45 protein-coding genes, 5 tRNA genes and 2 pseudogenes (1 of these 52 running past the window's edge) are annotated in these 56,621 nt (G+C 64.2%); 29 read left to right on the forward strand and 23 right to left on the reverse strand.

Annotation, left to right across the window (positions count from 1 at the left end):
* Positions 1–407: 407 nt before the first annotated feature.
* Complete coding sequence (locus tag XdyCFBP7245_RS10415; RefSeq protein WP_104615597.1) at positions 408–728, reverse strand: DUF1244 domain-containing protein; 321 nt, start codon at positions 726–728, stop codon at positions 408–410.
* A gap of 49 nt (positions 729–777) precedes the next feature.
* On the opposite strand from XdyCFBP7245_RS10415, the gene folD reads away from it, so the two are divergent.
* From folD to guaA, 3 genes are all read left to right on the forward strand, one after another.
* Complete coding sequence (folD, locus tag XdyCFBP7245_RS10420) at positions 778–1,662, forward strand: bifunctional methylenetetrahydrofolate dehydrogenase/methenyltetrahydrofolate cyclohydrolase FolD (protein WP_104615598.1); 885 nt, start codon at positions 778–780, stop codon at positions 1,660–1,662.
* 92 nt (positions 1,663–1,754) lie between these two features.
* Positions 1,755–3,212, forward strand: a complete 1,458-nt coding sequence (gene guaB, locus XdyCFBP7245_RS10425) for an IMP dehydrogenase (RefSeq protein ID WP_104615599.1) — start codon at positions 1,755–1,757, stop codon at positions 3,210–3,212.
* A gap of 121 nt (positions 3,213–3,333) precedes the next feature.
* Positions 3,334–4,899: a glutamine-hydrolyzing GMP synthase gene (gene guaA, locus XdyCFBP7245_RS10430; RefSeq protein ID WP_104615600.1), complete on the forward strand. Its 1,566-nt coding sequence runs from the start codon at positions 3,334–3,336 to the stop codon at positions 4,897–4,899.
* Here the strand turns inward: guaA and XdyCFBP7245_RS24915 are convergent.
* A complete protein-coding gene (locus XdyCFBP7245_RS24915; RefSeq protein WP_386261413.1) occupies positions 4,823–5,242 on the reverse strand; it encodes an alcohol dehydrogenase catalytic domain-containing protein in 420 nt (139 codons plus the stop codon). The genes guaA and XdyCFBP7245_RS24915 overlap by 77 nt on opposite strands.
* Complete coding sequence (locus XdyCFBP7245_RS10435; protein ID WP_104615601.1) at positions 5,232–5,873, reverse strand: TetR/AcrR family transcriptional regulator; 642 nt, start codon at positions 5,871–5,873, stop codon at positions 5,232–5,234. The genes XdyCFBP7245_RS24915 and XdyCFBP7245_RS10435 overlap by 11 nt, the downstream gene beginning before the upstream one ends.
* 144 nt (positions 5,874–6,017) lie before the next feature.
* On the opposite strand from XdyCFBP7245_RS10435, the gene XdyCFBP7245_RS10440 reads away from it, so the two are divergent.
* Together XdyCFBP7245_RS10440 and XdyCFBP7245_RS10445 are read left to right on the forward strand one after the other, a co-directional pair.
* Positions 6,018–6,827, forward strand: coding sequence for a glutathione S-transferase family protein (locus XdyCFBP7245_RS10440; protein WP_104615602.1), 810 nt, complete (start codon positions 6,018–6,020; stop codon positions 6,825–6,827).
* A gap of 485 nt (positions 6,828–7,312) precedes the next feature.
* Positions 7,313–7,876 (forward strand): thioesterase family protein, encoded by a 564-nt coding sequence (locus XdyCFBP7245_RS10445; protein WP_104615603.1) that lies wholly within the window; start codon positions 7,313–7,315, stop codon positions 7,874–7,876.
* Between the two features lie 123 nt (positions 7,877–7,999).
* Here the strand turns inward: XdyCFBP7245_RS10445 and XdyCFBP7245_RS24040 are convergent, their stop codons facing one another.
* From XdyCFBP7245_RS24040 to XdyCFBP7245_RS10470, 5 genes are all read right to left on the reverse strand, one after another.
* The gene (locus XdyCFBP7245_RS24040) at positions 8,000–8,170 is read right to left on the reverse strand and encodes a hypothetical protein (protein WP_158255508.1); all 171 of its coding nucleotides are present in this window, start codon (positions 8,168–8,170) and stop codon (positions 8,000–8,002) included.
* Positions 8,171–8,235: 65 nt separating this feature from the next.
* Positions 8,236–8,868: a DUF8082 domain-containing protein gene (locus XdyCFBP7245_RS10455; RefSeq protein ID WP_104615605.1), complete on the reverse strand. Its 633-nt coding sequence runs from the start codon at positions 8,866–8,868 to the stop codon at positions 8,236–8,238.
* A 44-nt stretch (positions 8,869–8,912) separates the two neighbouring features.
* Positions 8,913–10,040, reverse strand: coding sequence for a Cache 3/Cache 2 fusion domain-containing protein (locus XdyCFBP7245_RS10460; RefSeq protein WP_104615606.1), 1,128 nt, complete (start codon positions 10,038–10,040; stop codon positions 8,913–8,915).
* A gap of 388 nt (positions 10,041–10,428) precedes the next feature.
* Entirely contained in the window at positions 10,429–11,070 is a 642-nt protein-coding gene (locus XdyCFBP7245_RS10465; RefSeq protein ID WP_104615607.1) for a response regulator, read from the reverse strand.
* Positions 11,063–14,155, reverse strand: a complete 3,093-nt coding sequence (locus XdyCFBP7245_RS10470) for a sensor histidine kinase (RefSeq protein WP_104615608.1) — start codon at positions 14,153–14,155, stop codon at positions 11,063–11,065. The genes XdyCFBP7245_RS10465 and XdyCFBP7245_RS10470 overlap by 8 nt, the downstream gene beginning before the upstream one ends.
* Positions 14,156–14,617: 462 nt before the next feature.
* Here XdyCFBP7245_RS10470 and XdyCFBP7245_RS10475 point away from each other — a divergent pair, with 462 nt between their 5' ends.
* The 6 genes and pseudogenes from XdyCFBP7245_RS10475 to XdyCFBP7245_RS24490 form a co-directional block, all read left to right on the forward strand.
* Positions 14,618–15,091, forward strand: a complete 474-nt coding sequence (locus tag XdyCFBP7245_RS10475; protein WP_104615609.1) for a helix-turn-helix transcriptional regulator — start codon at positions 14,618–14,620, stop codon at positions 15,089–15,091.
* The gene (locus XdyCFBP7245_RS10480; RefSeq protein WP_104615610.1) at positions 15,088–15,744 is read left to right on the forward strand and encodes a hydrolase; all 657 of its coding nucleotides are present in this window, start codon (positions 15,088–15,090) and stop codon (positions 15,742–15,744) included. Before XdyCFBP7245_RS10475 ends, XdyCFBP7245_RS10480 begins: the two co-directional genes overlap by 4 nt.
* Complete coding sequence (locus XdyCFBP7245_RS10485) at positions 15,741–16,178, forward strand: DoxX family protein (protein WP_170068603.1); 438 nt, start codon at positions 15,741–15,743, stop codon at positions 16,176–16,178. Before XdyCFBP7245_RS10480 ends, XdyCFBP7245_RS10485 begins: the two co-directional genes overlap by 4 nt.
* Before the next feature lie 113 nt (positions 16,179–16,291).
* Positions 16,292–18,139 carry an amidohydrolase gene (locus XdyCFBP7245_RS10490; protein WP_211287676.1) on the forward strand — a complete coding sequence of 616 codons (1,848 nt, stop codon included), beginning with the start codon at positions 16,292–16,294 and terminating at the stop codon, positions 18,137–18,139.
* A gap of 85 nt (positions 18,140–18,224) precedes the next feature.
* Positions 18,225–19,853 carry an MFS transporter gene (locus tag XdyCFBP7245_RS10495; protein ID WP_104615612.1) on the forward strand — a complete coding sequence of 543 codons (1,629 nt, stop codon included), beginning with the start codon at positions 18,225–18,227 and terminating at the stop codon, positions 19,851–19,853.
* 249 nt (positions 19,854–20,102) lie between these two features.
* A pseudogene (locus XdyCFBP7245_RS24490) lies at positions 20,103–20,183 on the forward strand (xapx domain-containing protein); the annotation flags it as partial.
* A 66-nt stretch (positions 20,184–20,249) separates the two neighbouring features.
* Here XdyCFBP7245_RS24490 and XdyCFBP7245_RS10510 read toward each other — a convergent pair.
* Both XdyCFBP7245_RS10510 and XdyCFBP7245_RS10515 read right to left on the reverse strand, forming a co-directional pair.
* Complete coding sequence (locus XdyCFBP7245_RS10510) at positions 20,250–21,074, reverse strand: alpha/beta fold hydrolase (protein WP_104615679.1); 825 nt, start codon at positions 21,072–21,074, stop codon at positions 20,250–20,252.
* Between the two features lie 528 nt (positions 21,075–21,602).
* The gene (locus tag XdyCFBP7245_RS10515) at positions 21,603–22,937 is read right to left on the reverse strand and encodes an Nramp family divalent metal transporter (protein WP_104615614.1); all 1,335 of its coding nucleotides are present in this window, start codon (positions 22,935–22,937) and stop codon (positions 21,603–21,605) included.
* A 145-nt stretch (positions 22,938–23,082) separates the two neighbouring features.
* On the opposite strand from XdyCFBP7245_RS10515, the gene mntR reads away from it, so the two are divergent.
* From mntR to orn, 3 genes are all read left to right on the forward strand, one after another.
* Positions 23,083–23,550 (forward strand): manganese-binding transcriptional regulator MntR, encoded by a 468-nt coding sequence (gene mntR / locus XdyCFBP7245_RS10520; RefSeq protein ID WP_039424111.1) that lies wholly within the window; start codon positions 23,083–23,085, stop codon positions 23,548–23,550.
* Positions 23,551–23,606: 56 nt separating this feature from the next.
* A complete protein-coding gene (gene tadA, locus XdyCFBP7245_RS10525; RefSeq protein ID WP_211287682.1) occupies positions 23,607–24,062 on the forward strand; it encodes a tRNA adenosine(34) deaminase TadA in 456 nt (151 codons plus the stop codon).
* A 71-nt stretch (positions 24,063–24,133) separates the two neighbouring features.
* Positions 24,134–24,718 carry an oligoribonuclease gene (gene orn, locus XdyCFBP7245_RS10530; protein WP_104615616.1) on the forward strand — a complete coding sequence of 195 codons (585 nt, stop codon included), beginning with the start codon at positions 24,134–24,136 and terminating at the stop codon, positions 24,716–24,718.
* Positions 24,719–24,889: 171 nt separating this feature from the next.
* On the opposite strand, the gene XdyCFBP7245_RS10535 is transcribed toward orn, so the two are convergent.
* Both XdyCFBP7245_RS10535 and ppsA read right to left on the reverse strand, forming a co-directional pair.
* Positions 24,890–25,855, reverse strand: a complete 966-nt coding sequence (locus XdyCFBP7245_RS10535) for a mechanosensitive ion channel family protein (protein WP_104615617.1) — start codon at positions 25,853–25,855, stop codon at positions 24,890–24,892.
* Positions 25,855–28,233 (reverse strand): phosphoenolpyruvate synthase, encoded by a 2,379-nt coding sequence (gene ppsA, locus XdyCFBP7245_RS10540; protein ID WP_104615618.1) that lies wholly within the window; start codon positions 28,231–28,233, stop codon positions 25,855–25,857. The genes XdyCFBP7245_RS10535 and ppsA overlap by 1 nt, the downstream gene beginning before the upstream one ends.
* 142 nt (positions 28,234–28,375) lie before the next feature.
* Between ppsA and ppsR the strand changes: the two genes are divergently transcribed.
* From ppsR to XdyCFBP7245_RS10555, 3 genes are all read left to right on the forward strand, one after another.
* A complete protein-coding gene (gene ppsR / locus XdyCFBP7245_RS10545) occupies positions 28,376–29,197 on the forward strand; it encodes a posphoenolpyruvate synthetase regulatory kinase/phosphorylase PpsR (RefSeq protein ID WP_104615680.1) in 822 nt (273 codons plus the stop codon).
* Between the two features lie 202 nt (positions 29,198–29,399).
* Positions 29,400–29,909, forward strand: a complete 510-nt coding sequence (locus XdyCFBP7245_RS10550; protein ID WP_104615619.1) for a DUF1249 domain-containing protein — start codon at positions 29,400–29,402, stop codon at positions 29,907–29,909.
* 217 nt (positions 29,910–30,126) lie between these two features.
* Positions 30,127–30,615 carry an NUDIX hydrolase gene (locus XdyCFBP7245_RS10555; protein WP_104615620.1) on the forward strand — a complete coding sequence of 163 codons (489 nt, stop codon included), beginning with the start codon at positions 30,127–30,129 and terminating at the stop codon, positions 30,613–30,615.
* 221 nt (positions 30,616–30,836) lie between these two features.
* Here XdyCFBP7245_RS10555 and XdyCFBP7245_RS10560 read toward each other — a convergent pair whose 3' ends face one another.
* Positions 30,837–31,595 carry a 3-hydroxybutyrate dehydrogenase gene (locus XdyCFBP7245_RS10560; RefSeq protein ID WP_104615621.1) on the reverse strand — a complete coding sequence of 253 codons (759 nt, stop codon included), beginning with the start codon at positions 31,593–31,595 and terminating at the stop codon, positions 30,837–30,839.
* Positions 31,596–31,678: 83 nt separating this feature from the next.
* On the opposite strand from XdyCFBP7245_RS10560, the gene XdyCFBP7245_RS10565 reads away from it, so the two are divergent.
* The 5 genes from XdyCFBP7245_RS10565 to XdyCFBP7245_RS10585 all read left to right on the forward strand — a co-directional run bounded on the left by XdyCFBP7245_RS10565 (position 31,679) and on the right by XdyCFBP7245_RS10585 (position 35,437).
* On the forward strand, positions 31,679–32,341 hold the full coding sequence (locus XdyCFBP7245_RS10565; RefSeq protein ID WP_211287677.1) for a CDP-alcohol phosphatidyltransferase family protein: 663 nt from the start codon (positions 31,679–31,681) through the stop codon (positions 32,339–32,341).
* Positions 32,342–32,396: 55 nt separating this feature from the next.
* Positions 32,397–33,611, forward strand: coding sequence for a class III poly(R)-hydroxyalkanoic acid synthase subunit PhaE (phaE, locus tag XdyCFBP7245_RS10570; protein WP_104615622.1), 1,215 nt, complete (start codon positions 32,397–32,399; stop codon positions 33,609–33,611).
* Positions 33,608–34,684 carry a class III poly(R)-hydroxyalkanoic acid synthase subunit PhaC gene (locus XdyCFBP7245_RS10575; RefSeq protein WP_104615623.1) on the forward strand — a complete coding sequence of 359 codons (1,077 nt, stop codon included), beginning with the start codon at positions 33,608–33,610 and terminating at the stop codon, positions 34,682–34,684. The genes phaE and XdyCFBP7245_RS10575 overlap by 4 nt, the downstream gene beginning before the upstream one ends.
* Positions 34,685–34,793: 109 nt before the next feature.
* Positions 34,794–34,991, forward strand: coding sequence for a PspC domain-containing protein (locus tag XdyCFBP7245_RS10580; RefSeq protein ID WP_029219975.1), 198 nt, complete (start codon positions 34,794–34,796; stop codon positions 34,989–34,991).
* A 5-nt stretch (positions 34,992–34,996) separates the two neighbouring features.
* Entirely contained in the window at positions 34,997–35,437 is a 441-nt protein-coding gene (locus XdyCFBP7245_RS10585; protein ID WP_170068610.1) for a hypothetical protein, read from the forward strand.
* A gap of 193 nt (positions 35,438–35,630) precedes the next feature.
* On the opposite strand, the gene XdyCFBP7245_RS10590 is transcribed toward XdyCFBP7245_RS10585, so the two are convergent.
* Complete coding sequence (locus XdyCFBP7245_RS10590; protein WP_104615625.1) at positions 35,631–36,842, reverse strand: NAD(P)/FAD-dependent oxidoreductase; 1,212 nt, start codon at positions 36,840–36,842, stop codon at positions 35,631–35,633.
* A 193-nt stretch (positions 36,843–37,035) separates the two neighbouring features.
* Here XdyCFBP7245_RS10590 and XdyCFBP7245_RS10595 point away from each other — a divergent pair, with 193 nt between their 5' ends.
* Positions 37,036–37,263: a hypothetical protein gene (locus XdyCFBP7245_RS10595; protein WP_055854106.1), complete on the forward strand. Its 228-nt coding sequence runs from the start codon at positions 37,036–37,038 to the stop codon at positions 37,261–37,263.
* A gap of 103 nt (positions 37,264–37,366) precedes the next feature.
* The gene (locus XdyCFBP7245_RS10600) at positions 37,367–39,730 is read left to right on the forward strand and encodes a Tex family protein (protein WP_104615626.1); all 2,364 of its coding nucleotides are present in this window, start codon (positions 37,367–37,369) and stop codon (positions 39,728–39,730) included.
* Between the two features lie 559 nt (positions 39,731–40,289).
* Here XdyCFBP7245_RS10600 and XdyCFBP7245_RS10610 read toward each other — a convergent pair.
* A pseudogene (locus XdyCFBP7245_RS10610) lies at positions 40,290–44,058 on the reverse strand (PAS domain S-box protein).
* Positions 44,059–44,163: 105 nt separating this feature from the next.
* Positions 44,164–44,544, reverse strand: coding sequence for a response regulator (locus XdyCFBP7245_RS10615; RefSeq protein WP_170068605.1), 381 nt, complete (start codon positions 44,542–44,544; stop codon positions 44,164–44,166).
* Between the two features lie 138 nt (positions 44,545–44,682).
* Here XdyCFBP7245_RS10615 and XdyCFBP7245_RS10620 point away from each other — a divergent pair.
* Together XdyCFBP7245_RS10620 and XdyCFBP7245_RS10625 are read left to right on the forward strand one after the other, a co-directional pair.
* Positions 44,683–44,769: transfer RNA gene (locus XdyCFBP7245_RS10620), tRNA-Leu, on the forward strand.
* A 333-nt stretch (positions 44,770–45,102) separates the two neighbouring features.
* Positions 45,103–45,279, forward strand: coding sequence for a hypothetical protein (locus XdyCFBP7245_RS10625; protein ID WP_104615628.1), 177 nt, complete (start codon positions 45,103–45,105; stop codon positions 45,277–45,279).
* Between the two features lie 224 nt (positions 45,280–45,503).
* Here the strand turns inward: XdyCFBP7245_RS10625 and XdyCFBP7245_RS10630 are convergent.
* From XdyCFBP7245_RS10630 to XdyCFBP7245_RS10655, 6 genes are all read right to left on the reverse strand, one after another.
* Positions 45,504–45,579, reverse strand: a tRNA-Glu gene (locus tag XdyCFBP7245_RS10630).
* A 47-nt stretch (positions 45,580–45,626) separates the two neighbouring features.
* Positions 45,627–45,702: transfer RNA gene (locus tag XdyCFBP7245_RS10635), tRNA-Ala, on the reverse strand.
* A gap of 697 nt (positions 45,703–46,399) precedes the next feature.
* Positions 46,400–46,475: transfer RNA gene (locus XdyCFBP7245_RS10640), tRNA-Glu, on the reverse strand.
* Positions 46,476–46,522: 47 nt separating this feature from the next.
* Positions 46,523–46,598 (reverse strand) — tRNA-Ala (locus XdyCFBP7245_RS10645).
* Positions 46,599–46,699: 101 nt separating this feature from the next.
* Entirely contained in the window at positions 46,700–47,161 is a 462-nt protein-coding gene (locus XdyCFBP7245_RS10650; RefSeq protein WP_170068606.1) for a c-type cytochrome, read from the reverse strand.
* A gap of 8 nt (positions 47,162–47,169) precedes the next feature.
* A complete protein-coding gene (locus XdyCFBP7245_RS10655) occupies positions 47,170–47,571 on the reverse strand; it encodes a c-type cytochrome (RefSeq protein ID WP_104615630.1) in 402 nt (133 codons plus the stop codon).
* 204 nt (positions 47,572–47,775) lie between these two features.
* On the opposite strand from XdyCFBP7245_RS10655, the gene XdyCFBP7245_RS10660 reads away from it, so the two are divergent.
* The 3 genes from XdyCFBP7245_RS10660 to XdyCFBP7245_RS10670 are packed head-to-tail and all read left to right on the forward strand — an operon-like array spanning position 47,776 to position 55,492.
* Positions 47,776–48,903, forward strand: a complete 1,128-nt coding sequence (locus tag XdyCFBP7245_RS10660; protein ID WP_170068607.1) for an efflux RND transporter periplasmic adaptor subunit — start codon at positions 47,776–47,778, stop codon at positions 48,901–48,903.
* Entirely contained in the window at positions 48,900–52,409 is a 3,510-nt protein-coding gene (locus tag XdyCFBP7245_RS10665; RefSeq protein ID WP_104615631.1) for an efflux RND transporter permease subunit, read from the forward strand. The genes XdyCFBP7245_RS10660 and XdyCFBP7245_RS10665 overlap by 4 nt, the downstream gene beginning before the upstream one ends.
* Complete coding sequence (locus tag XdyCFBP7245_RS10670; protein ID WP_104615632.1) at positions 52,406–55,492, forward strand: efflux RND transporter permease subunit; 3,087 nt, start codon at positions 52,406–52,408, stop codon at positions 55,490–55,492. Before XdyCFBP7245_RS10665 ends, XdyCFBP7245_RS10670 begins: the two co-directional genes overlap by 4 nt.
* A gap of 1,008 nt (positions 55,493–56,500) precedes the next feature.
* Here XdyCFBP7245_RS10670 and XdyCFBP7245_RS10680 read toward each other — a convergent pair.
* On the reverse strand, positions 56,501–56,621 hold the 3' end of the coding sequence (locus XdyCFBP7245_RS10680; RefSeq protein ID WP_104615633.1) for a bifunctional 4-hydroxy-2-oxoglutarate aldolase/2-dehydro-3-deoxy-phosphogluconate aldolase. 539 nt of this gene lie beyond the right edge of the window; only the last 121 of its 660 coding nucleotides appear in the window; its start codon lies off the right edge, out of view; its stop codon occupies positions 56,501–56,503.

Below are 56,621 nucleotides of genomic sequence, written 5' to 3' on the forward strand. Positions count from 1 at the left end.
GCCAGCGGCCGGCACCTACCGATGAACACGCCCGAAGGAAACTGATCAAAGGTCGCGGATTGAGGTCCTGACCAACACAGTTGCTCCATGGACGGATTCACGGCGTGTCCCGCGCCGGTAGGAGGACAAGGGCCCTGCAGCCAGCTCGCAGATCATGTGCTCTGCAATGGGTTTACCCATTGCGCCCAACTCTCTCAAGCAGCAAAAATTTCCGGGTCTTGAGGTCATAGACAAGACATCGCTAGCAATAAGCACTTAGGTGGAAGCGATGCAAGCAACGCCAGCGTGGACTAGCGCCACAGCCACGAACCGCATCAAGGAGCAGCGCGCCGCCTGATGGCACGCAGTCTCAAGACAGGCACACCGGACGCGCAGCAGTCACTGCAGTCGCGCGCCCTGACCAGCGATCAGCTGCGCGCGCGCTGGGCCGCAGCGAATGCTTCGAGCTGTTCGGGAGTGGCGTCTTTTTGATGTTGCTGCTTCCACTGCGCGAACGGCATGCCGTAGACCGCCTCGCGTGCCTGGTCCTTGCTCATCGGCTGGCCCTGCGCCTCGGCCGCTTCGCGGTACCAGGCGCCCAGACAGTTGCGGCAGAAGCCGGCCAGGATCATCAGGTCGATGTTCTGCACATCGGTGCGCTCCTGGTTGAGATGCTGCAGCAGGCGGCGGAATGCGGCCGCTTCGATGGCAGTAGTGGTCGAATCGGTGTGCGAGGTCGTGTCGGTCATGACGGAATCGGGGACAATAGACGGCCTTCGACTCTACACCTGACGCCCCATGACCGCTTCCGCGCCAGCTGCCTTCGCTCCGGCCCGCCTTCTCGATGGTCGCCGCATTGCCGAGGACCTGCTCGACGGGCTGAAGTTGCGCGTGGATGCGCGCATGGCAGCGGGCAAGGCGCGGCCCGGGTTGGCGGTGGTGCTGGTGGGTGGCGACCCGGCGTCGTCGGTGTATGTACGCAACAAGCGACGCGCGGCGGAAAAAGTGGGCATCGAAGCGTTCGATTACGACCTGCCGCACGGCACCAGCGAGGCCGAGTTGGCGGCGTTGATCGATGAGCTCAACACCGATCCCAAGATCCACGGCATCCTGATCCAGCTGCCGCTGCCGGGGATTCCCGATGCCAACCGGCTGATCCAGCGCATCGATCCGCGCAAGGATGTGGATGGCTTCCATCCGCAAAATGTGGGGCATCTGGCACTGCGCGAATTCGGCCTGCGCCCGTGCACGCCGCGCGGCATCGTGACCTTGCTTGCGCATACCGATCAACCGGTGCGCGGGCGCAACGCGACCATTGTGGGCGTAAGCAATCACGTCGGCCGGCCGATGGGGCTCGAGCTGTTGATCGCCGGTTGCACGGTGACCAGCTGCCACAAGTTCACCCCGGCCGATGTGCTGGAGGCCAGCGTGCGCAATGCGGACATTCTGGTGGTGGCGGTGGGCCGCCCGGGGCTGATCCCCGGCGAATGGGTCAAGCCGGGTGCAGTGGTGATCGATGTCGGCATCAACCGCCTGGAAGATGGACGCCTTGTGGGCGATGTCGGCTTCGATGCGGCAGCAAAGCGCGCGGCCTGGATCACGCCGGTGCCGGGCGGGGTGGGGCCGATGACGGTGGCTACGCTGATGCAGAACACCCTGGAAGCGGCCGACGCTGCGGGTTGAGCAACCGGTGTAACGCAGCATTGCGGCTGCGTGGTGTCTTCGTGAAGGCTTTCAGGGTAAAATGCCGCGCTTCCCCAAACTCGGGTCCGCCGATGCTCCGCATCCAGGCTGAAGCTCTCACCTACGACGACGTCTCGCTCGTCCCCGCTCATTCGATCGTCCTGCCCAAGGATGTCAGCCTGGAAACCCGGCTGACCCGCGATCTGCGTCTGAAGTTGCCGATCCTGTCGGCCGCGATGGACACGGTGACCGAACACCGCCTGGCGGTGGCCATGGCGCAGTTGGGCGGCATCGGCATCATCCACAAGAACCTGACCCCTGCACAGCAGGCGGCCGAAGTGGCCAAGGTCAAGAAGTTCGAGTCCGGCGTGATCACCGAGCCGTTTACGGTGAGCCCGGACACCACCATCGGCGAAGTGATCGCGCTGACGCGCGCGCGCAACATCTCCGGCGTGCCGGTGGTGGACGGCAGCGAACTGGTCGGCATCGTCACCAGCCGCGACATGCGCTTCGAAAAGAAGCTCGACGATCCGGTCCGCCACATCATGACCAAGAAGGATCGCCTGATCACCGTGCGCGAAGGCGCCAGCGATGAGGAAGTACTCGAGCTGCTGCATCGCAACCGCATCGAAAAGATCCTGGTGGTCAACGACAGCTTCGAACTGCGCGGGCTGATCACGGTCAAGGACATCCAGAAGAAGACCGACAACCCCAACGCCGCCAAGGATGCGTCCACGCGGCTGCTGGTCGGTGCGGCGGTGGGGGTCGGTGGCGATACCGAACAGCGCATCGAACTGCTCGCGGCTGCCGGCGTCGATGTGGTCATCGTCGATACCGCGCACGGCCATTCGCAAGGCGTGATCGACCGTGTGGCCTGGGTCAAGAAGACCTATCCGCACCTGCAGGTGATCGGCGGCAACATCGTCACCGGCGACGCAGCGCTGGCATTGATGGATGCCGGCGCCGACGCGGTCAAGGTTGGCGTGGGCCCGGGTTCGATCTGCACCACGCGTGTGGTTGCAGGCGTGGGCGTGCCGCAGATCACCGCGGTGGACATGGTGGCCGAGGCATTGCAGGACCGCATTCCGTTGATCGCGGACGGCGGCATCCGCTATTCCGGCGACATCGGCAAGGCGCTGGTGGCGGGTGCGTCCACGGTGATGGTCGGCGGTTTGCTGGCCGGTACCGAAGAAGCGCCGGGCGAAGTCGAGTTGTTCCAGGGCCGCAGCTACAAGAGCTACCGCGGCATGGGCAGCCTGGGCGCGATGGAGAAGGGGTCCAAGGACCGCTATTTCCAGGATTCCAGCGACGCCGACAAGCTGGTGCCGGAAGGTATCGAAGGGCGTGTGCCGTATCGCGGCTCGGTCGGCGGCATTATTCATCAGCTCATCGGTGGCCTGCGCGCGACCATGGGCTATGTGGGCTGCGCCACGATCGAAGAGATGCGCACCAAGCCGAAGTTCGTCACCATCACCGGTGCTGGCCAGCGCGAAAGCCACGTCCACGACGTGCAGATCACCAAAGAGCCGCCGAACTATCGCGCTGGATGATCGGGAATGGGGAATCGCGAATCGGGAATCGTAAGAGCCCGCCGCTTCCTCGTCCGATAGCGGCCGGCGCCGCGGTTGTTGTTGCGATTCCCCAATCCCGATTCTCGATTCCCGGCTCTCAATGACCAGCATTCATAACGACAAGATCCTCATCCTCGATTTCGGCGCGCAATACACGCAGTTGATCGCGCGGCGCATCCGCGAAATCGGCGTGTACTGCGAGATCTGGGCCTGGGATCATGATCCGTCCGAGATTGCCGGGTTTGGGGCCAAGGGCATCATTTTGTCTGGTGGCCCGGAATCGACCACCTTGCCGGGTGCGCCGGTGGCGCCGCAGGAAGTGTTCGACAGCGGCTTGCCGGTGTTCGGTATCTGCTACGGCATGCAGACGTTGGCTGCGCAGCTGGGCGGCGCCACCGAAGCGGCCGACCAACGCGAATTCGGCCATGCCGAGGTGGATGTCGTCGCGGCCGATGCGCTGTTTTCCGGCCTGACCGACCATGCCGGCGCCTCGCGTTTGAACGTGTGGATGAGCCACGGCGACCACGTGTCGCAGGTGCCGCCGGGCTTCACCATTACTGCGGTGACCGACCGCATTCCGGTGGCGGCGATGTCCAACGAGGACAAGCGCTGGTACGGCGTGCAGTTCCATCCGGAAGTGACGCACACGCTGCAGGGCCAGACCTTGCTGCGCCGCTTCGTGGTCGATGTCTGCGGCTGCCAGACCTTGTGGACGGCGGCCAACATCATCGACGACCAGATTGCGCGCGTGCGCGAACAGGTGGGCGATGACGAAGTGATTCTTGGTTTGTCCGGCGGTGTGGATTCGTCGGTGGTCGCGGCGCTGTTGCACAAGGCGATCGGCGACAAGCTGACCTGCGTGTTCGTCGATACCGGCCTGCTGCGTTGGCAGGAAGGCGACCAGGTGATGGCGATGTTTGCCGAGCACATGGGCGTCAAGGTGATTCGCGTCAATGCGGCGGACCGCTATTTCGCCAAGCTCGAAGGCGTGAGCGACCCGGAGACCAAGCGCAAGATCATCGGTAACCTGTTCGTGGACATCTTCGACGAAGAGTCCAACAAACTGGCCAACGCCAAGTGGTTGGCGCAGGGCACGATCTATCCGGACGTGATCGAGTCGGCCGGCAGCAAGACCGGCAAGGCGCACGTGATCAAGAGCCACCACAATGTGGGCGGCCTGCCGGAACATATGAAGCTGGGCCTGGTCGAACCGCTGCGCGAACTGTTCAAGGACGAAGTGCGTCGCCTCGGCGTGGAACTCGGCCTGCCGCGCAGCATGGTCTATCGCCATCCGTTCCCGGGCCCGGGCCTGGGCGTGCGCATCCTGGGCGAAGTGAAGCGCGAATACGCCGAACTGCTGGCCAAGGCCGATGCGATCTTCATCGACGAGCTGCGCAAGGCCGATCTGTACGACACCACCAGCCAGGCATTTGCGGTATTTTTGCCGGTGAAATCCGTCGGCGTAGTCGGCGATGCGCGTGCATACGAATGGGTGATCGCACTGCGTGCGGTGGAGACCATCGACTTCATGACCGCCCACTGGGCGCACCTGCCGTACGACTTCCTCGGCACGGTGAGCAACCGCATCATCAACGAACTGCGCGGCGTCTCGCGCGTGGTCTACGACATCTCGGGCAAGCCGCCGGCGACGATCGAGTGGGAGTGAGGTGAGGTCCTGCGGGAGGGTTGGCGATCAATACGGTCCGCGACGTATTGAGTGCAACCACATGCGTCGCGGCAGCTCCGGCTGACGAGTGCTGAGAGATGGCAGACCGCCCGACACGCAACCCGCTGACGGCGCGACCCACGGCAACAATCACTCCGGCAGCCGTGTAGCCGGGACCGCCGCGAGATCGGGTTCGGCCTGTCCGCCGATCCGCGATATCGCCGCCCTCGATGCTGATCGCCTCCACGCGGATCAGGACGCCGGACGTGGCTCCGCCAATTCGGCAATGCGAAAGGATTCGGGTGCGCCGCCCGCATCGAACACCGCAGCTCTCATGCTTCAACTCCGGCAGGCGGGCGACCGCAAATCGCAGTCACGGCAGCATGCACGATGTCCGTCAGCTCCTCGCGCCCGCTGCCGGTACGCGCCCGCACCGCCAAGGTCTGCAGCATGGCGGATGCGACGGCGGCCGCAGAGGCGGGATCGACCCCTCTGTTCAACTCCTCTTTCGAGCGCTTGAAGCGCTCGCGGAAGGCGAGGTCGACACCTTCGACATAGCTTGCCGCCACGGTGCGCGTTTCGGGGTCGCGAAGCGACTCGGTGACCGCCGTGCAAACGACGAAGCACCCGCGTGCTCCCATCTCGCCGGCCAACGTGCTCTCTGCCGCAGCAAGAAAAAAGGTGCGCAGCACCTCGTGCAGCGGGCCATCGCTGCCCATGTGCTGGCGAACCCCGTCTACGGACCACGCTTTGTTTTCCTCAAGTGCGCGCAGGTAGAGCGCGTGCTTGTCGCCAAACGTCGCGTAGAGGCTGGGGCGGTTGAGTCCCGTTGCAGCAGCCAGCTCGTCCAGTGAGGTCGCGGCGTAGCCATGGTTCCAGAACACATCGCGCGCACGTTCCAGCACGGTGGCCTCGTCGAACTTCCGCGGGCGTCCGCGGGGCCGCGCGGGGCCCTTGGTTGTTTTATGTACCATTTCGCAAAAAATCCTTGCTGGGGTGATTTATGTTCGATATAGTACAAAAACAGGGCCGCGCTGTCATTGCCATCCGGCCCGTCGTATCCAACTGCTAGTTCCCCGGCAATCCACACCCACCGACCCAGTGCTCAAGGAATTGAAATGCAGCAATACCCTGTTTATGAGAACCCGTACGACGCCCTCCATATCGATGCCGAGACGGTCCTGAACCTGCATGCGGTCACGCTCGGCGAGAACAGTCTGTCGGCTTACGTTGCCAGTCTTTCCCCCTATGCCGCCAAGTTGCAGGCGTATTTTCGGATGTTCGGTATCAAGCATGAGCTCGTTTCGGTACCGGTCCCGGACGTTGGCCCACGCGGCAAGGTGCCCTTCATCAGCGTCGGCGACACCCGGATCGCCGACAGCAGCCTCATCATCGACTATCTCAAGGGCACGCTCGGCGACCCCGATGCACACCTGAGCGCAGAGCAGCAAGCGCTCGGCCAAGTAGTGCAGGGCACGCTCGAAGACCATCTCTACTGGATCATCATCTATTACGAGTTCTTCCACCAAGGCGGCTGGGATTTCCTGATGAAGACCATGGTTGGCGATCCGACGGCACTGCCGGAAGAGATCCAGGAAGCGCTCAAGACGCGTCGCGAAGACTTCCGCAAGCGCTGCTTCGATCAAGGCATTGCGCGCTTCACCGAAGCGGAGATTATCGACAAGGCCAAGAAAGACCTGAGCGCGATCGACGTGCTGATCGGCGACAAGCGCTTCCTGCTAGGCAGCGATCGCCCCAGTTCCTATGACGCGGTGGTCTTCGGCTTCACCCAAGCGTTCTTCCAGGCGCACGGCCTGCACCCGGAGATCACCGACTACGCCCGCACGCTTCCGAACCTGGGGCGCTTTATCGCCACCGTCACGGCGCAGTGGTACCCGGAGCTGAAGCTTGCCTTCCAGCCCAGCTAACCGCATCGCGTGCCTGGTGGGTGCAGCATGCTCTGCGTCCACCAGGAAGACGATGGCGCGCTGTCGCGCAGTCGCATCGATGGGCGGCATCCCGCCCATTACACTACCGATCGCGCACGCCTGTCTTGCATAAGCTGCGCCATGACCAATCGCTTTTGAGGCGCCTTGATGTGATGCGGCAAGCGGGATGCGCCGCGTGGGATGACGCGCATCCTGCTCTCACCTGCAGTGGCCAGTCCGATCGCCTGGTGCTGTCTGCAAAGGAGTAGGGAAGGCCGATGTCGCCACGACTCCCATCACTTGTATCGTCGACTGTGCGCGGATGATCGCGAAGACTTTGCTGCTGCAGTGCTGCATAGAGTAGGCAGGCGTGCCCTTCTGCAGTGGTGTGGCAGCGATGAAGGCGGAGCATGGTTTTGGCGATTCATAAAGCGCCGGGCTCGATCGTTAAATTCCACCACTCTTTACCCATCGCAGGCATTGGAATGAATCTTTGGTTTCGCCTGATCCTCTTGTTGGTGACAAGTCTGTTCCGGCCGCGGATGCACGCGCGCTCGGACGTGTCGCGTCTCAGATTGCGCGTGCTGCCGAACGATATCGATGCCAACCTGCATATGACCAATGGACGCTACTGGACGATCTTCGATCTCGGGCGGTTGGACATGGTGCTGCGTACCGGCCTGGCCAAGGTGGCGCTGCGAGCGAAGTGGGCGCCGATTGTCGGTTCGGGAGCCATCCAGTTTCGAAGGGAACTCAAGCCCTTCCATGCATTCGATCTTGAAACACGGCTCATCGGCTGGAGCGGAACCCGCCTGATCGTCGAGCAGCGGATTTTTACCGGATCGGACAGAACCCTGGCTGCCAGGGGGCTACTGCTGATCGGTTTCTACGACCGTGGTAACCGCGCATTCGTGAAGGCAGAAACCGTGCTGCAGTCGATCGGCGTCGTGGATACGACATCACCGCCGCTGGGCGATGCGGCCAATGCATTGCTCGCCGCCGACACCGCTCTCAAATCGGAGATCGACGACTGGACAGCGCGACGCTGAGCGAGCTCGATGGGGAGCGTGCAGGCACTGATGCGGGCGCGAGAACGCGACCGCATGACATGGGCTCGGACCATCTTCAAGTTCACCGCAATTAGGCGCAGCGCCGCCGTAGACGCTGGTAGATCACCGTACCCAGCCCAGGTGCACGAGCATCAACAACAGCCGCTTGCGCCTGCACCGTCGCAGTGTGGCAGCGTCGCGAGCGCATAAAAAAACGAGCGCCAGGCGCTCGTCGGTGTCGATCGGAATCATTTGCAGCAATGCATCGAAGGCCGCTGAGATGGGATGCGGCATGCGCAGCCTGTGGCGTCGCATGCAGCAGCAGTGAGCTGAAACGATCAGCTCGCCATCGATCCCGCTCAACGCACCCGGGCTAACGCGGTGCGTGCGTCGGCCATGAACTTCTGCGCTTCCTGCGGTGTGGCCAGGTTGGCGCCGAGCTGGCTGAGCACCTGCTCGATATCGCTGGACGCGTCCCAGGCTTCGTCGCAGAGCATGCCGGCGATGGGGCCGAGATAGTTCAGCGCGACTTTTTCCAAGGCATCGCGCACGCGATCGTCCGGCGCGCCGGCACTGGCGTTGCCTGACGGCGCGGGTGCTGGCGCCGCTGCCGCCACCGCTGCCGCCACCGGAGCAACGGCCGCCGGTGCCACGACGGCGCGCACCGGGGCAGGTGCGCCGCCCAGATCCTGTTCGAAGCCGCCCATCAACCACTGGCGCGAGTCTTCGCTCAGCAACGACGGCTTGCCCATGCCGGCACCGGGGTCCACCTGGAAGCGGGCCTTCGCGGCACCGACCATGGTGAGGCGTTGTACCGCCTCGTCATTGCGCAGCATGCGGAAGACCACTTCTTCGATCTGTCCGGCGTTGAGGCGGACGATGCAGGAGTGGTTTTCTTCGGTGACGACAAACAGAAAGCCGGACGCCTTCTTCAATGCCAACGCCCTGAGCTCGCGCAGGACATCGATCAGCGGACGGAATTCATTGGACATGGCGTCTTCCTTGCATCATCTGGTACGAAATCGGGTGAAGCGGCTCAGCGTTTGCTGAGGCGCTCCATGGCCAACCGGACACTGTTGGACAGGCGGGAGATGGCGCGCGCCAGGGTACCAATTTCATCCTTGAGGTTGACCTCTTCGATGGTGTGGTTCCACTTGCCCAGGCTCAGTTCTTCGGCCACGGTGGTCAGATGCTGTATGGGGCGCAACACGCGGCTCCAGATCAGGGCCCACTGCAGGCCAAGCAACAGGACGCACACCAACAGGCCGATGCCGGCGATCCATAGCGACTGGCGCACGATCAGGCCATTGACGTCGCTCTTGGGATACGCCGAGACCAGGATGAAACCCCAGTCCGGCACTTCCTGCTTGACGACGACCCAGTCGTCCGGGCTGTCCTTGACGATGCGCTCGATGGTGGCGGTGTCGGTGGTGGCACCGGTGGTGGACTGAAAGCGCAGCTTGTTCTTGCTGTCGAACACGGCGATGAAGCCGGAATCGAGCACGCGACGGCTGCTGACCACGTTTTCCAGAGCCTGCGTGTCGGCCTTGTAGCCGACGTACCAGGCGCCGATGACGCGCTTGTCGTTGCCGGCAAAGATCGGCTCGTAGCCGGTGACGTACGGGTTGCCCAGGATGTCGACCACGCCGTAGAAGCTCTCGCCGTTGCGCAGCTTGGCCGCGGCCTGGCCGTTGGGATCGAGCACGGTGCCGATGGCGCGGCTGCCGTCTTCCTTCTTGACGTTGGTGGAGATGCGCACGAACTCATCGCCGGTCCGCGAGAACAGCGTCGCAGTGCCTTCGTGGATGGCGGTGACGTCGTCCAGCATGCTGAAGGAATTGGCCTGCGGGCGCTGGCCCAGCAGCAGGTCGTTGGCGTTGCGGTCGGCGACGCGGATATCGCTGCCCATGCTCGGGGCGCCCTGCGCATTGGCTTCCTTGCGCAGCTGGCGCATCGAGGAATTGACGCGGTCGAGCATCATCGAGCGGGTGACGGCGAACAAGGTCTGCAAGGACACCGACTGGCGCTCGATCGCGTCGCCGGTTTCGAACTTGACCCGGTTCGCTTCGGTAATGGCAAGAATAACCGTGAGTGCCACCACCACGACCAGCACCAAGGCCAGCACCGGCAACAGCAGGCGCACCCGCAAAGAGTGACGAAGCATCGCAATTCCCCTGAACGCGTTTAAATGATTGAATCGAGTGCCGCCGCAGCGCAGTGCGGCGGTCGGACCTAGCCGTTATCGGCTGCCAGACAAGATGCTGAAGCGGCCCCCATGCCGCTTAGCGGTGCATACGATAGCGCAAGCCGATCGATTTGACAGTGCGCCTCCATCGTCTTGTGCGCCTTGCGTTCAAGAATGGTGGACCGGGTTACACATGCTGGCGCTGGTGGGCACGGTGGGCAGCCGGGCGGGAGCCATCCGTGGGCGATCGATCGGCGTGGGGCTTTGACAGATCGCGGCTGCCACTGCCACGTCATGGCAGCGACCGGATGAAGCGTTGTTTGAGGAGCGACCGACCGGCGGTGCGGTCTGCGCGATCGCAGGCCGCTCAGGTTTCCAGCGACAGGATTCCGCGGCGCAGGGCAACGGTGACCGCGTGGGTGCGATCGCGTACGCCGAGCTTGGCCAGGATGTTCTTCATGTGCGCCTTGACCGTTTCTTCGGAGATGCTCAAGGCATTGCCGATCTGCTTGTTGGAACATCCGGTGGCGACCAGACTCAGCACCTCGGTCTCGCGGGCGGACAACGCGTCGTCGAGCACGTGGGCGGCGATGTTTTCGGCCACCGACGCCGGAACATGCCGGCGCTGGCCACGCCGCACGTCGCGGATGGTGTCGACCAGCTCGCGGCGCAGCGCGCTCTTGAGCAGGTAGCCGCAGGCGCCGGCCTGCAGTGCACGCACCGCACGCACATCGCCGGTATAGGTGGTCAACACGATGACCTTGGCGGCGGGGTCGACACGGCGGATGCGCTGGATGGCTTCGACGCCATCCACGCGCGGCATCTGCAGATCCATCAGCACCACGTCCGGGCGCAGGCTGGTGTAGCAGGCCACTGCCTGTTCGCCGTCTTCGGCCTCGCCGACCACGCGCATGTCGTGTTCGGCGGCGAGCATGGCGCTGAGACCGTCGCGCAGCAGCGGGTGATCGTCTACCACCAGCACGTCGGTCGGTTTGACCATGTCAGCCATTGGAACTCTCCGTGGATCGTGCAGGTCGAAATGGCCACCACCAGCGTGGTGGTGTCGCATAGGCGGTGCGGGCGGGAAGCGTGATCTGGATGGCGGTGCCGCTGCCAGGACGCGACCACAGCTGCATCTTGGCGCCGATGCGTTTTGCGCGTTCCTGCATGCCGGTCAGCCCCCAATGCCCGGTGCGCGCATGCCCATGCAGCACATCCGGATCCAGGCCGCAGCCATCGTCGCGGATGCGCAGCACGAAGTCACGTGAACCGTAACGCAGTTCCAGCGCGATTCGTGCGGCATTGGCATGGCGATCGGCATTGGCCAGTGCTTCGCGGCCCAGCTGGAACAGTTCGTCGGCCACCATCGGGCGCAGCGCCACCGGGCGGCCCTCCACCGACACCTGCAGTTCGGCCGCAGGCGGGGGCATGGTGGCTTCGCGCGAGCGTTGCAGTGCGGCGGCCAGATCCTGGCGCAGCGAGTAACTGTCGCGCAGGCCGTTGACGCGGTCGCGGCCTTCGACCAATGCGTTTTCGGCCAGGTCGACCGCCTGTTCCAGTTCCAGGCGGCGCGGGTCGTTGCCGGGCAACGAGCGGCTGGCGGCATGCAGCCGCAGGATCAGCCCCTGGGTGCCCTGCAACAAGGTGTCGTGCAACTCGCGAGCGATGCGTTCGCGTTCGCGGTAGCGCTCTTCCAGCCGCGCACGCAGGCGTCCGGCAACATGCCGGGTGCGCATGCGCCAGAGGATCGCAAGCGTCAGCAGCAAGGCCAGCGCGACGCACACCTTGAACTGCCAGGTCTGCACGAAGGCCGCTTCGATCACGAAGTCCAGCGTGTCGCCGCGCTCGTTCCATACCCCGTCGTTGTTGGCGGCGGCAATGCGGAAGCGGTAACGGCCGGGCGCGAGGTTGGTATAGAACGCCTCGTTACGATTGCCGGCGTCCTGCCATTGCGCGTCCACGCCTTCCAGCCGGTAGCGAAAGCGCACGCGCTCGGGGCGGGTGAGGCTGACCGCGTCGTAGCCGATGCGCAGGCGGTGGGTCCATTGGGGCAGGCGCAGGCCTGCCGTGCGCGGGTAGGGGCGGTCGTTGGCGACCACGTCGGTGATGAAGACCTCCGGCGCGGTGGGGTTGCGGTAGGTCTGCTCGGGATCTAGCCAAGCCAGGCCCTGGTTGGTGGTGAACCACAACAGGCCGTCGTCGGCGGCGATGGCCGTGGGCACCGGCGTGGCCTGCTGGGCGACACCGGGCAACCCGTCCATGATGTCGTACAGGCGCAGCGCCGGGCTGACCACGCGCGCTTGCACGCTGCGCAGCAGCGCACGTTGACTGATCTGCACCACGCCTCGGTTTCCGTTCAACCACAGCGTGCCGTGGCGGTCCTGCACGATGCCGGTGATGCCTTGCAGCAGCGGATTGGTCTGATCGGGCACCTGCCGGAAACGGCCATCGGCGCCCAGCGCTGCCAGCCCGGTTTCGCCGGCGACCAGGGTGAGCGACGGGCGTTGCCAGATGGCGGTGACCGGCCCCACCGACAGGCCATCTTCGGCGCTGTAGTGCATCAACCGCCGGCCCTGCAGCAGGCGCACGTCGCCCTTGATGGTGCCTACCCACACGCCGCCATCCTGGGTATTGGCGAGCACCGTGCACGGGGTGTCCTGCAAATTGGCCAGCGGCTGCCAGGCGCTGCCGTCGAAGGCGTAGGGGCCGCTCGCGTCCGGGCAGACCCAGGGATGGTTGCGGCTGTCCACGACGAAGGCACGAATGGCGCCGGTGGTCAGGCCGAGCGGCAGCGCCACGGGCTGAATGCGGCCGGCCTGCAGACGCAGCAGGGCGTGCTCGCCAAGCACCCAGCCGTTGGCGGTCGCTGGCACATCCAGGATGTGGGGGGGCGCGCCATGCTGCAGGCCTGCGACGCGATCGCGGCTCAACGCCAGCAGCCGGCCATCGCGCAGACTGGCCAGGAGCGGGCGTGCGGAGGTGCCCGGGGTGGGATTGAAGGTCGCCACGGCCATCGCCTGGCCCGGCAGCAACGATGCCAACGGCAGCAACGCGCGATGCCGGAACCGGTTGAGGCCCAGATTGGTGCCTGCCCACAGATTGCCTTCGCGGTCTTCGAGCAACGGGCCGGCGGTGGCCGAGGTCAGACCTTGTACCGGTCCGAAGCGTTCCAGCACCGGCGTGGGCGATGTGGGCAAGGCAATCCGGAACAGGCCGTGCGCCGCGTAGTCGCTGCCCCACAGCGCGCCGTCGCGCATGAAGCGGATGCGCCGCGCGAATAACCCGGGAAATTGCTGCCGGGCACGCGCCGCCGCGGGCAGTACGTTGCCCTGCGCATCGGTCAACGCAAACACGCCGCGGTACGGGTCTGCGACCCAGATCGCTCCGTCCGGGCTTTCGGCCATGGTGACGTAGAGACCCACCTGCTGACCGCTGGCTGCGAACCGCTTGGCGCCAGCCCGCAACGACAGAATCTGGGTGCCGTCGCTGACCCACAGCGTGCCGCGCACATCGCGCAGCAACCAATGCGCGCGCTCGGCGGTGTAGCCCCAGTCGGCACCGGCACGCTGCCAGCGTTGGCCATCGAACCAGCACAAACCGCCATCGATGGCCGCCCACCAGCGTCCACTGCCATCGTGCTCGATGCGGAACACCATGCCGTCGGGCACGTCCTTGCCCGAGCGAAAGTGCGTGAGATGGCCGTCCGCAAGGCGATCGATACCGGCGTTGAAGTAGCCGATCCAGGCGGTGTCGTCCGGCGCCAGCGCAAGCGCGGTCATGTTGTGCGACGCGTAGGCCTCGCCATCCGGCGGCGCCTGCCGCGCGAAGTGGTCGCCATCGAACTGAAACAGACCGAAGCCGGTCGCCAACCATAACGGCCCGGCGTCGGCTTGCTGGATATCCCAGATGTCGGCCGGTGCGCCGCGCTCGGTGCTCCAGGCGGTGTGGTGGAACTGCAGCAGTCCCGCACGCGTGGCGGCGATGCCTTCGGCCCGCGCGGGCGGGCATGGCCACCAGCAACTGCACATCACAACGATCACCGCCGCGCACAGGCGCCACAGCGGGTGGAATCGGATGGCGGGCTCATGCGGCATCGCAGCATTGTCGGGCGAGATCGAGGGAAGCACCACCACCCCTTTCGGGGGAGGCAGATCGGGCAGTAAATCGAGTACGCATGGATCGGCGTGTTGCGTCGGGTGCGTGTCTTGGCGATGCAGTGTGCGCTGAGTTGGATGCGGTCTGTTGTGTGCAGCATCGAAGACGCTGCTTTTGTAGCGCGTCGTGCCACGCGCTGGCGTTCGCTTGGTTCGGGTGCGGTGTGGATGCCGAGTGGGGCACTGCATAGCGCGCACGCAACAACTGCGCGGTATCGCCGCTGCGTCGGCTTGCATGCATGCGTGCTGTATGTCACGGCAATGCACGCGCAAGAGCTCATGCGTCCTTGTGCAGCAACCATGCCGCTCACCCGAAAGAGTGAGCGATCCGCCTCACCATCAGGGGTGGGGCGATCGGGATGTTCGCTCCACCATGGCGTCATTCCCCGCCAGAGACGTCATATGGCAAGTCTGATTGCCGCTGGTCGCCCCGATCTGCATGCAGGCAACACCAACGCACTGCACGCCTCACGCGCACGTGCCGTGGCAAGAGCGCTGCAGTACATCGACACGCATCTGTACGAGCCCATCGGCGTAACGCAACTGGCCGGCGCTGCCTGCATGAGCCGCTTCCATTTTGCGCGCGTGTTTCGCGATGCACTGGGCGCCAGCCCGATGGAGTATCTGCGTCGTCGTCGGCTCGAACGCGCCCAGGCCATGTTGCGCGAAGGCCGCCACACCATCAGCCAGATCGCCACCGATCTGTGCTTCTTCGATCAAAGCCATTTTGTCCGCAGCTTCCGCAACGCCACCGGCTGCACGCCGGCGCGCTTTGCCGCGCAAGTGGCCAACGATTCCTGCGCCGCACGCCCCGCACGGCGTGCGCATCGGCACACCGCTGGTTCTTTTTCATCCTCCCTGGAGCATCACGCATGACCACCGCCACCGCCATCCCCGGTAAGTCCCTGTTGTCGCCCGGCGATCACGCGCTGATCCTGATCGACCATCAATCGCAGATGGCGTTCGCCACGCACACCATCGACATCTCGGCGCTGCGCAACAACGTGTCGCTGATTGCCAAGGGCGCCAAAGGCTTCAAGGTGCCTGTGATTCTGACCACTGTCGCCGAGAAATCGTTCTCCGGCCCGTTGTTTCCCGAACTGCCGGAGATCTTTGCCGGCGAGCCGGTGTTCGACCGCACCAGCATGAATGCCTGGGAAGACCAGGGCGTGATCGATCGCGTCAACGCCATCGGCAAGCAGCGGCTGGTGATTGCCGGGCTGTGGACCAGCGTGTGCATCGTCGGCCCGACGCTGTCGGCGATCGAGCAGGGGTTCGAGGTGTACGTGATCACCGATGCCTGCGGCGATGTCAGCGACGAAGCGCACGAGCGTGCAGTGACGCGTATGGTGCAGGCCGGCGCCGCGCCCATCACCAGCGTGCAGTACCTGCTGGAATTGCAGCGCGATTGGGCGCGTAGCGACACCTACGACCTCACCACCGGCATCGCGCGTGCGCATGCAGGCGGCTACGGCATCGGCATTCAGTACGCCAAGACCATGTTCGGGGCGCAGGAAGGCGGGCATTGAACGCATCGGCACTACGCGGCAACGCCGGTCTTGCGTGGGCGTTGTTGATGCTGCGCATTGCCGGCGGCGGCTTCCTGCTGCCGCATGGCCTGGGCAAGTTGCTGGGATGGTTCGGTGGTCCGGGGCTGCCTGGATTCGCCGCTGAATTGCAGCAATTCGGCTTTCCATCTGCACCGCCGTTGCCGTTGCTGCTGGCCTTGGTGCAGACGCTCTCCGGGCTGGCGGTGTTGCTGGGTCTGTGGACGCGTACCAGTGCCGCGCTGGCAGCGGTGTTCATCGCTACCACCGTGGTGGTGGCCGTGCCCAAGGGCTGGTTCTGGATGCACGGTGGCATGGAATACCCGCTGATGTGGCTGCTGGTGTTGCTGGCCCTGGTCGCCGCCGGCGCTGGCGCGTGGTCGCTGGATGGGCTGCGCAGGCGTGGTGTCGCATGAGCGGCGTACCGAATGATCACGATGCCGGACGGCGCCTGTGGATGCAGGGCGCCGCGGCCGGTCTTGCGTTGGGCGCATTGCCCGGCACTTCGTCTGCTTCAAGGAAGTCTCCGATGGTCGATCTTGTCGTTCGCAACGCACGCATCACCACGCTCGATCCTCGTCAGCCCAGCGCCACCGCCATTGCAGTGGCCGATGGGCGCATCGTGGCGGTCGGCGACGACGCACAGATCATGGCGTTGGAAAACGGCGCCCGCAGCATCGACGCACAAGGCCGCCGCCTGCTGCCCGGGCTCAATGACAGCCACACCCATCTGATTCGCGGCGGGCTCAATTACAACCTGGAACTACGCTGGGATGGCGTCCGTTCGCTTGCCGATGCGATGGCGATGTTGAAGGCGCAGGTCGACCGCACGCCAGCGCCGCAATGGGTGCGCGTGGTCGGTGGCTTCACCGCGCATCAGTTCGTCGAAAAGCGCTTGCCGACCCTTGACGAGATCAACGCCATCGCGCCGGAGACGCCGGTGTTTTTGCTGCATCTATACGACCGCGCCTTGCTCAACCGCGCGGCCTTGCGTGCCTGCGGCTACGACAAGCAGACACCGGATCCGCCGGGCGGGCGTATCGAGCGCGACAAGTTGGGCAATCCCACCGGCTTGCTGCTGGCCAAACCCAATGCCTTGATTCTCTATGCCAGCCTAGCCAAGGGCCCGCGCCTGCCGCTGGAGTACCAGGCCAATTCCACGCGTCATTTCATGCGCGAACTCAACCGGCTGGGCATCACCTCGGTGATCGATGCCGGCGGTGGTTTCCAGAATTATCCGGAGGACTACCAAGTCATCGAGCAGCTGCATGCGGCCGACCAATTGAGCGTACGCATCGCCTACAACCTGTTCACCCAGAACAAGGGCAAGGAAGTCGACGACTTCCGCGGCTGGACCGAGATGCTGCCGGTGCGCAAGGGCGACGATCTGCTGCGGCATAACGGCGCCGGCGAAATGCTGGTGTTCTCCGCAGCGGATTTCGAGCAGTTCAGCGAGCCGCGCCCGGAGCTGCCGCCGGAGCTGGAGCCCGAACTGGAGCAGGTGGTGCGGCTACTGGTCGAAAAACGCTGGCCGTTCCGTATCCATGCCACCTATGACGAAAGCATCACGCGCATTCTCGATGTGTACGAAAAGGTCAACGCCGACATTCCGTTCGATGGCCTGCATTGGTTCATCGATCACGCCGAGACCATCACGCCGCGCAATATCGACCGTATCCGCGCATTGAACGGCGGTATCGCCGTGCAGCACCGCATGGCGTATCAGGGTGAGGCATTTGTCGAGCGCTATGGCGTGCAGGCTGCGCGGCACACGCCGCCGGTGCGTCGCATGCTGGCCGCCGGCGTGCCGGTGGGCGCCGGCACCGATGCGACGCGTGTGGCCAGTTACAACCCGTGGGTGGCGTTGTCGTGGCTGGTCACCGGACGCACGGTGGGTGGCCTGGCCCTGTACGGCGAAGAGAACCTGCTCGACCGTGAGCAGGCGTTGCGGCTGTGGACGCAGGGCAGCGCATGGTTCTCCGGCGACGAGAGCCGCAAGGGCACGCTGGCGGCAGGGCAACTGGCCGATTTCATCGTGCTGTCGGACGACTACTTCCGTGTCGACGATGCCGCCATTGCCGACATCACCAGCGTGCTGACCGTGTTGGGTGGGCGCGTGGTGCATGGCGATGGCGACTTCGCCGCGCTGGCACCGACCTTGCCGCCGGCCATGCCGGACTGGTCGCCGGTCAATCGGTTCGGCGGCTATCACGTGGGCGGTGCGGTCAGTGGGCTTGCCAGTGCCGCGCATGTGCACACGCACGGCCACGGGTGTCGCGCGCACGGGCCGCATGGACATGCAGCGCAGCATGCTGCGCCCAGCGATGATCTGCGCGGCTTCTGGGGCGCATTGGGTTGCGCGTGTTTCGCGTTCTGAGATCGGCACTGTCTCGATGCGCCTGCCGGCGCATCTCATACCGTCACCTTGTTTGTTTCACCCCGTCAACTGGAGCTTTGCCGCGATGACTTCTTCTGCCGCACCCGCCGATGGCGGTGCCTGGGCGCCGCTGCGCGAGCCGATCTTTCGTGCGTTATGGCTGGCCATTTTAGGCAGCAACATCGGCACCTGGATCAACGATGTCGCCGCGTCCTGGGTGATGGCCGAACAGACCGGCTCGCCGTTGATGGTGGCGGCGGTGCAATCGGCCACCACCTTGCCAGTGGTGTTGTTCGCGCTGGTGGCCGGCACGCTGGCCGACATCGTCGACCGCCGTCGCTACCTGATGCTGACGCAAGGCTGGATGCTGCTGGTGGCCGGCGCGTTGGCCTTACTGTCGCATCTGCAGTTGCTCACCCCTTGGGTACTGGTGGCATTGACCTTTGCGATGGGTATGGGCGCGGCGATGGCGATGCCGGCTCAGGCGGCGATCGTGTCGGAACTGGTGCCGCGGCCGATGTTGGCCTCGGCGGTGGCGCTCAATTCGATCGGCATGAACATCGCCCGCTCGATCGGCCCGGCGGTTGGCGGTTTGATCGTGGCGCAATTCGGGCCGCCGTGGGCATTTCTGCTCAACGGCGTGACCTTCGGATTGATGCTGCTGGTGTTGTGGCGTTGGCGTCGCGATGTGCATGCGTCCGCATTGCCGCCGGAGAGCTTCGGCGCCGGCCTGCGTGCGGGCCTGCGCTATGCCGCGCGCGCCGGGCGCCTGCAGGCGGTGCTGATCAAGGCCGCCGGGTTCTTCCTGTTCGCCAGCGCATTGACTGCGTTGCTGCCGTTGGTGGTCCGTCGCGACATGCAGCTGGGTGCCGGCAGTTATGGCGTGTTGCTGGGCTGCATCGGCATCGGGGCGATCAGTGGCGCGTTGCTGTTGCCACGCCTGCGCGCGCGCTACGACCGTGATCTGCTGGTATTTGTGGCCACCCTCGTGTGCGCGGTGTCGTTGCTGGGGTTGGCGTTGTCGCGTCAGGTCGGTGTGCTGTGCGTGGTGATGGTGGTCAACGGCCTGGCGTGGATCACCGTGCTGTCGTCCTTGCAGATTGCCGCGCAAACGGCGGTGCCTGCCTGGGTGCGCGCGCGTGCGTTGTCGCTCTACATCGTGGTGTTTTCTGCGGGCATGGCGACCGGTTCGCTGGTCTGGGGCGCGTTGGCGCAGCGCACTTCGATCGCGACCGCCCTACAGATCGCTGCCGTTGGTGCGGTGATCGCGGCGTTGCTGGTCAAGCGTGCACGTATTGCCGGCACCGAGCAGCTGGACCTTGCCCCCGGCGGGCACTGGCCTGCGCCGGCGCAATCGGATGCGGTCGAACACGATCGCGGCCCGGTGCTGGTGACGGTCGAATACCGCATCGCCGCCGACGCACGCGTCACTTTTTTGCAGTTGATGACGCAACTGGGCAACGCACGGCGTCGCGATGGTGCGGTGGTCTGGGGAATCGCCGAAGACGCCGCAACACCTGGCGTGCAACTGGAATACTTCATCGTCGCCTCGTGGCTGGAACATCTGCGCCAGCACGAGCGAGTCACCGGCGACGACCGCCAGCTGCAGGAGCAGATTCGCGCACTGCATCAAGGCGAACGCGCACCGTTGGTCCGTCATTTCGTCGGCGGCGGCGGTGTGGCCTTGCCGCCGCATGCGCATTCGGATATCTGAGAACTTCATCAGCGCGATACACATGATCGGCCTGGCACTGACAAGGCCATCGATCTGGGCTGCGAGCGGCGGAAATTCCGTCGCCCGCAGCTACCGCGGTTGTGGGCACCTTGCAGGTGCTTGCGATGACCTGCGCAGATGCATTGCTGGAACACTTTCTCGCCAGGCGGACTGCGTGCAATCGCATTCCTTGCAGCGGCCCGACTTGCCGCACGGTCGGGTAGGGCAGGGCGATGCAAAAGTCTTGCACTGGTCGGCGTATCGCTTGCGTTGCTGATCGGCATTGGCTGCCGATTGCTTGACCTGGACTTGCCGGCACCGCCACGCATCCACGCTTACCAACACAAAAGGCCGACTCTCACGAGCCGGCCTTTGTCTTATGCATTGACGCAAGAATCAGCTCTTGGCGAAGGCCAGCAGATCCTTGTTGAACTGATCGGCGTGGGTGACGGTTAACCCGTGCGGCGCGCCAGCGTAGATCTTCAGTTCGGCGTTCTTGATGATCTTGGCCGACAACTTGCCCGAGGCATCGATCGGCACGATCTGGTCGTCGTCGCCATGCACCACCAGCGCCGGCACATCGATCTTCTTCAGGTCGGCGGTGTAATCGACCTCGGAGAATTCCTTGATGCAGTCGTACTGGCCCTTGTGGCCGCCCAGCATGCCCTGCAGCCAGAACGAATCGCGCATGCCTTGGGTGACCTTGTTGCCGTCACGGTTGGCGCCGAAGAACGGCGTGGTCAGGTCCTGATAGAACTGCGAGCGGTCCTTGGCAACGCCGTCGCGGATGCCGTCGAACACGCTCATCGGCAGGCCACCGGGATTGGTCGGGCTCTTGACCATCTGCGGCGGCACCGCGCCGACCAACACCACCTTGGCCACGCGCTTGCTGCCATGGCGGCCGACGTAATGCGCCACTTCGCCACCGCCGGTGGAATGGCCGACCAGGATCGCGTCCTTCAGGTCCAGCGCGTCGATCACGGCGGCCAGATCGTCGGCGTAGGTGTCCATGTTGTTACCGTCCCAGGTCTGCGACGAACGGCCATGGCTGCGGCGGTCGTGCGCGATCACGCGATACCCGTGCTGACCCATGAACAGCATTTGCGGGTCCCAGGCATCGGCGCTGAGCGGCCAGCCATGTGCGAAGACGACTGGCTGGCCCTTGCCCCAATCCTTGTAGAAAATGTTGGCGCCGTCGGGACGTTTGACGAAATTGGACATCGGGTTGACTCCGTGAGTGGACGAGTGGGGTGGGGTGGAAGCGGGGGCGCGTGCGGGAGGTGCGGCAGTGGCGAACGCGGGCAACGACAACGCTGCCACGGCAACGGTGCCGGTGATGAGAAAGCTGCGGCGTCCGGCGTCGGCCGGATGCGCCTCGAACGGATCCATAAACACTCCTGGGGGCGAGGGGCATGCAGCCCGGCCAGTGGCACGATGCGATGCGCATCATGCTGGCGCGCGACCGCGCCGCGCAGCGCGAGGCGGGCCACGGGCGTGCCGGTGCATGCGAACAGTAGACCGCCTACGTCGCATTGCAGATTGCATCTGCGTGCGCTCTACAAACGTTATCGGCAACGCTGCGGATCAGATTGTTTGTTGTAGCCGATCCAACGTTGTGGATCTGCCCGCACTACAAGCGCAATTTTGTCGAATCGCGGTGCTGCGCGACGCGTCCGCGTGCATCGATATCGGGCTCTGCAACGCACGATGACGCAGCATTGCATCGACCAGACATGTCGCGCCCGCTGTTCAGTGCAGTGCGGTGTCCCACAGCAGCTTGCCATTCAAGACCACGATCACCGCCGCAATCACCCAGGCCAGGCGTACCAGCCAGGCCGGCGCCACCAGCGCGCCCATCAGGGTTCGGTCCGAGACAAAACGCACCAGCGGAATCACCGCAAACGGCAATTGCATCGACAGCACCACCTGGCTCAGCACCAACAGCCGCGCGGTGCCGGCCTCGCCATACAACCAGGTCACCACAACGACGGGCACGATGGCGATACCGCGGGTGAGCAAGCGGCGCAGCCACGGTGGCAAGCGCAATTGCAGGAAGCCTTCCATCACGATCTGCCCGGCCAACGTCGCGGTGACCGTCGAGTTGACGCCCGAAGCGAGCAGGGCGACCGCAAACAGGGTCGAAGCCAATCCCCCGCCCAGCATCGGCGCGAGCAAGGCATGCGCCTGTTCGATCTCTTGCACATCGGTGCGGCCCTGCGCATGAAACACCGCTGCGGCCAGAATCAGAATCGACGCGTTGATGAACAACGCGAACATCAACGCAACGGTGCTGTCGGTGACGGCCCAACGCAGCGCCGAGCGGCGTCCGGCGTCATCGCGCGGGTAGGCGCGCGTCTGCACGATCGACGAATGCAAATACAGGTTATGCGGCATCACCGTGGCGCCGATGATGCCGATGGCCAGGTACAGCGCCTGCGGGTCGGTGACCACTTGCGCACGCGGAATGAAGCCGCCCAGCACTGCGGCGATCGGCGGAGCCGCCAAGGCGATCTGGATACCGAAGCAAACGAAGATGATCAGCAGCAACGCCATCACAAACGCTTCCAGCGCCCGGAAGCCGCGATTCATCAGCAACAGCACCAGCACCACATCGATCGCAGTGATGATCGCGCCCACGGTCAGCGGAATGCCGAACAACAACTTCAACGCGATTGCGGTGCCGATCACTTCGGCAAGATCGCAGGCGATGATCGCCAGCTCGCACAGTCCCCACAGCGCCAGGTTCACGCCTCGTGGGTAGCGCGCACGGCAGGCCTGCGCCAGATCCAGCCCGGTGGCGATGCCCAGCCGTGCCGACAGGCTCTGCAACACGATCGCCATGATGTTGGACAACAGGATCACCGACAGCAGCAGGTAGCCGAACTGCGAGCCGCCTGCCAGATCGGTGGCCCAGTTGCCCGGGTCCATGTAGCCCACCGACACCATGTAGCCGGGGCCCAGAAAGGCCAGCAACCGGAACCACCAATGGCCGTTCTTGGGCACGGCCACACTGGCGTGATGGTCGCCTAGCCCGCCGTTGGTGGACGCGGGAGAACGCGCAGGGGGGAGGGTGTCGGTGGACATGCAAGGCAGGCAGCGAGGGCGGTCAGACGGATAATATAGCAAGTACTATGCTGTTGAGCATTGGCAAACTCAATCGTATTGATCGGCTGCGTGCTTCACACTACGTACCCCGGCACCGATGCCGGACGCGACGACGAGGATGCGGGTGGGCAAGAGCGAAAAGCTGGAGGCGGCGACGCCGTCCCTGATCGATGCGCAGGTGCATATGGAGAGCTTCCGCCAGGTGCGCGAAGCGCGCCGTGCCGAGCTGGTCGAGGACTATGTGGAACTGATCTCCGATCTATTGGTCGACGGCGGCGAAGCGCGGCAGGTCGATATCGCCGCGCGCCTGGGCGTGGCTCAGCCCACCGTGGCCAAGATGCTCAAGCGCCTGGTCCGCGACGGCTGGGTCGTGCAGCGCCCGTACCGCGGTGTGTTTCTGACCCCGGCCGGGGAGGCGTTGGCGGCTTCCAGTCGGCAGCGGCATCAGATCGTCGAGCGCTTCCTGCTTGCACTGGGCATCGACGAAGCCACCGCGCGTCGCGATGCGGAAGGCATCGAACACCATGTCAGCGAGGCGACCGTTGCCGCATTCGCCGCGTTTCTCGATCGCCAGGGCGGCCTGGCGAAGTGAGTGTGCCGGCCACACCGCTGGTCGATGCGCCGCAGGCGGCCATCGATACGCGCTGGATGCAGCACGCCCTGCAACTGGCCGAGCGTGCCGAGCGCGACTATGACGAAATCCCGGTTGGCGCGGTGTTGATCGATGCCGATGGCAACGTGCTGGGCGAGGGCTGGAACTACAACATCGCCAGTCACGACCCCAGCGCGCATGCCGAGATCATGGCCATGCGCGAAGGCGGACGCCGTCTTGCCAATCACCGCCTGATCGGTTGCACCCTGTACGTCACCCTGGAGCCGTGCGCGATGTGCGCCATGGCCATGATCCACGCGCGCATCGCACGCGTGGTGTTCGCCGCCAGCGACCCCAAGACCGGCGCCTGCGGCAGTGTTTTCGACCTATTGGCCGACCCGCGTCACAACCACCGCGTGCAGACGGCAGGCGGCGTGCTGGCGGCAGAGGCAAGCCTGCGGCTCACCAATTACTTTCGTGCCAAGCGTGGCAAGCCGCCGCTCGTACCCTGAGCGGCATGGCCGCGGTATGATGCGCGCCCTTTCAGTACCCCGGCCGGCAACGGCCTCCACAGGACGGTGATATGGCAGACAACGTTGCGGGCAACGACCGACTGATCTGGATCGATCTGGAAATGACCGGCCTGGATACCGATCGCGATTCGATTATCGAGATCGCCACCATCGTGACCGATGCGCAGTTGAACGTGCTTGCCGAAGGCCCGGAACTGGCCATCGCCCATCCGCTGGCCACGCTGGAAGCGATGGACGAGTGGAACCGCAACCAGCATCGGCGCTCTGGCCTGTGGCAGCGGGTACTCGACAGCCAGGTCACCCATGCTCAGGCCGAAGCGCAGACGGTGGCGTTTCTGGGCGAATGGATCCGTGCCGGCGCCTCGCCGATGTGCGGCAACTCGATCTGCCAGGATCGCCGCTTCCTGCACCGCCAGATGTCGCGCCTGGAGCGCTATTTCCACTACCGCAATCTCGATGTGTCCACCATCAAGGAGCTGGCGCGCCGCTGGGCACCGACGGTGGCCAACGGATTCGCAAAGAGCTCGGCGCACACTGCGCTCAGCGATGTACGCGATTCCATCGACGAACTGCGTCACTACCGCCAGTTCATGGGCGCGCTGGGCGGTGATACCGAGCTCGGCGCCCAGGGCTGATCCTGCAGAACCAACCACGCAATGTGTTTCGCGCGTCGGCAGTCCGTCGCGCCAGCGCCAAGGCGCCAAGGCAACCGTCGCAATCGCAGGAACATCGCAGCGCGCGGTGACACAACATAACGGCCGCATCTTTTGATGCGGCCTTTTGCTTTTTACAGATGATGGACAAGCTCAGCGTGCCAACGGCGGCCCCTTGGTCAGGTCGCCGTCGTCGGCGATGCCCTTGCGCAACAGATCCGAGATCGGCTTGCCATCGGCATCGTGGTGATAAACATGCAGGTCGCGCTGCGGGTACGGAATGTTGAGCCCGTTTTCCAGCAGCTGGTTGCGGATTTGCTCCAGCGTGCTGCTCTTGGCTGCACCAAAATTGCCATTGGTGGCGTAAGCGAACAACATCAGATCCACCGTGCTCTCGCCCAGGTTGGTCACCTGCACGAACGGTGCGGGTGAATCCAGGACGTTCGGATTGTCCTTGGCGATCTGCAGCAACAACTGCTGCGCTTTTTTCAGATCATCCTGGTAACCCACGCCCACTGTCACTTCCAGGCGGCGGTTGGGCAGGGTGCTGTAGTTGATGATGGGCGCCGTGGTGATGGTGCTGTTGGGCAGGGTGATCATGCGCTCGTCGAAGGTCCGCAGACGGGTCTGGAAGATCCGGATCTCGTCCACGATGCCTTCCTGGCCCGCGATCGCCACATGGTCGCCATCGCGCATCGGCCGCAGCACGATCAGCATGACGCCGGCGGCGATGTTGGACAGCGAGTCCTTCAACGCCAGACCGACTGCCAGGCCCGCCGCACCGAGCACCGCAATCAACGAGGTCGGCGGTACGCCGATCTGGCTCAACGCGCTGACGAACACCAACACCAGCAGCAATGCATACATCACATTACGCAGGAAGTTGGTCAACGTGATTTCGATGCGTGCACGGGTCAATGCACGATGCAGCCACTGGCTGAGTTGCTTGGCCAGCCACATGCCGACCACCACGATCAGCAGCGCCACCCCCCAGTTCAACGCGTATTGCGCCCACGGGATCTTTGCCCAGTTGAACGCCGGCTCTGCAGTTGCTGTCGCCGCCGGTTTGGCAGCAGCTGCTCCCGCAGCTGCTGCCATCACTGCACCCAACAGTCCCATCAGCTCTCGCTCTTGAGCTTGGCCAGACGCAGCCAGGTATCGACCACGGTGTCGGGATTCAACGACACCGACTCGATCCCTTCCTGCATCAACCACTCGGCCAGTTCCGGGTGATCCGACGGCCCCTGGCCGCAGATGCCCACGTACTTGCCCTTGGCGCGCGCCGACTTGATCGCCATCGACAGCAGCTTCTTGACCGCTGGGTTCCGCTCGTCGAACAGATGCGCCACAATCGACGAATCGCGGTCCAGGCCCAAGGTCAGCTGGGTCAGATCGTTGGAGCCGATCGAGAAGCCGTCGAAGATCTCCAGGAATTCATCTGCCAGCAGCGCGTTGGACGGCAGCTCGCACATCATGATGATCTTCAGCCCGTTCTCGCCCTGCTTGAGTCCGTTCTGCTCCAGCACCTCGATGACCTTGCGGCCTTCTTCCAGCGTGCGCACGAACGGGATCATCACCCAGAGATTGTCCAGGCCCATCTCGTTGCGCACCTTCAACACCGCCTTGCACTCCAGCGAGAACGCCTTGGTGAAGGACGGGTCGACATACCGGCTGGCGCCGCGGAAGCCGATCATCGGGTTCTCTTCGTGCGGCTCGTAACGCGCGCCGCCGATCAGGTTGGCGTACTCGTTGGACTTGAAGTCCGACAACCGCACGATCACCGTGTGCGGCGCCACCGAGGCGGTCAGCGTGGCGATGCCTTCGGCCAGACGGTTGATGTAGAAGCTCACCGGGTCGCCGTAGCCGGCAATCTTGGCGTCGATCTTCTTGCGGACGTCGGCATCCTGCTTGTCGTACTCCAGCAGCGCGTTCGGGTGGATGCCGATGTGCGCGGCGATGATCATCTCCAGGCGCGCCAGGCCGATGCCGGCGTTGGGCAGCTGACCGAAGTCGAAGGCGCGCTCCGGGTTGGCCACGTTCATCATGATCTTGAGCGGGGCCGGCGGCATGTTGCCCAGGTCGGTGGTGGTGCGCTCGAACGGCAGCAGGCCGTCGTAGATAAAGCCGGTATCGCCTTCGGCGCAGCTCACCGTCACTTCCTGACCGTCGCTGATCATGTCGGTGGCGTTACCCGAGCCGACCACGGCCGGCACGCCGAGCTCGCGCGCGATGATCGCCGCGTGGCAGGTACGGCCGCCACGGTTGGTCACGATCGCCGATGCACGCTTCATCACCGGCTCCCAATCCGGGTCGGTCATGTCCGCGATCAACACGTCGCCCGCCTGCACGCGGTTCATGTCCTCCAGCGAGCGCACCACCCGCGCGACGCCGCTACCGATCTTGGCGCCGACCGCGCGGCCTTCGACCAGGATCTTGGCGTCCTTGGCATCGAGCGAGAAGCGCTCGATCTGGGTGGCATGGCTGCGCGACTTCACCGTTTCCGGGCGCGCCTGCACGATGAACAACTTGCCGCTCACGCCGTCCTTGGCCCACTCGATGTCCATCGGGCGGCCGTAATGCTTTTCGATCACCAGCGCCTGCTTGGAAAGCTCCTGCACATCTTCGTCGCTGATCGAGAAGGTATTGCGCAGCTCCACCGGGGTGTCTTCGGTGCGTACGCGCTCGCCGGGCACATCCGAATAGACCATGCGGATCGCCTTGCTGCCGAGCGAGCGACGCAGGATCGCCGGCTTGCCTGCCGTGAGCGTGGGCTTGTAGACGTAGAACTCGTCGGGATTGACCGCGCCCTGCACGACCATTTCGCCCAGGCCGAAGCTGGAGGTGACGAACACCACATCGCGGAAGCCGGACTCGGTGTCCAGCGTGAACAACACGCCGGCCGCGCCGACGCCCGAGCGCACCATCAGCTGCACGCCTGCCGACAGGAACACGTCCTCGTGCTTGAAGCCATGGTGTACGCGGTACGCAATCGCGCGGTCGTTGTAGAGGCTAGCGAACACTTCCTTGACCTTGTGCACGACATCGTCGGCGCCGGTCACATTGAGGAAGGTTTCCTGCTGGCCTGCGAAGGAGGCGTCCGGCAGGTCTTCCGCAGTCGCAGAAGAACGCACCGCCACGGCGATGTCGCCGCCGCCGTTCTCTGCGCACAGCTGTTCGTAAGCGGTGCGGATGTCGCGGTCCAGTTCCGGCTGCAACGGCGCATCGATCACCCAGCCGCGAATTTCCTTGCCGGCCGCAGTGAGGGCGGTGACGTCTTCGACGTCCAGCGTTGCGAGCTTGTCGAAAATCCGCTTGGACAGATCGTTGTGCGCGATGAAGTCCTTGAATGCTTCGGCAGTGGTCGCATATCCACCGGGAACCGAAACGCCCAACCCGGCCAAGTTGCCGATCATCTCGCCGAGCGAGGAATTTTTACCGCCTACGCGGGCCAGATCGACCAGGCGTAGCTCATGCAACCACAGGATATTCTCGTTCAAGCGCGATGCTCCGTAAGGCCATCGCCCGAGCGGGCTGAATGGCCGCGACCGTAGGAAGAAGCCGCTATGATGCAGTGCACAGCGGAACCTGCACAAGCATGAACCCGTAAGTTTTGGACACTAGTTCAAAGAGGTGGTCTTGATGTCAACAATCCGGCCGGTGTTTTACGTCTCTGATGGAACCGGTATCACCGCTGAAACGATTGGGCATAGCCTGCTCACCCAGTTCAGCGGTTTCAACTTCGTCACAGACCGCATGTCGTTCATTGATGATGCAGAAAAAGCGCGCGACGCCGCGATGCGGGTGCGCGCTGCCGGCGAGCGTTACCAAGTGCGCCCGGTGGTGGTCAATTCGTGCGTCGATCCGCAGCTGAGCATGATCCTGGCCGAAAGCGGTGCGCTGATGCTGGATGTGTTCGCGCCCTTCATCGAGCCGCTGGAGCGCGAGCTCAACGCGCCGCGACACTCGCGCGTGGGCCGTGCGCACGGCATGGTCGATTTCGAGACTTACCACCGCCGCATCAATGCGATGAACTTCGCGCTGAGTCACGACGACGGCATCGCGCTCAACTACGACGAGGCCGACGTGATCCTGGTGGCGGTGTCGCGGGCGGGCAAGACGCCCACCTGCATCTACCTGGCCTTGCATTACGGCATTCGCGCCGCCAACTATCCGTTGACCGAAGAAGATCTGGAAAGCGAACGGTTGCCGCCGCGGTTGCGCAACTACCGCAACAAGTTGTTCGGCCTGACCATCGATCCGGAACGGTTACAGCAGATCCGTCAGGAGCGCCGCGCCAACTCGCGCTACAGCGCGGCAGAAACCTGCCGCCGCGAGGTCGCAACCGCCGAGCGCATGTTCCAGATGGAGCGCATCCCCACGCTGAGCACCACCAACACCTCGATCGAAGAAATCTCCAGCAAGGTGTTGTCGACCTTGGGGCTGCAGCGCGAGATGTTTTGAGGCCGGGATTCGCCGGGCGGGATTCGGGATCGGGCAAGCAAGCGGCGCGTCCACAATCCGGGGAGCTGCCGCGACGCGGCTGACGGCTTGCTGGCAGCCCAAGAAAAATCAAGCGGGCGGGGCAGGGCTCCGCCAAGGTAGGCCTGCCATTGGGCCCTCGTCAATGCTGCCCGTGCGGCAGCGCAGCGTGTAGGATCGGCGCATGGCCCAAGCATTGAGCAAACTCGAGATCATCCCCCGCCTGAGCCGGTTCGGCTGGCTGATGGGGTTGTACGCAGAAAACTTCCAGCATCTCACCCGGCTGTTCGCGCCGGCCGATCTGGCGCCTGGCTCGTATGTGTCGTCGATCGGCGATGGGCTGAACCTGCGGCTGGACGTGATCGAATGCCATCGCTACACCGTCGAGCTGCGCCTGACCTACGACCTGTGCGACCCGGTGACCGGTGAGCCGGATCCGTCTGCGTATGTGCGTCTGTACCGCGATGCGCGCCAGGCCGAGACCACGCATTGCTATGTGGGCCGTCGCTGGCAGGACGTGATGGGGATGTTCCCGCCGCCGGCCGAGCTGATCAGTCACCGCATGCGCATGAATACCTTCCTGGGCAAGTGGCTGGAGTACCTGGCCGAACGCGGCCATGGCGTCGCCACCCTGCGGCTGGACACCGACTACGTTGCGCCGCCGCGGCCCAGCCCGCAGGTGGTTGTCGGTTAAGTGCAGTAGGTAGATGGCGCGTGCGCATCGTTAGCGAGCGCGGCTGTTAGCCAGAAATGGCCAGTGACCGGCATGTGGGTGGAACTTGCCGATGGCTTGGCGCACCGTTCACCGGAGTCGTTCAAGGCACGACCGCATAGCGCCCAATCACCGCTAGCCACCACGCTAGACGCATGTCATCGGTCATACTGATGCGCTTCGTTGCAGATCGCGCGCCATGCCCTATACCCCGATTGTCGCCACGCTTGGCTATCTGTTGTCGCCCGACGGCACGCAGGTGCTGATGATCCACCGCAATGCCCGCCCCGGCGATCAACACCTGGGCAAGTACAACGGGCTCGGTGGCAAGGTGGAGCCGCACGAAGACGTGCTGGCCTGCATGCGCCGCGAGATTTGCGAAGAAGCCGGCGTCGCGTGCGGCGACATGCAATTGCGCGGCACCATCAGCTGGCCCGGGTTCGGCAAGCAGGGCGAGGACTGGCTGGGCTTCGTGTTCCTGATCCGCAGCTTCGATGGCACGCCCCAAACCTCCAACCCGGAAGGCACGCTGGAGTGGGTGCCTCTCGCGCAGATGGATCAGGTGCCGATGTGGGAGGGCGACCGCAACTTCCTGCCGCTGGTGTTCGATGGCGACCCGCGCCCCTTTCATGGGGTGATGCCGTATCGCGACGGGCGCATGCAATCGTGGAGCTATTCGCGCGTCTGATCCGCTGGCGTGCGGGCCGCGCTCCGGGCCGCCGGCATGCCAAGCCGCACTCGTCCGGCTCACTCGTGCTGTCGGCCATCTCCGCACTCAGTCAAGCGAGATTGCCCGCACAGTTTTCCACATCCCCTGTGGATGGACGCTGCGCAAGTCTGTGGACAAGTCCGCAAGCCGCCTGCGGCGCAACGCGCTCGCACCGGCTGGTCAAAATTTCGCCAGTGCGATTATTGGGCGGTCCAGCCGCCATCGATGGCGATGGATTGCCCGGTGATGTTGCGTGCCGCATGCGACATCAGGAACGCCACCGTGCCAGCCAGCTCGTCGTACTCGATGAAGGCGCCCTTGGGCATCGGCTTGAGCATCACATCGCGGATCACCGCCTCTTCGGCAATGCCGCGCGTGCGCGCCTGGTCGGCGATCTGGCGCTCCACCAATGGCGTGCGCACATAGCTGGGGCACAGCGTGTTGACGGTGATGTCGCAATCGGCGGTTTCCAGTGCGATGACCTTGGCCAGGCCGACCAGGCCATGCTTGGCCGCCACATACGCGCTCTTATAGGGGCTGGCGACCAACGAATGGATGCTGCCGATATTGACGATGCGCCCGTAGCCTGCCGCGCGCATGCTCGGCAGTACGGCACGGCTGAGTCGCGCAGCGCCGGTCAGCATGACGTCGACCAGCAGGGCCCAGCGCTGCATCGGGAAGTCTTCCAGCGCGGCGACCTGCTGCAAGCCGGCGTTGTTCACCAGCACTTGCGGCGGCTGCGAGGCGCCGGCCAGCGCGTGCGCAATGCTGTCGTCGTCGGTGACATCCAGCACCAGTGCTTCGGCCGAGCCGCCGGCGTCGCGCACGCGCTGGGCCGTGTGCTCGGCGGCGGCCAGGTCCATGTCGCTGACCAGCAAATGGTGGCCGTCGCTTGCCAGGTGGGTGGCGATGCCGGCGCCAATGCCGCTGCCCGCGCCCGTGATCAGGATGCTGCGCATCGGGTGTCCTTCACTGTGATGCGCAGCCGGGAGCGGCCACGCTGATCGCCAGCCTAGCGGAGGACGGGCAAACGGTCGCCTGCATGGCGCGCGCGCGTTACCCTTCGCACCTCGCTCTGATCAGGTTCCGCATGAAACGCCATTTTTCGATGCTGCGCGATTTCCAACTTGCGGACTGGTTCACGCTGGCCAATGCCTTCTGCGGTACTGGGGCAGTGTTCGCGGCGATGCGGTTCCTGCAGGAAGGACACAGTGGGGACCTGTTGCTGGGTATGGCGCTGATCCCGTTGGCGTTCGTGTTCGATGCGCTGGACGGGCACGTCGCGCGTTGGCGCAAGGCGTCTTCCACCCTGGGTCGCGAGCTGGATTCGCTGGCCGACGTGATTTCCTTCGGTGTGGCGCCGGCGGCGCTGGGTTATGCCTGCGGCATGCGTGGCGGCTGGGACTGGCTGGTCCTGAGCTATTTCGTCTGCTGCGGCGTGAGCCGGCTGGCACGCTACAACGTCACCGCCGAAGAGATCGCCGGCGAAGCCGACAAGGTGCCGTACTTCGAAGGCACGCCGATTCCGACCAGCCTGGTGCTGGTGATCCTGCTCGCGGTCGCCGCCAGCAGCGGCCATATCGGGCAGACCCTGTGGTGGAGCCAGTGGCAGCTCGGGCCGTGGCAGTTTCACCCGCTGGTGCTGCTGTTCGCCATCTCCGGCTCGCTGATGATCAGCAAGACGTTGCGGATCCCCAAGCCCTGAGCGGCACGCTGAGTCACACGCGGTAGGATGGCTTGGTGGATCGTCACAGGAGGGCATGATGGCAAGCAGCGGTTCGGACAACGGCAATGTCGAGGACAAGGCACGCCAGTATTGGGCCGCCTGGGGAGACGCCATGCGCCACGGCCAGTCTGGCTCCGCTGCGCAGCCACCGCCGGCATCCGGCGGCGACGCCCCGCAGGACTGGAGAAAGGCAGTGGACTGGTGGTCGCAGCTGCTGCCGACCCAGGCCGCGCCGCAGGCGCAGGAAGCCATCGACCGCTTCCGCACCCAGGCTGGCGGCTGGTTCGGCACCATGCAGCAGGTGGCCGGGCAGTTCGCCGGCCGCGACACCTCCGCCAACGAAGTCTCCGATGCCTGGAGGCGCGCCGTGCAGGGGCAGGGCGAGCAACTGATGCAGTGGACGCTGGGCTCGCTGCGCGGCGGCAGCCCCGGCGGCTTCGACCCGTGGCTGCAGCAGGCGGCGCAGGCCCTGGGCAAATGGCGCGAAGAGAACGCGCCATGGTTGGACATGCCGGCCTTCGGATTGAACCGCAATCATCAGGCGCGCCTGCAGAAACTGGCCCGCGCGCAGCAGGACTATCAGGCGCAGTCGCAGGCCTACGGCGAGCAACTCAAGGCAGCGATCGAGCAGGCCTTCACCCGCTTCACCACCAAGTTGAGCGAGCACGAAAGCAGCGGCAGCCAGCTGACCAGCGCGCGCGCCTTGTTCGATCTGTGGATCGAGGCGGCCGAAGAGTCCTATGCCGACGTCGCGTTGTCGGATCGGTTTCGCGACGTGTACGGCGGGTTTGCCAACGCGCATATGCGCTTGCGCGCGGCCTTGCAGGAGGAGGTCGAACAGCTCAGCGAGCGCTTCGGGATGCCGACGCGTTCGGAGATGGATGCTGCGCATCGCCGTATCGCAGAACTGGAACGCGCGGTGCGCCGGATGCTGCGCACCGCCGCCGCCGCCGCCGCCGGCACCAAGGCGGCTGGCAAGCCTGCCGAAGCCACCACGGCAGCCGATCCGCAGGCCTCGTCCACGCCCAAGCGCGCAGCGCCGCCCAAAGCTGCGGCTGCACGCACGCCGGCCGCTCCAACCGGTGCAGTAAAGAAGACCGTGGCCAAAAAAGCTGGGCCCAAGAAGAGCGCACCTGCAACACCTGCGATTAAAAAGAGCGCCACAGCGAAAGCCGCATCGAAACTCTCGTCCGGCAAGGCGTCCGGCAGCAAGCCGGTCGCACGCACCCCACGTGGAGCCAAGGCATGAAAGGGCCGTTGGGATTCAGCGCCGAAGACCTGATGCAGGAAACCCTGTCGCTGCAACGCAAGCTGCGCGAAGGCCTGAAACTGTTGCCCGGTGTGGAAGACGTCGACTACGGCGTCACCGAACGCGAAGAAATCTGGCGCGACGGCAAGGTGGTGCTGTATCGCTTTGTCGGCGAGCAGGCGCCGGTAGCCAAGACGCCGCTGCTGATCGTGTATGCGTTGGTCAATCGTCCGTACATGGTGGACCTGCAGGCCGATCGATCGCTGGTCAAGGGCCTGTTGAGTCACGGCCAGGATGTCTACGTGCTGGACTGGGGCTACCCGGACCGCTCCGAGCGCTATCTCACGCTCGAGGACTATCTGCTGCGCTACATCGATGGCGCGGTGGATCACCTGCGTGCGCAATCGGGGCTGGAGGCGGTGGACGTGCTCGGCATCTGCCAAGGCGGCACTTTTTCGCTGTGCTACGCCGCGCTGCAACGGCACAAGGTGCGCAACCTGATCACCATGGTCACGCCGGTGGATTTCCACACCCCCGACAACATGCTGTCCAACTGGGCGCGCATGGTGGATGTGGATCTGTTCGTGGACACCATGGGCAACGTGCCGGCGGATCTGATGAACGCCAGTTACCTGATGCTCAAGCCGTTCCGGCTCAATTTGCAGAAGTACGTCGGCTTGCTGGACATCCTCGACGACAAGCAGGCGCTGGAAGATTTCCTGCGCATGGAAAAGTGGATCTTCGATTCGCCGGATCTGGCGGGCGAGGCGTTCCGCGAATTCGTGACCTTGTTCTATCAGCGCAATGGGTTGGTCACCGGCCAGGTGAGCATCGGCGGGCAGGCGGTGGATCTGCAGGACGTCGATATGCCGGTGCTCAATATCTATGCCGAACACGATCATCTGGTGCCGCCGGATGCCTCACGTGCACTGCGTGGGCTGGTGGGCAGTGACGACTACAGCGAACTGAGTTTTCGTGGCGGACATATCGGCATTTATGTGTCCGGACGTGCCCAGCGCGAGGTACCGGTGGCGATCCATCGCTGGCTGCAGGAGCGCGACCGCAGCGTCTGATGCGCTGCGTGTAACCGCGCAGGCCTGCCTGCGCTCGCACACCGCCGTCCCTCACGGCCTGCTGCTGCCCGGCTTTTTAGACTGCTCGTTACGTTCAATGAGCCTGCCCATGGCCACCACTGCACTGTCCCGTTCTCTCAATGACCGCATGATCGCCGGCGTCGTCGGCGGCATCGCGCGTCGTTTCGGATGGAGCTCCACCTTGCTGCGCGTTCTGTTCGTGATCGTCTCGATCGCCTCTGCCGCGTTCCCCGGCATCCTGGTTTACCTGATCCTGTGGCTACTGATCCCCAATCAGGCCGATTGAGCCCGTTGCGGCACGCCCCGTCGCTATTGCTGGTGCTGGGGGCGTTGTGGACGCTGCCCAACACCGTGCTTGGCCTGTTGATCGGTGCCATCGGCAGTTGTTTTGGCGCCCGCCCGCGCTGGTCGGCTCACGAGCTCGCGTTTGTCTTTCATGCCTGGCCCTGGGGGCCGGGCGGGGCGATGACCTTGGGTAATGTGATCCTGCTCAAGGGCGCATCGCTGGATCTGCAATGCAGCACATACGCGCACGCGGCCGGCCGCTGCGCGCATCCGCCGGTGCGCCTGGGCGATCACGAGCGCGCACATGTGTATCAATACATGCTGCTCGGTCCGCTGTTCCTGCCGGTGTATCTGATGTGCGGCGGCATCCATGTGCGCAACCCTCTGGAACGGGCGGCCGATGCGTACGCGATGCATGGCCGCGGTTGGTGGCCATGGTGGTCGTAGCCATCACATCAACTTCGAGCGGCTAACAAAACGATTGCGTTGACCGCCTGGACGGCGCGGCATGGATCCCGCGCGTATACCCCGGTGTTGAGTGCGTTCTCCACGCTCTCCTGACGATCGCTCGCGATGTTTGTCAGCCGTTCTTGGTGCCAGCAGCGCACTCAGCGGCTGCATCGCAACACGGCAGCCGCTCTCAACCCAATCGCGAGAACCCGAACAGTTCAGACAACGGATGCGGTTTGCCTTCCAGCTGCGCACGCAGCAGGCCCGCACCGATTGCGCTGTAGGTGATGCCGTTGCCGCCGTAGGCCATTGCAAACAAGACGCGCGGGCCTTGCTCGGCATGCGCGCCGAAGAACGGCAGGCCGTCGGCGGTTTCGGCAAACGTGCCGCCCCATGAAAACACCGGGCACAAACGCACGTCCGGCATGGTCTTGCCGATCTTCTTCAGCAGCGTCTTCAATTTGCTTTCCACGCGCGCATCGCGGCGTGCCGGAATGTCCACGTTGTCGTCTTCACCGCCTGCAACGACACGGCCGTCGGGCGTGCTGCGCACGTACGGATACGGGCGTGCGGTCTCCCACATCATGGTGTGTTTGAGCGCGCCGATCTCGTTGTCGTGCAGCGGGTCGGTGACGAAGGCATAGCTGCTGCGATTACGTGCCACGCGCTGCGACAGCCACTGCTGGTTGCCGTAGCCTGCGGCCATGATCACGTGCTTGGCGCGTACGACGACGCCTTCTTGAGTACGTAATTCCACGTGCTGATCGTGCGGGACAATGCTAGCGATCGTGGTGCGATCGAAGATGCGTCCGCCGTAATGCTCGCTTTCGGCAAATAGGCGATAGCACAGCCGATACGGGTCGACGCTGGCGGCCAGGCGGCTAAGGATGGCGCCGTCGGAGCGCACGCCGTAGTCGTGCCACAACACCTCGCGCTCGACCCATTCCACCGGCAGCCGATGGGTCTGGCGTGCATCGAGCTCGCGCCGCAGGTCTTTCAGATCGCGCGCACGGCTGGCGTAGTAGAGGCTGTCCTGGCGGGTAAAGTCGCAGCCACCCACGCTGTCGCACAGGTCCTGCAGATCGACGATGGCCTGCGCACAGGCGCCGTAAGCGAGCGCGGCAGCCGGCATGCCGTGCTGTGTGGCCAGATCCACCATTGGCGTGTCGATTTCGTATTGCAACAGCGCAGTGCTGGCGGAGGTACTGCCCCAGCCGATCTCGCGCTGTTCGACCACCACCACTTCATGCCCGTTGCGCAGCAGGTCGTGCGCGATCAGCGCGGCGGTCACGCCGCCGCCCACGATGACGACCTCGGCCTGGGTGTCTTGCTCCAGGCGTGGATAGGCGCGCATCAATCCATTACGGATCGACCAGAACGGGTAGCCACTTTTGAGGTCCATGCGATGTCGTGAGAACGGGTGAACCAGGATTGGACGGCCAAGCGGGGTGAAGTGGTCGTGAGGCGCGCCCGGCCATGAGGCCGTCACCAAACCGCAAACAGCCGGCGTTAACGTGCGTGGAAAGTTCCTCACGGCGCGCTCGTTATGCTCGCGCCCCCCAATGCAGCAACTGCAACAAGCAAGAGGGTGTGGTATGTCGATTGTCCTGTACGTCGGTGGCAGCAAAGATGGCGACAAGGGCGTTGTGCCTTACGGGTTCAGCAAGTCGCGGGCAATGACCGACGCCGGCCCTGAGATCTATGTGGAACGCATGGTGCCGCTGAAGAACGTCGGTAAGATCCGTGTCATGGCCCTGGAATCCATGCACGAAAGCATTCTGGTCGAGCGCGCCGCCACCCATTACGCGCACCGCGCCAGTTGAGCGCGGCGGCATAGGTTTACGGCGGCGCTGTCAACGGGTTTCCGTGGCGGGCCCACACTGCGAAAATGCTTTTTTTCAGTGAAGCGGTTTATTCCGCGCCGCCATGCACGATAGCCAGCTTGCCCAGCAGATCGCTCGCACCATCGCCGACGAGATCGGTGCCCAACCCGCCCAGGCGCGCGCCGCCATCGCGCTTCTCGACGAAGGCGCCAGCGTGCCGTTCATCGCCCGCTACCGAAAAGAAGTCACCGGCGGCCTGGACGATACCCAGCTGCGTAACCTCGAAACGCGTCTGACCTATCTGCGCGAGCTGGAAGACCGCCGCGCGGCGATCCTGTCCAGCATTGGCGAGCAGGGCAAACTCAACGACGAACTGCGCAACGAGATCGCCGCTGCCGACACCAAGTCGCGGCTGGAAGATCTATATCTGCCTTACAAGCCCAAGCGCCGCACGCGTGCGCAGATCGCGCGCGAAGCCGGGCTGGAGCCGTTGGCCGATGGCTTGCTGGCCGACCCGACGCAGGCGCCGGAGGTGGCCGCCGCCGCCTTCATCGACGCCGACAAGGGCGTTGCCGATATCAAGGCCGCGCTGGAAGGCGCCCGCGCGATCCTGATGGAGCGCTGGGGCGAAGATGCCGCGCTAGTCGGCGAACTGCGCAGCTGGCTCAACGACAACGGGGTGATCCGCGCACGCGTCGCCGAGGGCAAGGAAGAGGCCGGTGCCAAGTACCGCGATTACTTCGACCATGCCGAAGCGCTGGCGAAAATTCCGTCGCACCGCTTGCTGGCGCTGTTCCGCGCGCGCCGCGAGGAATTTCTGTATCTGGACCTGGACCCGGGCAGCGATGCCGAAGCCGGACATCAGTACGCCGAAGGCCGGGTGGCGCGCAGTGCCGGCATTTCCAACCAGGGCCGCCCGGCCGACCGCTGGTTGCTGGACGCCTGCCGGCTGACCTGGCGCGCCAAGCTGCACATGCACCTGCTGCTGGACCTGTTCAACCAGGCCCGCGAGAAGGCCGAGGCCGAAGCGATCGCCGTGTTCGGCGACAACCTCAAGGACCTGATGCTCGCCGCGCCAGCGGGCCCGCGCGTGGTGCTGGGGCTGGACCCGGGCATCCGCACCGGTTGCAAGATCGCCGTGGTCGATGCCACCGGCAAGCTGGTGGCGACCGAGACGATCTACCCGCACGAGCCCAAACGGCAATGGGACCAGTCGCTGCAGACGATCAAGAAGCTGTGCATGCAGTACAACGTGGAGCTGATCGCGATCGGCAACGGCACCGCCAGCCGCGAAACCGACAAGCTGGCCGGTGAGGCGATCGCGTTGTGCGGCGCGACCAAGTTGCAGAAGGTCGTGGTCAGCGAAGCGGGGGCGTCGGTGTATTCGGCGTCCGAGTTTGCCGCCAAGGAATTCCCGGAGCTGGATGTCTCGCTGCGCGGCGCGGTGTCGATCGCACGGCGGTTGCAGGACCCGCTGGCCGAGCTGGTCAAGATCGAGCCCAAGGCGATCGGCGTGGGCCAGTATCAGCACGACGTGGATCAGTATCGCCTGGCCAAGGCACTGGAGGCGCGCGTGGAAGACTGCGTCAACGCCGTGGGCGTCTACGTCAACACCGCCTCGGCAGCGTTACTGTCGCGTGTCTCCGGCCTGTCCAGCACGGTGGCCGAGAACATCGTGCGCCACCGCGACGACAACGGCCCGTTCAAGCGTCGCAAGGATCTGCTCAAGGTGCCGCGTCTGGGCGACAAGACCTTCGAACAATGCGCCGGTTTTTTGCGCATTGCCGATGGCGACGAGCCGCTGGATGTGTCGGCCGTGCATCCGGAAGCCTATCCGGTGGTCGAGCGCATCGTGGCCAACACCGGCAAGCCGATCAAGGCGTTGCTGGGCGATGGCAGTTTCCTGCGCGGCTTGAAGCCGGAGCTGTTCACCGATGCGCAGTTCGGTGTGCCGACCGTGCGCGACATCCTGAAAGAGATGGAAAAACCCGGCCGCGACCCGCGTCCGGAGTTCAAGGCTGCGCAATTCGCCGAGGGCATTGAAGACATCAAGCACCTCAAGCCGGGCATGGTGCTGGAAGGCGTGGTCAGCAACGTGGCCGCGTTCGGCGCCTTCGTCGATATCGGCGTGCACCAGGATGGACTGGTGCATATCTCGGCGTTGTCGGACACCTTCGTCAAGGATCCGCGCGATGTGGTCAAGGCCGGCGATATCGTCAAGGTCAAGGTGCTGGAAGTGGATGTGCCGCGTAAGCGCATCGCACTGACCTGCCGCCTGTCCGACACGCCGCCGGCGGCAGATGGCACGGCGCAGTCGCGCGATGCACGCGGCAATGGCGGGCCGGGGCAGGGCCGTCGCGACGGCGGCGGACGTGGGCCGGCACCCGGCAACAGCAAGCCGCGGACCACTGCGCCACCGGCCGATAACGCACTGGCTGCCGCATTCGCCCGCGCCAAACGCACCTAAGTCATGCTGCCTGGGGCGGCGACTGCCTTCGAGTGATTGGGCAGCAACGTTGCAGATCAGTCGTAGAGCGACTGCTGTGCAACGTTACAGCAGGGCCTTTGCCCGCCCACCATCGCGGGACACGCCGCAAGGACGTCCTTGTTGGCTCTTCTACGGCATCCATGCCGCATAAGGTCCCGCGACGGTGGGCGGGCAAGGACCAGTCGAAATGGTCGGTGTGCATGTTTTCAACAACGTTCCAATCTGGTGCGGTGTCCTCGCCGATTGCGGGACCCTGTGTCGGCATGAATGCCGCCACGAATGGATTCACGACGTGTCCCGCAATCGTCGAGGGCACTGCGCCCTCGACGACCTGAGCTTTTGACTGCATCCAACAAACGACGCTTCGACTCGAATCCCGTTGTGCAGATGCAGCCGGGAATGCAGTCGGGCAGCAATTGAAGCGCGCCGGGCTATCAGACGGTGCGCTCCTGCAAGAAATTCTGCATTCGCAATCGGGGCATTGGCATTCTTCCTGCTCCCTGCCTGCATTCTTTTTATCAGCCGCCGTCGGGCGATCTCACGCCGTTCCCGGCACTGCGCGCGTCGGCACCACCAAGCCTTCGATCAGGTCGACCAGTCCGGGGGGCTCCACCGGCTTGCCCATATGCGCATCGAAACCGGCCGCCACCGCACGGTCGCTGTCTTCTTCGCGCACATAAGCAGTCAGCGCGATTGCCGGAATATGCCGTGGCAGATCGGCGCGACCGGCACGCACGGTGCGGATCAGGTCGTAACCATCGCGCAGCGGCATCGCGATATCGCTGACCAATACATCGAATGCCGCAGCGGCCAGATATTGCTCGGCGGCATCCACCGAGCCGGCCGCCTGCACCTGTGCGCCGGCAAATAGCAGAAACTGCAGCACCGCCTCGCGCGAATCCTGATCGTCGTCGACCAGCAGCACCCGCACGCCGTCCAGCCGCCCATGGCAATCAGCCGGAAGTGGCCCATGCTGGCTCGACTCCACCGAAGGCGGGCGCAGGCCACTGACCCCATGCTGGAACGGCAGCACGATGGTGAACATCGCCCCCTTGCCTTCGCCAGCGCTGGAGGCCCCGAGGCTGCCGCCATGCAGGTCCACCAACTGACGTGAGATCGACAACCCCAGCCCCAGTCCGCCAACCCGACGCGTGGTGCCGGCATCTGCCTGCCGAAACCGATCGAACACGTGTGGCAGAAATTCCGGCGCGATGCCGATCCCGCTGTCCTGCACGCATAGCCGCAGGCGCCCGTCCTCCGCATCCAGGCCCACGCGTACGGTGCCACCGGGTGCGGTGAACTTGAGCGCGTTGCTGAGCAGATTGGTGAGCACCTGCTGCAAGCGCCCGGCATCGCCAAAGAACCACAGCTCGCTCCCAGCCGGTGCATCCAGTTCCAGTGCAATGTCGCGCGCCAGCGCGGCCGGCTGCATCAGTTCTACTGTGCTGTGCGCCAACCCGGCAATGTCGAAATGCTCGGACTGCAAACGGATCTTGCCGGACAGGATCGCGCTCATATCCAGCAGGTCGTCGATAATCTGCGTCTGCGCGCGCGCTACGCTCGATGATGACCAGACCTTTTGTGAGGTTCTCCGGCGCGAAGCTCTGCGACTGCATCAGTCGCGACCACCCCAGGATCGCGTTGAGCGGTGTGCGCAATTCGTGGCTGAGCGTGGCCAGGAATTCGTCTTTGACCCGGCTGGCATGTTCGGCCTGACCGCGTGCAGTGGTTTCCGCCTGCAGCGACAGCTTGAGCTTGGCATCCACGCGCGTGCGCTCGATCACGATGCCGGCCAGGTGCGATGCGGAGCGCGCCATTGCCTGTTCGCGCAGCGAGGGCAGATACGGACGGTCGTAGTAGATGTTGAGCGTGCCCAACACCTGACCATCGCTGGACAAGATCGGCGTGACGCAGCACGCCACGATGCCCAGCATCGCCGAGACCGCATGGTGAGGGCCGAAGCTTGGATCGGCCTGGAGATCGGCACAGATGACCTGCCGGCCAAGATGTGCGGCACGCGAACAAGGCGGCCCATCCGGACCGATCGGCACCGGCTCGAAGTTGCCGTGATACGCAAGCGGAAAGTGCGGCGCCGAGCCGAAGCTCAGGGTATGCCGCACCTCGTCCAGCACCATCACCGAGCAATACAGCCCAATCTCACCGCGCGCCTCCACGCTCAAGGCAATCGCATCCAGCACCACCGGCAACGGTGCGCCGGTGGTGATCAGGCTCAGGATTGCGCGGTCGGACGCGGTGGCATCTTCGATGTGCTTGCGTTCGGAGATATCGGTGAGCGAGCCGATATGCCCGAGAAAACGCCCATCGCTGGCGAAATGCGGCGAGGCAGTATCGATGCACCAGCGGTACTGGCCGTCGTGGCGGCGCACCCGGTATTCGGCCAAAAATTCGCCGTGCCGTTCCAGTGCCTGTTCGAACGCCAACCGCACGCGTCCGGCATCGTCCGGATGCATCACATCCCACCAGCCCTGATCCAGCGCCTGATCTTCGGCTTGTCCGGTGAAGTGGTACCAGCGCGGGTTCCAGTACACGCAATCGCCTTGCGCGTCTGACATCCAGATCATGGCCGGCACCGTCTCGCACAGCGCACGGAAGCGGATTTCGCTCTCGCGCAGTTGCTGCTCGAAGGTCCGGCGATCGTGAATGTCGGTGTAGGTGCCGATCCATTCGCTGATGCCGCCATCGTCGCCACGGACGGGCAGGGCGCGCACCAGATGCCAACGCACCTGGCCATCGTGGCGCAGCAATTCGCACTCGATCTCGTAGGGGCGCGCGTCGAACAATGCGTCCTGCCATGCCTGCACCGACAGCTGCAGTCCGTCGGTGGTGTGGGCCCGATGCCACGCGGCGCTCTCGTTGTCGCTCGGATCCAGCCCGGTGTATTCGTACCAGCGTTGATTGAAGTAGTGCGGCTGCCCATCCGGCCCGGCGATGAAGATGATCTGCGGCAAGGTGTCGGCAAGCCGGCGCAGACGCGCTTCGCTGGCGGCCAGTTGCTGCTGCGCCTTGGCCCGCTGCATCGACTCCCAACAGCGCGCCGCCACCAGCCGCACCAGCTCGATCTCGGTCGACAACCAGCGTCGCGGTGCGCGTTGATGCACGCCGATTGCCGCGACCAGCCGGCCATGTTTATGCAGCGGGATTGCCAACGACGCGCGCAAGCCGGAGTGGCGATACTGCTCGGCCACATAGTCCGGCGCACCTGGCGCCATCGCATCGGTGGTGAACCACGGCCGGTTCGCCAGCAGCGCATCGCGCAGGCCTTGGGCCACTTCCATCGGGAAGTCGCCTTGCAGGCTCGGCATGTCCTGCACATGGTCGCTGATTACATGCATGGTGCTGCCATCTTCGGCCGCCAGTCCGAACGCACAGCGATTGGCCTGCAGATGTTCGCCAAGCAGGCGCACGCTGGTGTCGATGACGTGCCGCGGGTCCGAGACATGCTGCAAGGCGTCTTCGAGCATCAGCAGAAAACTGTCGCGACTCTCGATGCGTCGCTGCGCAGTCACGTCGAAGCCGTGCACCAGAATCGCATCGACGCGACCATCGCTGTCGCGCATCGGCTGGTACAGAAAGTCGACGAACGTTTCGTCGAGCGTGCTGCCGGGTGTGCGCTGCAGATAGGCCGTCATCGATTCGCCGATGAAAGGCTGGCCGCTACGACGGACCTCGTCGAGCAGGCCGAGATAGCCTTGATCGGCGATCTCCGGCATCGCCTCCAGCAAGGGGCGGCCCAGCAATGGACGCTCGCCGACAAGATCGTGGAAGCGTTGGTTGACGCTTTCGATGACGTAGTCAGGCCCACGCAGCACTGCCATGAACGCCGGCGCTTGGTCGAGCACGGGCGGCGCTGCAAGCGACACCGCGTCGCTACGCCGTTCGCGCGCAGTGCGTGCAGGCGCAGTGGCCACATACAACGCGCCTACCTGTTTGCCGGCATCCAGGATAGGACTGCACGACCATGTCGACAGATTCAATGCAGCGCCTGCGCCGCCGGGCAGGTCGCCAGCCCCGGGGATCGCGTTGAGTTCCGCAAGCGGCTGGCCGAATGCAGCAGGGTGCCGTTGGCCGAACGACGCGATGCAGGCATCGTTGTAGATGCAGCGTGCGTGCTCACTCCAGACCAATAGCATCGGGTGCTGTGCGTGCAGACACACCGACAGCGCGGTGCGCAGTGCCTGACTGCTGCAGAGCAGCCGGTCGTTGGCGCATGCGGACGCCACGACCAATGTTGCAGTTTCGCTCGGCTCCGGTAACAGGCCGGCAAACGGCGAGGCGGCATTCTCCATCCAGCAACCACCTGCAAATCTTCGATGGGTGATTCTAGTGACAACCGCTCCGGTGGCAACCGCAGCCGACACCCGGTCAGGTGGCGACGAGGCAGCGCGGTACGGTCAGCTACTGGCGCTGCTCAGCTGCCGCGCACGCGAGAGGGCGCCGACAAGTTCTTCGGACAGATAGGGCTTGGTCAGAATGACCCCACGTTCGAAGCCGGTGGGAATACTGCCGCTGGCAACGCCGGTCGCCAGCACAAAGGGAATTCCGAGTTCCGACAGCAGGCTAGCAACCGGCTCGCTGGTCTGGCCATTGCCCAGGCGATAATCCAGCACGGCGATATCCGGCGCGTCGGCCCGGATCAACTGCAGCGCATCCTGCACCTCGCCGACAGGGCCAACCACGGCCGCACCGGCATGGACAAGCTGCAACTCGAGCAGCATGGCATTCATGTCATCGTTTTCGACCACGAGTACCCGAACTCCACGCAACACCGACATTGCTTACTCCTTCACTAGGTCGGCCAGTATATCCAGGCTGGTCGGCCAAGGCGCTGCCGACGCCGCTTGCACCTGAATTCGTCAGGAGCGTCCTGACACTGTTCGTTTCATTCGCAAGCCGCTATACTGCGCGGCCACGCCGAAGTGGCGGAATCGGTAGACGCAGCGGACTCAAAATCCGCCGCCCTTAAAAGCGTGTGGGTTCGAGTCCCACCTTCGGCACCAAGATGTTGCGGTAACAGCGAAAGCCCTTCCGGCGCAATCCGGAGGGGCTTTTTGCTGTGTGCTGTGGTGCCACGGCAAGGCTGCGGATTGACGCCAGCGCGAAGTCCGATGCGCATGCGATCGCTAGCCGTCTGCGCGCAGCAGGCATGCGCTTGTTCGCAGGTCATCGCGTTGCATGTCGTCGGTTTCGGCGCATTGCCTCATCGCCGTGGTCATGCGCGGCTAAAAGATGCGTTTGTTCCTTACGCAACTGCGGTCTCCGGTGGCGTTGCAGGCACGCAACCATCACGCCCGGTCGGTACCGTGGAGCTCCCCTTCAAGTAGGTAGCCACCATGGATTTCGATGCTTCGCAGCAATTGCGTATTCTTCGCGATATCCACGACACCAAGCCGGTGTCCGACGAAGAAGGAAATTGGGCGGTGCGTGCAGGCTATGCCACGCAAGCCGAAGACGGCGACATCGATCTGACCCACGAAGGTCGCAAGGCGTTGGATGTCGGGCAGGCCTGACCTTGCGATGCACGTGCTGGGTGGCGATGCGCGTGTGCATGCGACAGCTTCGACCGACACCGCAACCGCATGGCCGGGTGCGCCACACGCGTGTTGCATTTACGCGGCAATCAACGCTCGTGGCGGTTGCATGCTCGGTTCAACCAAGCGGTACTCGGCGCCACTGCTGAGCACTGCAAACATGCATAAAAAAAGCCCCGGCAGAGCCGGGGCTTTTGGATGATTGGCGTCCCCACGGGGATTCGAACCCCGGTGTCCACCGTGAAAGGGTGGTGTCCTAGGCCTCTAGACGATGGGGACGCGTATCAAAACCTCGTTGTCCAATCCAGACGGCCTAATGTCTGAAGTGGTGGAGCCAGGCGGGATCGAACCGCCGACCTCCTGCATGCCATGCAGGCGCTCTCCCAGCTGAGCTATGGCCCCGCGTTGCTGCGAGCCGGCAATCATAGCGACTGAAGACGGCTTTGGGAAGCGGTCTGTGCAAAAAAGATCTCCGGTGCTTCGGTGCGTCGATCTGGATTGCGTGATCAGCACGAAGCTGCGCATGCGGCCAATCAATACGTCTCTTCTTGCGAGGGACCTTGCGATCAATCCGATGGCCTGGATGATTCGTCGTCGTCGTCTTCGTCGTTGCGGAGTAGGCAAGTGCTGCGGACGTCGTCTCGTGTCAGCGCGTGGGCGGCAGCATCGAAGCGCAGCCTTCAATCATCAACATCGTGATCAGCAGCATCAAGCGCCTGCATTCGCAACCGACGGTGCAGTCGACGTTAGCGACCAATGCTCCACGTCCATGCTGTGCGCGGCGTTCGTTGCGCGACCGCATGTGGCACTCGATGCCGAGCTTGGGTCGCCGCTGACGAGACGGGCGAGTGATCGATGCCACTGCTTGCGCATGAGATCTGCGCCACGCTCGCGCAAGCCGGTTCCAGGGAGCCCTCGTTCGGCAGGTCGCCGATGGTGTCGATGTACATTCCAGGCCGTGCGCAACGCAACGACGCTCGAACTTTTTGACACGTCCATGGCGGCAGCGAGGCTGCTACCAAGACATAGCGCAAGCGCTCATCACTGCAAAAAAACACGCAAAAAAAAAGCCCCGGCAGAGCCAGGGCTTTTGGATGATTGGCGTCCCCACGGGGATTCGAACCCCGGTGTCCACCGTGAAAGGGTGGTGTCCTAGGCCTCTAGACGATGGGGACGCAGATCAAAACCTGAGTCGTCATTTCAGACGGCCTAATGTCTGAGATGGTGGAGCCAGGCGGGATCGAACCGCCGACCTCCTGCATGCCATGCAGGCGCTCTCCCAGCTGAGCTATGGCCCCACGAAACTGAGAACGAAATAATAGCGACCGGTTAATGTTCGCGCAAGCGCTTTTTCATTCCGATTGAGACAGCGCGTGCGCTCGGCAACGCTGCCTGACACTCACTTGACGCCGTGCAGATCGCGCAGCTGCGTCGGCCGGGCGCCGAAATAGGCGGCTAGGTCGGCGATGTCCTGATCGCTCAATGCAGTGGCCTGCGCCGTCATCAACGGGTGCTGGCGGTCGCCACTGCGATACGCCTGCAGCGCATGCGCAAGATAGTCGCCGTACTGGCCGCCTAGCTTGGGATAGCTGGGGTCGATCGGCGCATTGCCATCGGCACCATGGCAATCCACGCAGCTCTGGCCGGTGGCCTTGCCTTTGGTATGCGCGAGTTTGTCGCCAGCCTCGGCGCGACCGGTGGGCAAGCCGGCAGAGGAGCCAGAGCCGTGCTCGCCGCTGGCATGGCCGGCATCGCCGGCGGAGTGATCGGTGGATTCGACCTGGGATTGAGAGCAGGCCGCCATCGTGAGGGCAGCGACCAGGACGATGGCTAGACGCGGAGCGTGCAGGGCGTTCGGCATGTGGGCGCTTACTTGAGGGTGGACAGGAAGGCGGAGATGTCGGCGATGTCCTGCTCGGAGAAACTCTGCGCCTGCGCCTGCATGGTCGGGTGTTTGCGCTTGCCCTGGCGGTATTCGGTCAGCGCCTGGGTCAGATACTGACTGGACTGGCCGCCGATCTTGGGCACGCGGTAACTTGGGTAGGCGTTCTTGTAGCCGGTCACGCCGTGGCAGCCCTGGCAGGTATACGCCAGCAGGCGGCCATTGGAGGGATTACCGGTCGGCGCTATGGGCGCAGCGGCAGCCGATGCGGCGGCGGCAGGCGCCGGCGTGGCCGGTACGGCTGGCGTGACTGACGGTGTCGCTGATGCGCCCCCAAACGGCAGGAAGACGACCAGAGCGAGACAAGCGGCGAGCGGCTGCGGGCGCATGGTTTCGTATCCGGAAGACTGATTGAGCGTCCGCGCGTGGGGGCGTGACGGAACCGGACCGAGTATGCCTGCGATTTGGCGTGGCGCAAACGGGGTGAATACGCGAAGTTGAACAGACCATGACCTTTGGCGCATTGGCGACATGCATGCCGAGGTGGTTTACTTGCCTACAACACCTGTTCACGCATCCACTAGGACACGACGATGTCGCCACGCTCCTTCTTGCCCGGCCGCAGTGGAATCTGCGCCGCAGTACTGATCTCCACCAGCCTTCTGCTGGGCGGCTGCAAGACCAGCGATGGAGAGGCCAAGGCCGCAGAAGAAAAAAAGGCCGTGGATGCAGTGCCGGTGGAAATCGCCAAGGCAGCGCGGCGCGCGGTGGCCGCCAGCTATACCGGTACCGCAGCGCTGGAGCCGCGTGCGGAAGCGCAGGTGGTCGCCAAGACCTCCGGCGTGGCACTGGCGGTGATGGTGGAAGAAGGCCAGAAGGTGTCGGCCGGCCAGGCGCTGGTGCGACTGGATCCGGATCGCGCGCATCTGGCCGTTGCGCAGAGCGAAGCGCAACTGCGCAAGCTGGAAAACAGCTACCGCCGCGCCACGCAATTGGTCGGTCAGCAGCTGGTGAGCGCAGCCGATGTGGATCAGCTCAAGTTCGATGTGGAAAACAGCCGCGCGCAGCATCGGCTGGCATCGTTGGAGCTGTCCTACACCACCGTGCAGGCGCCGATTTCCGGCGTGATCGCCTCGCGTTCGATCAAGACCGGCAACTTCGTGCAGATCAACACGCCGATCTTTCGCATCGTCGACGACTCGCAGCTGGAAGCCACGCTCAATGTGCCCGAGCGCGAACTGGCGACGTTGAAGTCGGGCCAGCCGGTGACCTTGTTGGCCGATGCGCTGCCGGGCCAGCAGTTCGTGGGCAAGGTGGATCGCATTGCGCCGGTGGTGGATTCGGGCAGCGGCACGTTCCGTGTGGTGTGCGCCTTCGGCAAGGGCGCCGAGTCGCTGCAGCCGGGCATGTTCGGGCGCATCCGTATCGATTACGACCAACGCAAAGACGCATTGGTGATTCCGCGCCTAGCGCTACTCGATGATGGTGAACCTGCGGTGTTCGTGGTGCGCAATGGCAAGGCCAGCCGCGTCCCGGTGAAACTTGGTTACGCCGAAGGCCCGTGGCTTGAAGTGCGGCAGGGCTTGAAGGAAGGCGATCAGGTGGTGACCGCCGGCAAGGTGGCGCTACGCGATGGCACTGCCGTGCAGGTGATTGGGCAGCCCGATCGCAAGCCGGTTGCCGCTGCCCCGGCTGCTGCGCGCGATGAGACGCACGCATGAGCGACCACGGCAACGCGCACGGCTCCCTGCACGACCCACACATGCCAACGCCTGGCGGCGGCGGGCTGGTGGTCTTTGCGACACGGCGGCGCGTGACCATCGCCATGATCACCGTGACCATGCTGTTGTTCGGCGTGATCGCGCTGCGTAGCCTCAAGATCAATCTGCTGCCCGACCTGAGCTACCCCACGCTCACCGTGCGGACCGAATACACCGGCGCGGCGCCAGCGGAAATCGAGACGCTGGTGACCGAACCGGTGGAAGAAGCCGTCGGCGTGGTCAAAAATCTGCGCAAGCTCAAGTCGATCTCGCGCACCGGGCAGAGCGATGTGGTGCTGGAATTCGCCTGGGGCACCAACATGGACCAGGCAGGCCTGGAAGTGCGCGACAAGATGGAAGCGCTGTCGCTGCCGCTGGAAACCAAGCCGCCGGTGCTGCTGCGCTTCAATCCATCCACCGAACCGATCATGCGGCTGGCGTTGTCGCCCAAACAGGCGCCGGCGTCGGACGCAGATGCGATTCGTCAGCTCACCGGTCTTCGCCGGTATGCCGACGAAGATCTGAAAAAGAAGCTCGAACCGGTGGCCGGTGTGGCCGCGGTCAAGGTCGGCGGCGGGCTGGAAGACGAGATCCAGGTCGATATCGATCAGCAGAAACTGGCGCAGCTCAATCTGCCCATCGACAACGTGATCACCCGGCTCAAGGAGGAGAACGTCAACATCTCCGGCGGCCGGCTGGAAGAAGGCTCGCAGCGGTATCTGGTGCGCACGGTGAACCAGTTTGTGGATCTGGACGAGATCCGCAACATGCTGGTCACCACGCAGAGCAGCAGTAGCAGCGCCGCCGATGCAGCGATGCAGCAGATGTATGCGATTGCCGCGTCCACCGGCTCGCAGGCGGCGCTGGCGGCAGCGGCGGAAGTGCAGAGCACGTCGTCGGCGTCCAGCAGCAGCATCGCCGGCGGCATGCCGGTGCGGCTGAAAGATGTGGCCGACGTGCGCCAAGGCTACAAGGAGCGCGAGGCGATCATCCGCCTGGGCGGCAAGGAAGCGGTGGAGCTGGCGATCTACAAGGAAGGCGATGCCAACACCGTGTCCACGGCCGCCGCACTGCGCGCGCGACTGGAGCAGCTCAAGGCAACCGTGCCGGGCGATGTGCAGATCACCACCATCGAAGACCAGTCGCACTTCATCGAACACGCGATCAGCGATGTCAAAAAAGATGCGGTGATCGGCGGTGTGCTGGCGATCCTGATCATTTTCCTGTTCTTGCGCGACGGCTGGAGCACGTTCGTGATCAGCCTGTCGTTGCCGGTGTCGATCATCACCACGTTCTTTTTCATGGGCCAGCTTGGCTTGAGCCTCAACGTAATGTCGCTGGGCGGGCTGGCGCTGGCCACCGGCCTGGTGGTGGACGATTCGATCGTGGTGCTGGAGAGCATCGCCAAGGCCCGCGAACGTGGGTTAAGCGTGCTGGATGCGGTGATTGCCGGTACCCGCGAAGTGAGCATGGCGGTGATGGCGTCCACGTTAACCACCATCGCGGTGTTCCTGCCGTTGGTGTTTGTCGAAGGCATTGCCGGGCAGCTGTTCCGCGATCAGGCGCTGACGGTGGCGATCGCCATTGCGATCTCGCTGGTGGTGTCGATGACGCTGATTCCGATGCTGAGTTCGCTCAAGGGCGCGCCGCCGATGGCGTTTCCGGATGAGCCGGACCACCCGGATTGGACGCCCGAACAGCGCTGGCTCAAGCCGGTGGCTGCCGGCTTGAGCGGGGCGGGGGCCAGCGTGCGCTACGCGTTCTTCGGCGGCGCGTGGGTGGTGGTCAAACTGTGGCGCGGCATCGCACGGGTGGTGTCGCCGGTGATGCGCAAGGCCAGCGACATTGCGATGGCGCCGTACGGCCGTGCCGAGCGCGGCTATCTGGCGATGTTGCCGGCAGCGTTGCGTCGGCCCGGTCTGGTGCTGGGATTGGCCGCCGCCGCGTTTGTCGGCACCCTGTTGTTGGTGCCGATGCTGGGGGCGGACCTGATCCCGCAGCTGGCGCAGGATCGCTTCGAGATGACCGTGAAACTGCCGTCCGGCACGCCGCTTGCGCAGACCGATGCGCTGGTGCGCGAGCTGCAACTCGCGCACGACAAAGACCCCGGCATTGCATCGTTGTATGGCGTGAGCGGCAGCGGCACGCGGCTGGATGCAAACCCCACCGAAAGCGGGGAGAACATCGGCAAGCTTACCGTGGTGATGGCTGGCGGCGGCAGCCCCGAAGTGGAAGCGGCGGCGACGCAGCGGCTGCGCAGCAGCATGGTCGGGCACCCTGGTGCGCAGGTGGATTTCGCGCGGCCGGCGCTGTTTAGTTTCTCCACTCCGCTGGAAGTGGAATTGCGCGGGCAGGATCTGGGTGAGCTGGAGCGGGCCGGGCAAAAACTGGCCGCAATGCTGCGCGCCAATGGGCACTATGCCGACGTCAAATCGACGGTGGAAGAGGGATTTCCGGAGATCCAGATCCGCTTCGATCAAGAGCGCGCCGGTGCACTGGGCTTGACCACGCGGCAGATCGCCGATGTCATCGTCAAGAAGGTGCGTGGCGATGTGGCCACGCGCTATAGCTTCCGCGATCGCAAGATCGATGTGCTGGTACGTGCGCAGCACAGCGACCGTGCCAGCGTGGATGCGATTCGCCAGCTGATCGTCAATCCGGGCAGCAGTCGCCCCGTGCGCCTGGCCGCCGTGGCCGAGGTGCTGGCGACGACCGGCCCGAGCGAGATCCATCGCGCCGACCAGACCCGCGTGGCGATCGTGTCGGCCAGCCTGAAGGACATCGACCTGGGCGGTGCGGTGCGCGAAGTGGAAACGCTGGTGCGCAAGGACCCATTGGCTGCCGGCGTCGGCATGCATATCGGCGGGCAGGGCGAGGAGCTGGCGCAGTCGGTCAAGTCGTTGTTGTTTGCGTTCGGGCTGGCGATCTTTCTGGTCTATCTGGTGATGGCGTCGCAGTTCGAATCGCTGCTGCACCCGTTCGTCATCCTGTTCACCATCCCGCTGGCGATGGTGGGCGCGGTGCTGGCGCTGCTGATGACCGGCAAGCCGGTCTCGGTTGTGGTGTTCATCGGCTTGATCCTGCTGGTGGGCCTGGTGACCAAGAACGCGATCATCCTGATCGACAAGGTCAACCAGTTGCGCGAAGAAGGCGTGCCCAAGCGTGAGGCCTTGATCGAAGGCGCACGCTCGCGTCTGCGGCCGATCGTCATGACCACGCTGTGCACCTTGTTCGGCTTCCTGCCGCTGGCGGTGGCGATGGGCGAGGGCGCGGAAGTGCGCGCACCGATGGCGATCACCGTGATTGGCGGCCTGCTGGTGTCCACGCTGCTGACGCTGCTGGTGATTCCGGTGGTGTACGACTTGCTGGATCGCCGCGCGGACGCGTACTACCTGGAGCGCGGCCGGCGCATGGCGCGGCAGCAGGCGCAGACGCGTGAAAACACAGACGGACTGGAGGCGCTATGAGCGTTGCGGCCTTCAGCATTCGTCGCCCGGTCACCACCATCATGTGCTTCGTGTCGTTGGTGGTGGTGGGCCTGATTGCCGCATTCCGATTGCCGCTGGAGGCATTGCCGGACATCTCGGCGCCGTTCCTGTTCGTGCAATTGCCGTACACCGGCTCCACCCCTGACGAGGTGGAGCGCAACCTGGTGCGGCCGGCCGAAGAAGCCTTGGCCACGATGACCGGCATCAAGCGCATGCGCTCCACCGCCACTGCCGATGGCGCCAACATCTTTATCGAGTTCTCCGATTGGGACCGCGATATCGCCATCGCCGCATCGGATGCGCGCGAGCGGCTGGATGCGATTCGCGACGATTTTCCTGATGATCTACAGCGCTTCCATATCTTCAAATGGTCCAGCAGCGACGAGCCGGTGCTCAAGGTGCGCCTGGCCAGCCAGACCGACCTGACCGGCGCGTACGACATGCTCGACCGCGAGTTCAAGCGGCGCATCGAACGCATTCCCGGCGTGGCGAAGGTCGAAATTTCCGGTGCCCCACCCAACGAGGTGGAGATCGCCATCGCGCCGGATCGCCTCACCGCGCACGACCTCAGCCTCAACGACCTAAGCGAGCGGCTGGGCAAGCTCAATTTCTCTGTCTCTGCCGGGCAGATCGACGACAACGGGCAGCGCATCCGGGTGCAGCCGATCGGCGAGTTGCGCGACCTGCAGGAACTGCGCGATCTGGTCCTCAATGCCAAGGGTTTGCGTCTGGGCGATATCGCCGAGGTACGCCTCAAGCCCACGCGCATGAACTACGGGCGGCGGCTGGATGGGCGCCCGGCGATCGGTCTGGATGTCTTCAAGGAGCGCAGCGCCAATCTGGTGGAAGTGTCCAAGGCCGCGCTGAAAGAGGTGGAAGACATTCGCGCCGAGCCCGCGATGCGCGACATACAGATCAAGGTCATCGACAACCAGGGCAAGGCTGTGACCTCGTCGCTGGCCGAACTCGCCGAGGCCGGGGCGGTGGGCCTGTTGTTGTCGATCACCGTGCTGTTCTTTTTTCTGCGGCATTGGCCATCGACCTTGATGGTGACCCTGGCGATCCCGATCTGCTTTGCGATCACGTTGGGCTTCATGTACTTCGTCGGCGTCACGCTCAACATCCTGACGATGATGGGTTTGCTGCTTGCGGTGGGGATGCTGGTGGACAACGCCGTGGTAGTGGTGGAAAGCATCTACCAGGAGCGCGAGCGCATGCCCGGGCAGCCGCAGCTGGCGGCATTGCTGGGTACCCGCAGCGTGGCGATTGCGCTGAGCGCAGGTACCTTGTGCCATTGCATCGTGTTCGTGCCGAATCTGTTCGGCGAAACCAACAACATCTCCATCTTCATGGCGCAGATCGCGATCACCATTTCGGTGTCGCTGTTGGCATCATGGCTGGTGGCGATCAGCCTGATCCCGATGCTGTCGGCGCGCATGAAGACGCCGCCGATGGTGACCTCCGACCATGGTGTGATCGCCAGGCTGCAACAGCGCTATGCGCGGGTGCTTGCATGGACGCTGGCCCACCGCGGCTGGAGCGTGGCCGGGATTATCCTGGTCAGCGCCATTAGCCTGGTGCCGATGAAACTGACCAAGGTCGACATGTTCGGCGGCGATGGCGGCAACGAGGCCTTCATCCAATATCAGTGGAAGGGCTCGTACACGCATGAGCAGCTGGGCGAAGAGATCGGGCGAGTCGAGAATTACCTGGAAGCCAATCGCGAGAAGTACCACATCACCCAGGTCTATTCGTGGTTCAGCGAGGTGGAAGGCAGCAGCACGACGGTGACCTTCGATGCGAGCAAGGTCAAAGACCTGCCGCCATTGCTGGAGCAGATCCGTAAGGCGTTGCCGCGTTCTGCGCGGGCTGACTACAGCATCGGCAATCAGGGCGATGGTGATAGCGGCAACCAGGGCGTGCAGGTGCAATTGGTTGGTGACTCCACCGAGGCGCTCAAGTCGCTGGCCGATGAGGTGGTCCCGCTGCTGGCGCAACGCAAGGAATTGCGCGACGTGCATGTGGATACCGGCGATCGCACCAGCGAGCTGGCGATCCGTGTCGATCGCGAGCGTGCTGCCGCGTTCGGTTTCAGTGCGGAGCAGGTGGCCAGTTTCGTGGGGCTGGCACTGCGCGGTACGCCGTTGCGCGAGTTCCGTCGTGGCGACAATGAAGTGCCGGTGTGGGTGCGTTTTGCCGGTGCCGAGCAAAGCAAACCGGAAGATCTGGCCGGCTTCAGCGTACGCACCAAGGATGGCCGCAGCGTGCCGCTGCTGAGTCTGGTCGATGTGCAGATCCGCCCGGCAGCCACCCAGATCGGGCGTACCAATCGCCAGACCACGTTGACCATCAAGGCCAATCTGGCCGAGAAAATCACCGTGCCGGAAGCACGCGCGGCGATGGAAAAGCCGCTCAAGGCAATGAATTTTCCTGCCGGTTACAGCTACACCTTCGATGGCGGCAACTATCAGAACGACGGCGAAGCGATGGGCCAGATGGTGTTCAACCTGGTGATCGCGTTGGTGATGATTTACGTGGTGATGGCGGCGGTGTTCGAATCGCTGCTGTTCCCGGCCGCGATCATGAGCGGGGTGCTGTTTTCGATCTTCGGTGTGTTCTGGCTGTTCTGGATCACCGGCACCTCGTTCGGCATCATGTCCTTCATCGGCATCCTGGTGCTGATGGGTGTGGTGGTGAACAACGGCATCGTGATGATCGAGCACATCAACAATTTGCGCCGTCGCGGCATGGGACGCACGCAGGCGCTGGTCGAGGGCTCACGCGAGCGGTTGCGGCCGATCATGATGACGATGGGCACCGCGATCCTGGCGATGGTGCCGATCTCGCTGACCAGCACCACGATGTTCAGCGACGGCCCGCCGTACTTCCCGATGGCTCGCGCCATCGCCGGCGGGCTGGCGTTTTCCACCGTGGTCAGCCTGCTGTTCCTGCCGACGATCTACGCCATTCTCGACGACATGAGCAACGGCGCTGCGGCACTGGTGCGCCGCGCGCGTGGTGTGCCAAAGACGCCGCCCGTGAGCGTTGCGTTGGAGTCTTGAGCAGTCAACGGCGCTGAAGTTTTCACGGCGTAAGGCATCTACCAGTGTGCTGGAGCCTTGAATGGCATAAGGCGCACAAAGCCACGCTCCCCTCGGGCGAGGAGGCACAGCTTGCGCGCCATGGGCGCGCGTGCCTTGGAGCGCCCGCGCCGCAAGCGCGGGCCAGGGCGTGGAGCGGGGGGTATGGTGAGGGTACGGGTTCTGCGGGCACTGCCAAGCACCCGGCTGTCAGTTACTGGCTTCGGTGAGGGGCAGCAGCGCGGCCGGGAATCGGCTCCTCGGCTCGGTCAGACATCCTGTCTGACTCGCCGCCGCGGCACATCCATGTGCCGCTCTCCGCCAATCCCCGGCCACGCTGCCGCCTCGGTACGTCGTTGTCATGACTTTGAGCGACTACAACGGCAGCGTCGCCATTGTTCGGACTCTGTATTTATTGCTCGTAAACTAAGAGCGGCTAACAAAACTTAGCGAACGGCCGCCTGGCGGCCACGCAGTAATTTTGTTAGCTGCTCTGAGTTCCCGAGCACTTGTGGTTATTTGAAGAGCACACAGGCCTTTTTCTCGCAGCTTTTTCATAGAGCGAGCAGGTCCCTGCTTCACGCCACGACGCAATTAATGACGCCTGCGGACGAGCATGTGTTTCGCAGGAAGCCGAGCTTTCCGTTCCGCCAATGCCACAATTTCGAAGAGCGGTCCGCGGGCGCCGGGGTAGGACCTTACACGACAGGGATGTCGTGTAAGAGCCCCCATGGATGGGTTCACGGCGTGTCCTGCCCCCGGCGCCCGTGGACCGCTCCCACGCACAGAATCAAGGCGCCAGCCAACCATGCGTTCCTTAAGCCAAGATCAAAGCACCAGCAAACTGGGCTTTCCTCAATCGAAACGAAAGCGCCAGCTGAAAAAGTTTTCTTCGGCCAACCGCATTTCTTCACCAGATCAGCGTTCCACAGCCAAGCGGCTCTCCTCGGTAACTCGGCTTTTCAACTCTCTGCATGCGGCGCCCAGACATCAACCCGCACGCACCTGCCGAACGATCGCTGCGGCCTTGGCCGAGCTTTCCTTGACCTTGTCCCATTGGCCCTGGGCCAGCCAGTCCTTGGGCACCATCCACGAGCCGCCGATGCACAGC

This window comes from Xanthomonas dyei (assembly GCF_002939865.1).
In the GTDB taxonomy this organism is placed as follows: Bacteria; Pseudomonadota; Gammaproteobacteria; order Xanthomonadales; family Xanthomonadaceae; genus Xanthomonas; species Xanthomonas dyei.

Excerpts from the sequence above, each read along its gene's own strand:
- XdyCFBP7245_RS10415 (WP_104615597.1), bottom strand. The coding sequence starts at position 728 with ATGACCGACACGACCTCGCACACCGATTCGACCACTACTGCCATCGAA.
- folD (WP_104615598.1), top strand. The coding sequence starts at position 778 with ATGACCGCTTCCGCGCCAGCTGCCTTCGCTCCGGCCCGCCTTCTCGAT.
- guaB (WP_104615599.1), top strand. The coding sequence starts at position 1,755 with ATGCTCCGCATCCAGGCTGAAGCTCTCACCTACGACGACGTCTCGCTC.
- guaA (WP_104615600.1), top strand. The coding sequence starts at position 3,334 with ATGACCAGCATTCATAACGACAAGATCCTCATCCTCGATTTCGGCGCG.
- XdyCFBP7245_RS10435 (WP_104615601.1), bottom strand. The coding sequence starts at position 5,873 with ATGGTACATAAAACAACCAAGGGCCCCGCGCGGCCCCGCGGACGCCCG.
- XdyCFBP7245_RS10440 (WP_104615602.1), top strand. The coding sequence starts at position 6,018 with ATGCAGCAATACCCTGTTTATGAGAACCCGTACGACGCCCTCCATATC.
- XdyCFBP7245_RS10445 (WP_104615603.1), top strand. The coding sequence starts at position 7,313 with ATGAATCTTTGGTTTCGCCTGATCCTCTTGTTGGTGACAAGTCTGTTC.
- XdyCFBP7245_RS24040 (WP_158255508.1), bottom strand. The coding sequence starts at position 8,170 with ATGCCGCATCCCATCTCAGCGGCCTTCGATGCATTGCTGCAAATGATT.
- XdyCFBP7245_RS10455 (WP_104615605.1), bottom strand. The coding sequence starts at position 8,868 with ATGTCCAATGAATTCCGTCCGCTGATCGATGTCCTGCGCGAGCTCAGG.
- XdyCFBP7245_RS10460 (WP_104615606.1), bottom strand. The coding sequence starts at position 10,040 with ATGCTTCGTCACTCTTTGCGGGTGCGCCTGCTGTTGCCGGTGCTGGCC.
- XdyCFBP7245_RS10465 (WP_104615607.1), bottom strand. The coding sequence starts at position 11,070 with ATGGCTGACATGGTCAAACCGACCGACGTGCTGGTGGTAGACGATCAC.
- XdyCFBP7245_RS10470 (WP_104615608.1), bottom strand. The coding sequence starts at position 14,155 with ATGCCGCATGAGCCCGCCATCCGATTCCACCCGCTGTGGCGCCTGTGC.
- XdyCFBP7245_RS10475 (WP_104615609.1), top strand. The coding sequence starts at position 14,618 with ATGGCAAGTCTGATTGCCGCTGGTCGCCCCGATCTGCATGCAGGCAAC.
- XdyCFBP7245_RS10480 (WP_104615610.1), top strand. The coding sequence starts at position 15,088 with ATGACCACCGCCACCGCCATCCCCGGTAAGTCCCTGTTGTCGCCCGGC.
- XdyCFBP7245_RS10490 (WP_211287676.1), top strand. The coding sequence starts at position 16,292 with ATGGTCGATCTTGTCGTTCGCAACGCACGCATCACCACGCTCGATCCT.
- XdyCFBP7245_RS10495 (WP_104615612.1), top strand. The coding sequence starts at position 18,225 with ATGACTTCTTCTGCCGCACCCGCCGATGGCGGTGCCTGGGCGCCGCTG.
- XdyCFBP7245_RS10510 (WP_104615679.1), bottom strand. The coding sequence starts at position 21,074 with ATGTCCAATTTCGTCAAACGTCCCGACGGCGCCAACATTTTCTACAAG.
- XdyCFBP7245_RS10515 (WP_104615614.1), bottom strand. The coding sequence starts at position 22,937 with ATGTCCACCGACACCCTCCCCCCTGCGCGTTCTCCCGCGTCCACCAAC.
- tadA (WP_211287682.1), top strand. The coding sequence starts at position 23,607 with ATGCAGCACGCCCTGCAACTGGCCGAGCGTGCCGAGCGCGACTATGAC.
- orn (WP_104615616.1), top strand. The coding sequence starts at position 24,134 with ATGGCAGACAACGTTGCGGGCAACGACCGACTGATCTGGATCGATCTG.
- XdyCFBP7245_RS10535 (WP_104615617.1), bottom strand. The coding sequence starts at position 25,855 with ATGGGACTGTTGGGTGCAGTGATGGCAGCAGCTGCGGGAGCAGCTGCT.
- ppsR (WP_104615680.1), top strand. The coding sequence starts at position 28,376 with ATGTCAACAATCCGGCCGGTGTTTTACGTCTCTGATGGAACCGGTATC.
- XdyCFBP7245_RS10550 (WP_104615619.1), top strand. The coding sequence starts at position 29,400 with ATGGCCCAAGCATTGAGCAAACTCGAGATCATCCCCCGCCTGAGCCGG.
- XdyCFBP7245_RS10555 (WP_104615620.1), top strand. The coding sequence starts at position 30,127 with ATGCCCTATACCCCGATTGTCGCCACGCTTGGCTATCTGTTGTCGCCC.
- XdyCFBP7245_RS10560 (WP_104615621.1), bottom strand. The coding sequence starts at position 31,595 with ATGCGCAGCATCCTGATCACGGGCGCGGGCAGCGGCATTGGCGCCGGC.
- XdyCFBP7245_RS10565 (WP_211287677.1), top strand. The coding sequence starts at position 31,679 with ATGGCGCGCGCGCGTTACCCTTCGCACCTCGCTCTGATCAGGTTCCGC.
- phaE (WP_104615622.1), top strand. The coding sequence starts at position 32,397 with ATGATGGCAAGCAGCGGTTCGGACAACGGCAATGTCGAGGACAAGGCA.
- XdyCFBP7245_RS10575 (WP_104615623.1), top strand. The coding sequence starts at position 33,608 with ATGAAAGGGCCGTTGGGATTCAGCGCCGAAGACCTGATGCAGGAAACC.
- XdyCFBP7245_RS10580 (WP_029219975.1), top strand. The coding sequence starts at position 34,794 with ATGGCCACCACTGCACTGTCCCGTTCTCTCAATGACCGCATGATCGCC.
- XdyCFBP7245_RS10590 (WP_104615625.1), bottom strand. The coding sequence starts at position 36,842 with ATGGACCTCAAAAGTGGCTACCCGTTCTGGTCGATCCGTAATGGATTG.
- XdyCFBP7245_RS10595 (WP_055854106.1), top strand. The coding sequence starts at position 37,036 with ATGTCGATTGTCCTGTACGTCGGTGGCAGCAAAGATGGCGACAAGGGC.
- XdyCFBP7245_RS10600 (WP_104615626.1), top strand. The coding sequence starts at position 37,367 with ATGCACGATAGCCAGCTTGCCCAGCAGATCGCTCGCACCATCGCCGAC.
- XdyCFBP7245_RS10615 (WP_170068605.1), bottom strand. The coding sequence starts at position 44,544 with ATGTCGGTGTTGCGTGGAGTTCGGGTACTCGTGGTCGAAAACGATGAC.
- XdyCFBP7245_RS10625 (WP_104615628.1), top strand. The coding sequence starts at position 45,103 with ATGGATTTCGATGCTTCGCAGCAATTGCGTATTCTTCGCGATATCCAC.
- XdyCFBP7245_RS10650 (WP_170068606.1), bottom strand. The coding sequence starts at position 47,161 with ATGCCGAACGCCCTGCACGCTCCGCGTCTAGCCATCGTCCTGGTCGCT.
- XdyCFBP7245_RS10655 (WP_104615630.1), bottom strand. The coding sequence starts at position 47,571 with ATGCGCCCGCAGCCGCTCGCCGCTTGTCTCGCTCTGGTCGTCTTCCTG.
- XdyCFBP7245_RS10660 (WP_170068607.1), top strand. The coding sequence starts at position 47,776 with ATGTCGCCACGCTCCTTCTTGCCCGGCCGCAGTGGAATCTGCGCCGCA.
- XdyCFBP7245_RS10665 (WP_104615631.1), top strand. The coding sequence starts at position 48,900 with ATGAGCGACCACGGCAACGCGCACGGCTCCCTGCACGACCCACACATG.
- XdyCFBP7245_RS10670 (WP_104615632.1), top strand. The coding sequence starts at position 52,406 with ATGAGCGTTGCGGCCTTCAGCATTCGTCGCCCGGTCACCACCATCATG.